Source organism: Microbacterium sp. 22242, assembly GCF_052045495.1.
Lineage (GTDB): Bacteria > Actinomycetota > Actinomycetes > Actinomycetales > Microbacteriaceae > Microbacterium.
This window is the reverse complement of record NZ_JBQEOZ010000001.1, coordinates 315,788-370,806: the sequence shown is the minus strand read 5'-3', so window position 1 is coordinate 370,806 and position 55,019 is coordinate 315,788. Positions and strand designations below refer to the sequence as shown.

Sequence of the window (55,019 nt, the reverse complement as noted above, 5' to 3'; positions counted from 1 at the left end):
TCGCTCGGGATCGCCAGTCGGTCGAGCATGTTCGAGATCTGCGGGCCGCCGCCGTGCACGACCACCGGCTGCACCCCGACGTAGCGGAGGTAGGCGATGTCCTGCGCGAAGGCCTCCTGCAGCTCGTCGCTGATCATCGCGTTGCCGCCGTACTTGACGACGACGATCTGGTCCCGGAACTTCTTCAGCCAGGGCAGCGAGTCGATGAGGGTCTGCGCCTTGACGGCGGCTTCCTCGGGTGCGGTGTCCTGAAGGTCGCTCATGAGGAGTACGCGCTGTTCTCGTGGACGTAGTCGTGGGTGAGGTCGTTCGTGCGGATCGTGGCCGTCGCGTCGCCGCTCTTCAGGTCGATGACCAGGTCGGTCGCGCGCGGGGTGAGATCCACCTCCTCGCGGGGACGGTCCGGACCGCCGGCCGTGCAGACGCGCACGCCGTTCATCCAGACGTCCGTGTCGTAGGGGTCGAACGCGGCCCGTGTGGTGCCGATCGCGGCGAGCACCCGGCCCCAGTTCGGGTCGTTGCCGAAGATCGCGGCCTTGAACAGGTTGTTCCGGGCGACCGACCGGCCCACCTCCACGGCGTCCTGCTCGGTCGCCGCCCCCTGGACGACGATCGTGATGTCGTGGCTCGCCCCCTCGGCATCGCCCTGGAGCTTCTTCGCGAGCTCGTCGGCGGCCTCGGTCAGCGCCGCGGCGAAGACGTCCGGGTCGGGCCGGATCCCGCTCGCGCCGTTGGCGAGGAGCGTCACCTGGTCGTTCGTGGACATGCAGCCGTCGGAGTCGAGCCGGTCGAACGTGACGCCGGTCGCGCGACGCAGAGCCGCATCCGCGTCCGCCGCGTCGAGGTCGGCGTCGGTGGTCAGCACGACGAGCATCGTGGCCAGGCCCGGCGCGAGCATTCCGGCGCCCTTGGCCATTCCGCCGATGGTCCAGCCGTCCCGGCTCACCACCACGGTCTTCGCGACGGTGTCCGTCGTCATGATCGCCTCGGCGGCCGCCTGCCCGCCGTCGGCGCTCAGCTGCGCGATCCCGGCCTCGACGCCCGCGAGCACCTTGCCGCGGAAGACGTCGTCGCCGGTGCCGATGAGCCCGGTGGAGCAGACCACGATGTCGCCGGCGCTCACCCCGAGCAGGTCGGCTGCCTTCTCGGCGGTGAGGTGGCTGGTCTGGAACCCGAACGAGCCCGTGAAGCAGTTCGCGCCGCCCGAGTTCAGCACGACCGCCTCGACGGTGCGGTCGGCGACGACCTGCTGCGACCAGATGATCGGGTTCGCCTTGGCCCGGTTGCTCGTGAACACCGCGGTGCCCACCTTGCGCGGGCCGCGGTTCACGACCACGGCGACATCGGCCTTGCCGGTGGATTTCAGGCCGGCAGCGACTCCGGCCGCCTCGAACCCCTGGGGTGCGGTCACGCTCACGGGGCGACTCCGTTCATCGAGAGCGCCGTGGTCTCCTCGAGACCGAGCGCGATGTTCATGGACTGGATGGCGGCGCCCGCGGTGCCCTTGACCAGGTTGTCGACCGCGGTGACGACGACGACCCGGTTGGCGGCGCGATCGATCGCGAGGCCGATCAGGGCGGTGTTCGCGCCGAGCACGTCGGCGGTGCGCGGCACGGATCCCTCCGGCAGCAGCTGCACGAAGGTCTCGTCCCCGTAGGCGCTCTGCCAGGCGGCGCGGATCTCCGCGTCGGTCGCGCCCGGCACGATCGGCGCGGTGGAGGTGGCCAGGATCCCCCGCGCCATCGGCACGATGACGGGGGTGAAGGAGATCCGGATGTCGTCGGGGGCGGCGGCGCCCGTGGCCGCGAGCGCCTGGCGGATCTCCGGGATGTGCCGGTGCGTGCCGCCGACCGCGTACGGGTTCGCGGATCCGAGGATCTCGCTGCCGAGCAGGTGCGGCTTCAGGCTCTTGCCGGCGCCGGAGGGGCCGACGGCCAGCACGCTCACGATGTCGGACGGGTCGATCACGCCCGCCGCGACACCCGGGGCGAGGCTGAGGCTGACCGTGGACGCGTTGCAGCCGGGGGCGGCGATCCGGGTCGCGCCGCGGAGCTGCTCGCGCTGCTTCACGATTCGCCGTTCGCGCTGGTGGGCGCCGTTCACGAGCAGCTCGGGCACGCCGTAGCTCCACGGCTCGTGGAAGTCACCGCCGTAGAACGCGTCCCACGCGGACTGCGAGGTGAGACGGTGGTCGGCGCCGGCGTCGATCACGAGCGGCACGTCGCCGAGCGCGTCGGTGTACTGCCCGGACTGTCCGTGCGGCAGCGCGAGGAACACGATGTCGTGGCCGGCGAGGATCTCGGGGGTGGTGTCCTGCAGCGTGAGATGGGCGAGCGAGCGCAGGTGCGGCTGGTGCTCGGAGAGCGGCTGCCCGGCGTTCGAGTGCGCCGTGACGGTGCGGATCTCGATGTCGGGATGGTCGGCGAGCAGGCGCAGGATCTCGCCGCCCGCATAACCGGATGCGCCGGAGACGGCGACGGTGTACGTCATGCTTCCACCTTAACGGTCGGGTCTGCCGACGACGCCCTTGAAGACGGCGCGCGACAGGAGAGCAGAGGTCGGGCCGGAGGCGGCGACACCGGCACTCGACCGCGTGCGACGCGGGAGCGCGGGGTCGCCTAGAGTCGGCGGTCGCCCGAACGGCGTCGCTCCACGACGATCCCGCCCACCAGGGCGGTCGTGTGCGGAGCCGGAAGCATGCCGCGACGATATCGCGGGGTGGGGCGCTCGGCCAAATCGAGCGTCCCACCCCACCGCGGACGGCCGCCGCCGAGCCCTCAGAGTTCGGGCCCGGCGGCCGCGAAGAAGGCGTGCTCGTGCTCGGCCGACCGTTCGAAGGCCGCCTGCATCCGGGAGCGGGTCTCCGGATCCGCGGCCGCGGCATGGGCGGACACGATCCGGACCGCAGCCTCGCTCGCGAGCGCGAACGCGGGGTCGGCGTACTCGTCGAGCCAGGACGCGAACGGGTGATCCGGATCCCCTCCCGCGACGGCGTGCAGCCGCGTGCCGACGTCGGCGTAGATCGTGTAGCAGGGCAGCAGCGCCGCGATGAGCACGCGGTAGTCGGCGGCGGTCGCCGCCTCCCGCAGGTGCGCGAGATACGCGGTCGTGGCCGGGGCGGGATCCCCTCGGAGCACCGCCCCGTCTGCGGCGGCGGGCGACAGCCAGCGTGCGTGCAGCTGCAGCTCGCCGCGCAGGCACTCCTCCGAGCGGCCCGCCCAGAACTCCCGGTCCTCCGGGTGCGGAGCGATCCGGGCGGCCTCGGCGAGGAGCGCGGCGAACTCGCCGAGGTACAGCGCGTCCTGAGCGATGTACTCCCGGAACGCTGCCTCCGGCAGAGAGCCGTCGGCGAGGCGGCGGAGGAACGGCAGGTCGTCGATCGCCTGGCGCACCGGCGCGATGCGGTCCCACCACTCGGTCACGACCGATGCCGATGCGCGTTCCGGTTCCGATGCGCGTTCCGCGTCCGGTTCCGGCGAAGGTTCCGGCGCCGGTTCCACCGTCAGTCCGGCGCGCTGCCAGAGCCCGGCGAAGTGGTGCACGGGGCCGTGGCCGGATCCCACCCGCAGCCCCTCGCCGGCGGCGATGGACTCGCGCAGCCAGGCACGGACCTCGGCGACCGCCTCGCCCCACTCGCCGCCGACGGCGCGGCGGGTGGCGAGCGCGGAGGACAGCGAGCAGCCGGTGCCGTGCGTGCTGCGCGTGCGGATCCGCCCACCCGGATACTCGCGGAGAACCCCCTCGGACCCGACCAGCGCGTCCGGGGCCTCATCGCCGTCGAGATGGCCGCCCTTGACGAGGACCAGGGATCCGGTGGCCGCGGCGAGCCGTCCGGCCTGGGCGAGGGCCTCGGGCCAGGTCCTTGCCGGCTCCTCGCGCACCAGCACCGCGAGCTCGGGCAGGTTCGGCGTGATCAGGTCGGCGAGCGGCAGCAGCGCCCGCAGCGCCTGCTCGGCGTCGGTGCCGAGCAGCCGGTCCCCGCTCGTCGCGACCATGACCGGATCCAGCACCACCGTCGGAGGGCGTTGGGCGCGCAGCCAGGATCCGACTTCCGCGATCACTCCGGCACCGGCGAGCATGCCGATCTTCACCGCGTCGATCCGCACGTCGGCGGAGAGGGCGTCGAGCTGGGCGCGGAGGAACTCCGCGGGCGGCACATGCACCCCGGTCACGCCGCGGGTGTTCTGCGCCGTGAGCGCGGTGACCGCGGCCATGCCGTAGCCGCCGTTCGCGGCGATCGACTTGAGGTCGGCCTGGATCCCGGCCCCTCCGGAGGGGTCGCTGCCCGCGATGCTGAGGACGCGCGGCACGCCGCCGCTCCCCCAGGCGCGCAGCAGGTCCCGTGCGGCGGCCTCCGGATCCGGAGCGGCGCACACGGCGGAGACGACCGCGACCCCCGCCGCACCCGCACGGCGCAGCGGCGCCGCATCGTCCGGGCCGATGCCGCCGATCGCGACGCAGGGCAGCGGGCTCGCGGACGCGAACGCCGCGAAGCCGTCCACGCCGAGCTCCGGCGGATGATCGGGCTTGGTGCGGGTGGGATGGATCACGCCCGTGCCGAGGTAGTCGACGACGCCCTCGGGCAGCGCCCGCACGGCGTCGAGGTGGGCGGGCTGGTTCGCGGTGAGCCCGATGATCGCGTCGGGCCCGAGCAGCGCGCGAGCGGTCGTCACGGCCGCGTCGGACTGCCCGAGATGGATCCCGTCCACGCGCGATCCGCGGCGGCGCGCCTCGACGAGCGCCTCGAGCCGGTCGTCCACGAGCAGCAGCGCGCGTCCGGCGATCACCGCGGAGAGCTCGATCAGCTGGGCCACGATCGCGGCGTCGTCGGCGTGCTTGTCGCGCAGCTGCACGATACGGACGCCGCCCGCGACGGCGGCGTCGACGACCGCCGGGACCCCGCGCTCGCCGCACAGGCCGGGATCGGTGACGAGGTAGAGGGCCAGGTCGTCCTGGTCGAGGCGGCTCATGCCGCGACCGCCCGCACGGCGTCGACGTGCGCCCGCGCGGCGAGCTCCGACGGCTGGACCGCGGCGAGGGCGTCCAGCAGCCGGACCGCGAAGGATCCGGGCCTTGCCGCGCCGCGCGCGGCGTCCTCTGCGGCGACCGTGTAGACCAGGGTCGCGGCGGAGGCGGCGATGAGAGGCGTGTCGCCGGTCTGCCGCGCCGCGCCCAGGAAGGCCGCCATCACGGCGCCGAGTGCGCAGCCGCCGCCGGTGACGCGGGTGAGCAGGGCGTCGCCGTTGGCGATCCGGATCTCGGTGTCGGCGTCGACGACGAGGTCGACCGGACCGGACACCGCGACCGCTCCCCCGGTGCGGCCCGCGAGCTCGCGCGCGGCGTCGGCGGCCGCCTCTGTGCCGTCCAGCGCGTCCACGCCGCGACCGCCCAGGGTGCGGCCGGCGAGCGCGAGGATCTCCGAGGCGTTGCCGCGGATCACCGTCGGACGCAGCGCCAGGAGGTCGTGCGCGAGAGCCGTCCGCACCGGGAGGGCGCCGACCGCGACCGGGTCCAGCACCCACGGCGTGCCGGCGGTGCCGGCCCCGCCGACGGCCTCCCGCATCGCGGCGCGCTGCTCGGGCGTGGGCGTGCCGAGGTTCACCAGCACCCCGGACGCGATCGCGGCGAAGCCGCCCGCTTCGCCCGTGATGTCCACCATGGCCGGTGCCGCGCCGAGCGCGAGCAGGACGTTGGCGGTGAAGCCGGTCACCACCGCGTTCGTGATGCACTGCACGAGCGGGGGGTCCGCCCGCAGCACGGAGAGGAGGTTCGCGGCGCTTCCCGCCACGGACTCGGAGGACGTTTCCAGACGCGCGTTCATCACGACATCCCTTCGCTAGTACGACCTAGATCAGGTTCGACGGGTGTGATCTCAGCCGCGGTCGCGGCACCCCGTGTCACTGCCGGTCAGTCTAGCCAGACGCCCCGGTCCGCAGGCGGGCCGGGGCGTCTTCGTGACGGATCGCGATGCGAGTCAGTCGCGGATCGCGGCTCCGAATCGCTCCGCCGCGACGGCGACACCGGCGAGCTTGGCCTCGCTCGCCTCTGCCGCGGTCAGGGTGCGGTCGTCGGCGCGGAACCGCAGCGCGAAGGTCAGGCTCTTGGATCCGGCCGGAACGCCCTCGCCGCGGTAGTCGTCGACGAGACGGATCGACTCCAGCAGCGCACCGGCGCCCTCGCGGAGGGCGGCCCCGAGCTCGCCGGCCGGAACGTTCGCGGCCACCACCAGCGACACGTCCTGGGTCGCGGCCGGATACGGCGACAGCGAGGCGGCGACCACGCGCTCGCCCGCGAGCGACAGCACCAGGTCGAGGTCGAGCTCGAGCACCACCGCACGACCCGGGAGGTCGGCATCGGCCGCCACCTGCGGGTGCAGCTCGCCGACATAGCCGACCTCGATCGTCCCGGCCCCTGAGCCCGTCGCCGGGGTTGCCGCCTCGCGCACCTGCAGCACGCCGGTGCGCCCGGGGTGCAGCGCCGCGCGGCTGCCCTGCACGACGTCGATCGCGACACCGGCGGCGTCGGCGATCACGCGCACGGCGTCCAGCGCCTCGCTGAGCCCGTACTCCTCGGCGGCACGGCCCGGCTGGCGGGGCGTGACATGGCCGGAGAACAGGGCGGCGACGTGGCGCGCCTGCGGCGGGATCGAGGCGTTCAGCGCCGCGAGGGTCTCGTCCGAGGGGCGGACGCCGAGCGGCGGCACCTCGTCGGTTCCGTAGACGGCACCCGGCTCGGGCAGGAACACCACGCCGATCTCGAACAGCGCGAGATCGACGAGCCCGCGCGCGATGTTGCGATGCGCGGTCTGCAGCAGCCCCGGGACCAGCGAGCGCCGCAGGTACGGCGTCTGGCCGTCCAGCGGGTTCGTCAGGCGCACGCCCGGCAGCGTGCCGCCGGTCGCGGATCCGTGCAGGTCGTTCTGCTCCTGCGTCGTGAACGGGAACGCCGGCGTCTCCACGAGGCCGGCCGCGGCGAGGGCGTTCGCCACGCGACGGCGTCCCTGCTGCAGCTCGGTGAGGCCGCGACCGGACGGCGGGGTGGGCAGGACGGACGGGATCCGGTCCAGACCGTGGATGCGCGCGACCTCCTCGGCCAGCGTCCACTTGTCGGTGAGGTCGGGGCGCCAGGTCGGCGGGATGACCTGCCAGCCGCCGTCGACCGCGGTGATCTCGGCGCCGATCGTCTCGAGCGCGCCGACGACCTCCTCGTCCGCATAGTCCACGCCGATGAGGCCCTGCACGAAGCCCGCAGGCAGGTCGATCCCCTCGATCTGCACCTCGGCGAAGAGCGCACCGCCCTCCTCCGTGAGGGTGCCGCCGGCGAGGGAGACCATGAGGTCGGCGACCCGGCGCGCGGCGGCGAACGGGATGAGCGGATCCACGCCGCGCTCGAACCGCTTGGAGGCCTCGCTGGGCAGCTTGTGCCGGCGGGCGGTGCGCGCGATCGTGATCGGGTCGAACGTCGCCGCCTCGATCAGCACGTTGCGGGTGGTGCAGCTCATCTCGGTGGTGCCGCCGCCCATCACGCCGGCGAGGCCGATCGGGCCTGACGCGTCGGTGATGAGCAGGTCCTCGCCGCTGAGCGTGCGCTGCTGGCCATCCAGGGTGACCATGGTCTCCCCGGGCGTCGCACGGCGGACCACGATGCCGCCGTCGAGCTTGTCCAGGTCGTAGCCGTGCACGGGGTTGCCGAGCTCGAGCATCACGTAGTTGGTGATGTCGATGAGCACGCCGAGCGAGCGCATGCCGGCGAGCGTGAGCCGGGCGATCATCCACGGCGGGGTGGGCCGGGACGGATCCACGCCGCGCACCACACGCGTGACGAACTCGGTCGCGCCGACGTTGCCCCGGATCGGCGCCGTGTCGTCGACGACGGCCGTGAACCCGGTGCCGGGCTGCAGCTCGGCGAAGTCGCGATCGGCCGGGTCGCGGAACGTCGCTCCGGTGGCATGCGCGTACTCGCGGGCCACGCCGCGGAGCGAGAACGCGTAGCCGCGGTCGGGCGTCACGTTGATGTCGACGGCGACGTCGTCCAGTCCCAGCAGCGCGATCGCGTCGGTGCCGACGGGCGCGTCGATGCCGAGCTCGGACAGGATCAGGATCCCGTTGTGCTCGTCGCCCAGCCCCAGCTCGCGGGCCGAGGCGATCATGCCGTCGGAGACGTGCCCGTAGGTCTTGCGGGCGGCGATCGGGAACGGGCCGGGCAGCACGGCGCCGGGCAGCGTCACCACGACCTTGTCGCCGACGGCGAAGTTGCTCGCGCCGCAGACGATGCCGCGGACATCGTGATCGGTCCCTGTCGCTTCGACAGGCTCAGCGACCGGGAGCGGGCCCACGTCGACCTGGCACCAGCGGATCGTCTTGCCGTTGGACTGCGGCTCCTCCTCGAAGGAGAGCACCTGACCGACGACGACGGGGCCCGAGATGTCGAAGCCGATCAGCTCCTCCTCCTCGAAGCCGACCGAGACGAGCGCCGCGAAGACGTCGTCCGGCGTGACGTCCTCGGCCACGTCCACGTACTCACGCAGCCACGAAAGCGGGACGCGCATCACACCACCATCCCGAACTGCTCGCTGAAACGGACATCGCCCTCGGCCATGTCGCGCATGTCCTGCACGTCGCTGCGGAACATGAGCGCGCGCTCGACCCCCATGCCGAACGCGAAGCCGCTGTACACGTCGGGGTCGATCCCGGCCGCGCGCAGCACGTTGGGGTTGACCATGCCGCAGCCGCCCCACTCGATCCAGCGCGCGCCGCCCTTGAAGGTCGGGTGCCACAGGTCGAGCTCGGCGGAGGGCTCCGTGAACGGGAAGTAGTTGGTGCGGAAGCGGGTCTTCGCCTCCGGGCCGAACAGCTGGCGCGCGACGTGGTCGAGCGTGCCCTTGAGGTGCGCCATCGAGATGCCCTTGTCCACGACGAGGCCCTCGAACTGGGTGAACACGGGCAGGTGCGTGGCGTCGAACTCGTCGGTGCGGTAGACCCGGCCAGGGCAGAGCACGTAGATCGGCAGCTCGCGATCGAGCATCGAGCGCACCTGCACCGGGCTGGTGTGCGTGCGCATCACGAGGTGGCGGGAGGAGGGATCCACGTAGAACGTGTCCTGCTCCTGGCGCGCGGGGTGGTCGACGTCGAAGTTCAGCGCGTCGAAGTTGAACCACTCGTGCTCGAGCTCGGGGCCCTCCGCGATCTCCCAGCCCATCCCGACGAACACGTCGCAGATCTGCTCCTGCAGCAGCGTGAGCGGGTGCCTGGCGCCCACGCGGGTGCGCGAGGCGACCGCCGTGATGTCCACGCGCTCGGCCTCCAGGCGGGCCGCGGTCTCGGCGGCCGCGAGCTCGGCCTCCTTCGCGGCGAGCGCCTGCGTGACACGGCCGCGGCCCTGTCCGATGAGCTTGCCGAAGGCGGCCTTGTGCTCGGGCGCGACCTGACGCATCGACGCGTTCAGGATCGCGAGCGGCGAGCCCTCCGCGACGTGCGCGGCACGCGCAGCCTTGAGCTGAGCGGTGTCGGCCGCGGACCCGATCGCGGCGAGCGCGGCCTCGACGGCGGTCTCCACCGCCTCGGGGCTGATGTCAGGAGTGGTCTGTGCGTTGTCGGACACGAGAGTCGAGTCTACCGGCGCGCCGGAACGGGCCCGTGCCGGGGCGGACTCCGTCAGAGCGGGCCGAACATGCCGGTGCGCCGGTCGGGCGCCCACGTGACGCGCTCGCGTTCCAGGGTCGCCATGAGCCGCGGATCCCGGGCCGCCTGCCGGCGCAGGGCCGGCCGGGCCGAGCCGAGGATGGCGGGCGGGACGACGAAGCCGGACACCAGCAGGAGCACCAGCCCGAGATCGACCAGGACGAGGGCGGTCGCCTGGCCGGTCGTGAACGCGCTGATCACGAGGAAGACGTTGACGAAGAACAGGATCGTGCCCGCCGCCCACAGGCCGCCACGCAGGCTGCCCGGTCCGCGAGTGGAGACCGAGGCGCCGGGTCGCGGGATCCAGCGGTGCGTCCGGCGCAGGAGCAGCACGCTCGTGACAGCCACGACGACGCCAACGATCGCCCACGGCAGCGTGGGGGCGACCTGCCCCGTCACGACGAGCATCACGAGCGAGAACAGCGCGGCAGAGGCGCCGAGACTCGCGAACGCGGCCCACATCGCCGCCCTGCCGGCCCTGGCGTCCGCGATCTCGCGCAGGCGCGTGCCGAATTCCGGCGGGCAGGAGGCGGCGAGAACCGGATCCAGCCACTGCTCGAGGGTCCGGCTCACGGCGGCCGGATGCTCCGAGACGGGTTCGACGTGCATCGTCCCGATGCTACGGGAGCGCCCGCTCAGACGCGGGGACCGGCGCCGGTGCCGTCGAACTTCCCGGCCCCGCGTTGCATGGCGATGACCTCCGTCACCGTGCTGCCGTCATGGATCCGCGGGTCGTGGTCGCCGGAGTCGGACAGGTAGCCCCTCACCTTCGGCGAGCGCCGGGTGCGTCCTTCGAGCCACTTCGCGACACCGGACAGGATCAGGCACATCGCGATGTAGATGACGGCGACGATCAGCCCGGCCTGCAGCAGCGGGCGACCCGGCTGCGAGCTCAGGTACTTCGCGTAGTAGATCAGCTCGGGGTAGGTGATGATGAAGCCGAGCGCCGTGTCCTTGAGCGTCACCACCAGCTGCGCGACGATGACCGGCAGCATCGCCCTGATCGCCTGCGGCAGCAGGATGAACGCCATCACACCGGACTTGCGCAGCCCGATGGCGTACCCGGCCTCCTTCTGCCCGCGCGGCAGGGACTCGATGCCGGCACGGAGCACCTCGGCGAGCACGGAGCCGTTGTAGAGCACCAGGCCGATCACGACCGCGGCGTACGGCGTCATCTTGACGGCACCGCCGGGGATCGAGTTGATGCCGTAGTAGAAGATCATCATCATGACCAGCACCGGCACGGCGCGCAGCAGCTCGACCACGACCGTGACCGGCACCCGCAGCCAGGCGTGCTCCGAGAGCCGGCCGAGCGCGAGCACGAAGCCGAGCACGAGGCTGCCGACCGCAGCGGCGAGGAACGCGCTGACGGTGGCCCACAGCGCCTGCACCATGCCCTGCCACACCAGCGTGTAGCTGAACAGGTTCCAGCGTGCGGCGTCGAACTGCCCCGTCGCGGCGAACCGGTAGACGACGAAGCCGATGACCGCGAGCACGACGAGCACGGTCGCGGCCCCGAGGATCCGGTTCCGCAGCACGGCGCGGGGACCGGGGACGTCGTAGAGAACGGATGCGCCGCTCATCGGGCGATCCTCCACTTCTTCTCGAAGTGCCGCTGAGCCAGGCTCAGCAGCGTCACCAGCACGATGAAGACGACGGCGACCCAGAGCAGGATCTCCATGACGGTACCCGGCCGGTTGCCGGAGTCGGCGACCGTCGCGCGGAGGGCGGCGAGCTCGGCCACGCCGAAGCCCGCCGCGATCGTGGTGTTCTTCAGCAGCGCGATGAACACGCTCATCATCGGCGGGACGACGGAGCGGAACGCCTGCGGGACGATGACCAGGGTCATCACCTGGCCGAAGGTCAGCCCGATCGCGCGAGCCGCCTCGGCCTGGCCGACGGGGACGGTGTTGATGCCGGCGCGGAGCACCTCGGCCACGTAGGTCGCGGTGTAGATGCCGATCGCGATGATCGCGAGCGGCAGCGCCGGGATCTCCGGCAGGTCCAGCTTGGGATAGCCGAACACGAAGAAAAAGAACACCAGGGTGAGCGGGGTGTTGCGGATGAGGTTCACGTACACCGTGCCGACCGCGCGGGCGATCGGCACGGGCGAGACCCGCATCGCGCCGACGATCGTGCCCAGCACGAGCGCCAGCACCCCGCCGCCGAGGAACAGCACGACGGTGTTCAGGATCGCCTGCCCCCACAGGTCGAGATTTCCCAGCAGTGCGTCCACGCGATGGCTCCTTCAGGACGGGACGTGAGTGACGGATGTCGACGGGAGGTGCGGCCGGGTGCCCCCCGGTTCCGGCCGCACCGTCTCGGGGCCTACTGCTCGACGGCGGGCTGGGTGACCTTCATGCCGCTCGCGCCGAGGTTCTTGTCGAAGATCGCCTTCCAGGTGTCCCCGCCGTCGGTGAACATCTTGTCGACGAAGGTCTTCATCGCGGTGTCGCCCTTGGCCAGGCCCACGCCGTACTTCTCGGTCGTGAACGGCTCGCCGACGACCTTGAGCTCCTCGGGGTCCTGTGCGGCGTAGCCGATCAGGATCGCCTGGTCGGTGGTGACCGCGTCGACCTGCTTGTTGATCAGCTGCTCCACGCAGGCCGAGTACAGGTCGAGGCCGACCGCCTTGGTCTGCGGGAAGTTGGCCTGGATGTTCTGCAGCGGCGTCGAGCCGGTCGCCGAGCACACCGTCTTGCCGGCGAGATCCTTCTCGCTCTTGATGGTGTCCTCGCTCTTGCGGACCAGCAGGCCCTGACCCGTGACGAAGTACGGGCCGGCGAAGTCGATCACGGCCTTGCGCTTGTCGGTGATCGAGTAGGTGCCGACGTAGTAGTCCACGTCGCCGTTCACGATCGCCTGCTCGCGGTTCGCGGACGGGATCGCCTTGTACTCGATCTTGCTGTCGTCGTATCCGAGGGACGCGGCGATCCAGCGCGCGATGTCGATGTCGAAGCCGCTGCGCTTGCCGGTGGTCGCGTCCTTGTAGCCGAGGCCGGGCTGGTCCTCCTTGACGCCGATCGTGATCTTGCCGTTCTTGGTGATCCGGTCGAACGTCGGGCTGCCCGTGAGCTTCACGTCCTTCGCGACCTCGAACAGCGGCTTGTCGCTCGTCGGGGTGTTCCCCTCGCCCTTGGCTCCGGGCGAGGTGGGGCTGCCGCTGTTGCAGCCGGTGAGTGCGAGCAGGGCGGCGACCGCGAGGCCGACCCCCGCGAGGGTGCGTGTCTTCAGCATGTGCGTCTCTCCTTCGGTGGTGCAGGTTGCTGTGGTGCAGGTGCTGTGGTGCGGGATCAGTGCGTGAGCAGCTTGGACAGGAAGTCCTTGGCGCGGTCGCTCTGCGGATTCGTGAAGAACTGCTCCGGCTCGGCCTCCTCGAGGATGCGTCCGTCGGCCATGAAGACCACGCGGTTCGCCGCCTTGCGCGCGAACCCCATCTCGTGGGTGACGACGATCATGGTCATGCCGGACGCGGCCAGCTCGATCATCACGTCGAGGACCTCGGTGATCATCTCCGGATCGAGCGCGCTGGTGGGCTCGTCGAACAGCATCACCTTGGGGTGCATCGCGAGCGCGCGCGCGATCGCGACGCGCTGCTGCTGGCCGCCGGAGAGCTGCGCGGGCAGCTTGGACGCCTGCTGCGCCACGCCCACGCGCTCGAGCAGCTGCATGGCCTCCTTCTCGGCGGCGGCCTTCTTCATGCCGCGGACCTTGATCGGGCCGAGCGTGACGTTCTCCAGGATCGTCAGATGGGCGAACAGGTTGAACGACTGGAACACCATGCCGACGTCGGCGCGCAGCTGCGCGAGCCCCTTGCCCTCGGCCGGGAGCTTCTCGCCGTCGATCGTGATGGATCCGCTGGTGATCGTCTCGAGGCGGTTGATCGTGCGGCAGAGCGTCGACTTGCCGGATCCGGACGGGCCGATGATCACGACCACCTCGCCCTTGTGCACGGTGAGGTCGATGTCGGCGAGCGCCTGGAAGTCGCCGTAGTGCTTCTGCACGTGGTCGACCACCACAAGGGGTGCTCCGGGAGACGCGGTGGCACGGGCATCGGTCATGGCTGACTCTCCAGTGAATCGACGGTGCCGGAGACCCGGCGGTGACGCCCTGAGGCTATGCGCCGGAGAGCGCTCCTGTCTGCTGCCTTGAGGGATTCTTGAGGAGAGTGCGAGAAATGCGCCGACCCCTCAGCCGTGCGTCTCGCGGTAGTACCGGATCGCGCCGGGGTGCAGCGCGATCGGGTCGGTGAAGATCGCCTGCCGCCGGTCCAGGAGCGCGGCCGCCGGGACGTCCTTGGCGATCGACGCGCGCGCGTCGAACAGCACGCGGGCGACGTCGTGGATGAGGCTCTCGGGAGCATCCGCCCTGCTCACCAGATAGTTCGGCACCGTCATCGTGACCGTGGCGGAGGGGACGCCGTAGACGCCCACGGGGAAGTCCGCCTGCCGGTAGGCCCCCGCGTGGGCCGCGTTGACGGCGTCCACGACCGCGGGCGGGATCGACAGCAGCCGGATGGGCGTTCCCGCGGCGAGCTTCTCGATGCCGGGCGTCGGCAGCCCGCCGACCCAGAAGAACCCGTCGATGTCGCCCCGCTGCAGCGCGGTGATCGAGGCCTCGAGGCCGAGCTGCGGATTGCGGATGGCGGCCGCGTCGACCCCCGCGCCGGTGAGGATCCGATGCGAGACGACCTCGACGCCGGATCCCTTCGCGCCCAGGGACACCGCGCGACCGGCGAGATCATGCACGCCCTGCACGTCGGATCCGGCACGCACGACGATGTGCACGTACTCGTCGTACAGCCGGGCGACCGCGACGACGGGGATCCGCCGGTCGAAGGCGCCCGTCCCGGCGGCGGCATCGGCGACGGCGTCGCCCTGGGCGAAGCCGAGCACGGCCTCGCCGGAGGCGACCCGCTGCAGGTTGTCGACGGATCCGTTGGTCGACTGCACCGAGAACCGCGCGCCGAGCTGCTCCGAGAGAGCGGCGGCCAGGTGCGCGCCGTACGCGTAGTACACGCCGGTCGTGCCGCCCCCCGCGATCGTCTGCGGCCGGTCCGCCCAGCCGCGGTCGGCCGGCGCGCACCCTGGCAGCGACACCAGGCACAGCGCGGCCAGGCACAGGCCGACGAGGGCGACGGAGATCCTGCGGGCGCGGGCGATCATCGCGCCTCCGCCGCGGGCAGGAGCAGCAGCACGCGCAGTCCTCCGCCGTCCGCCGCCTCGACCCGCAGGCGCCCGCCGACCGTTGCGAGCAGGTCGTTCGCGATCGCGAGGCCCAGCCCCGATCCCGGCGTCGAGCGGGTGCTGGCGCTGCGCCAGAACCGGTCGGTCGCGTGCGCGAGCTCGTCCTCCGGGATCCCTGGCCCGCGGTCGCGCACGGCGAGCACGCAGCCGTCCGCGTCGCGCTCGGTGGACACGTCGATCGCGCTGCCCGCCGGCGAGAACTTGACCGCATTGTCGATGACCGCGTCCAGCGCGCCCTCGGTGATCGTCTCGTCGGCGGCGCCGAGCAGCGGGCCGTCGAGGTGCAGCGCGAGCGACACGCCCTTGGCCGCCGCCGCGTCTCGCCAGGCCGCCACCCGGCGCTCGGCGAGCGCGGCGAGGTCGATCGGCTCGCTCAGCGCTGCACGGTCGGCGCCGCGGGCGAACCCGAGCAGCGTGTCCAGGATCCGGGTCATCCGGCGGCCCTCCTCACGGGTCGCCTCGACCTCCGCGTCCCAGCTGCGGTCGAGCCCCGTCGCGAGCGACTCCAGGCGCAGCAGCAGCGCGCTGAGCGGGTTGCGCAGCTCGTGCGAGGCGTTCAGGGCGAACTCCTGCTGCCGGGACACCACCCGCTCGATCTCCCCCGCCATCCGGTTGAACAGCAGGATCATCCGCCGCAGCTCGGGCGGGCCGGTGTCGTCCGCGATCCTCGCGTCCATGTCGCCGCGCTCGATCGCCTCCATCGCCAAGTCGACCCGGTGCACCGGTTTCAGCACCCAGGTCGCGAGCCGCACCACCACGAGCAGGCCGACGCCGATCGCGAGCACGCACACGATCGCGAGCACGATCCACTGGCGCTCGATCTCGGCGCGCGGGGCGTCGACGCTCGCGGACATCACGACGGCGCCGATCACGTCGCCGTCGTCGACGATCGGCTCGACCAGCGCCTGCTCCGCGAACTGCCAGGGCAGCAGCACCGGTTCTGGCAGGTCGCCGCGCCGCCCGGACAGCGCGAGCTGCACCTTGCCCGCGGTGGGCTCGTCCAGCACGAGGGAGGCGTCCTCGAGCGGGGCCCAGGGCCGGCCGGTGCGGTCCACCACGACGACCCTGGTGCCGTACAGCTCCCGGTAACGGCGCAGCTCGCCGTCCAGCACGGTGGCGCTGCCCGAGTGCAGCGCCTGCCTGGCGCTCGTCACGAAGGTGCCGAGATCGCCGACCTGCTGGGTGTAGAACGCCTGCTGCACGCTGCGCGAGGTGGCCCAGCCGTAGGCGCCGCCGAGCAGCACCAGCACCGCGGCGAGCGGCACCAGGAACACGACGAAGAGCCTGCGGCGCACGGCTCAGAGCCCCGTCAGCCGGTAGCCGACCCCGCGCACGGTCTCGATCAGCGCGGGCCGGCCGAGCTTGCGCCGGATCGAGGCCACGTGCACCTCGAGCGAGCGCGCGAAGCTCTGCCAGTCCGTGTTCCACACCTCGCGGATCAGCCGCTCCCGGGGCACGGCGACGCCCGGGTACCGGGCGAGCACCGCGACGATGTCGAACTCCTTGCGGGTCAGCTCGACAGGCTCGCCGTCGACGAGCACCCGGCGCGCGACCAGGTCGATCCGCACGCCGTCGATGTCGATCCCGACCGGGCCGGTCTCCCCCGGCAGCGCCTGGGCGCGGCGGGTGACCGCCTCGATGCGGGCGAGCAGCTCCTGCACGTCGTAAGGCTTGACGAGGAAGTCGTCCGCCCCGGCACGGAGCCCGCGGATCCGCTCGTGCACCTGGCTGCGGGCGGTCGCGATGAGCACGGGGACACCGCTGACCGCTCGGATCCGGCGGCACAGCTCGATCCCGTCGATGTCGGGCAGCCCGAGGTCGAGGAGCACGACCTCCGTGTCCGTGCCCAGCGCGGCCATGGCGCTGCTCCCGTCCATCGCCCGTTCCGTCGCGTAGCCGGCGCGCCCGAGGAAGCCCGCGAGCGCGTCCCCGACGCGCTCGTCGTCCTCGACGATCAGGATCTTCATGCGCGCCCTCGCCCCGGGCGTCTGTCCCTCCGGACGCCCGTGCACGCTGTCAGCCGGCCCATGAGGAACCCGATCAGGCGCGCTGCGCGAACGCGCTCTCGTACAGGCACACGCTCGCGGCGGTCGCGAGGTTGAGGGACTCGGCGCGGCCGAAGATCGGCAGCCGCAGCGCGCGATCGGCGAGCTCCAGCGCCCCCTCCTCGAGGCCGTGCGCCTCGTTTCCGAACAGCCAGGCGGTCGGCCCCGCGAGCACGCCGTCGGCCCGGGCCGCGAGCAGGTCGTCGCCCTTCACGTCGGCCGCGACCACCTGCAGCCCCGCCGCGTGCGCGCGCGTGACGACGTCGGCGAGGTCCCCTCCCACCGAGACGGGAAGGTGGAAGAGCGAACCCGTGGTGGAGCGCACCACCTTCGGGTTGTACAGGTCGACCGTGCGGCCGGTGAGCACGACCGCGTCGGCACCGGTGGCATCGGCGGCGCGGATGATGGTGCCGAGGTTCCCCGGATCCCGCACCTCCTCGCAGATCGCGACGAGACGGGGGTTCGCGGCGAAGATGTCGCGCACCGACGTGGGGGTCTGCCTGGCCACCGCGATCACGCCCTGCGGCGTGACGGTGTCGGCCATCGCGGAGAGCACGAACTCGGTGACGTACTCGAAGCGCACGTCGACGGCGGCCGCCGCGGTGCGCAGGTCGACGTGCTTGTCCCACGCGGTCGGGGTCGCGAACAGCTCCACGATCGCGTCGGGCCGGTAGGACAGCGCCTCGCGCACCGCCTGCGGACCCTCCAGCAGGAACAGACCGGTCTCGGTCCGGGCGCTCCGCTTGGTCAGCTTGGCGACGGCGCGCACGCGCGGGGATCGGGGGTTCTCCAGCACGCTCACAGTCTAGAGACCCCGAAGGGGCGCCGTCCGCACGGACGACGCCCCTTCGAGCCCTACGACGGGCTCAGAGTTCGTGCTTACGCAGCCGACTTCGGCGCGTTGACGTCCGCCGGCAGAGCCTTGCGGGCGACCTCGACCAGAGCCGCGAAGGTCGCGGGCTCGTTCACCGCGAGTTCGGCGAGCATGCGGCGGTCGACCTGGACGCCGGCGAGACCGAGGCCCTGGATGAAGCGGTTGTACGTGATGCCGTTCTGGCGGGCAGCGGCGTTGATGCGCTGGATCCACAGACGACGGAAGTCGCCCTTGCGCTTGCGACGGTCGCGGTACGCGTAGACGAGCGAGTGGGTGACCTGCTCCTTCGCCTTGCGGTACAGACGCGAGCGCTGGCCGCGGTATCCCGAGGCGCGCTCGAGGATGACGCGACGCTTCTTGTGAGCGTTGACGGCGCGCTTGACTCTAGCCATTTTCGTGTGTTCCTGTTCGTGAGATCGGGCGCGTCAGCGGCCGAGGAGCTTCTTGGCGACCTTGGTGTCAGCCTTCGACAGCACCTGGTCCTGGTTGAGGCGGCGGGTGCGGCGGCTCGACTTGTGCTCGAGGTTGTGGCGCATGTTCGCCTGCTGCTTCTTCAGCTTGCCGCTGCCGGTGATCTTGAAGCGCTTCTTGGCACCCGAGTGGGTCTTCTGCTTCGGCATCTTCTCTTCCTTCGTATGGCGCCCGTGTGGGCGACAGGGTTCTGCCCGCGCGTTGCGGGAGTCTGTGGGGCTTCGCGCGCCGCGCGGATCACTCCGCGGACGGCGCGGGAGCGGCCGGCGCGCCGGGCGCCTTGGCGTCGCGGGCGGCCTGCTTGTTCGCCGCGCGCTGCGCGTCGCGCACCGCGTTCTGCTCGGCCTTGGCCTCGGACTTGTTCTTCAGCGGGGCGACCACCATGACCATGTTGCGTCCGTCGATGGTGGGGTTGGACTCCACCGTGCCGAACTCGGCCACGTCCTCCGCGAACTTGCGGAGCAGGCGCACGCCCTGCTCGGGGCGGGACTGCTCGCGACCGCGGAACAGGATCATCGCCTTCACCTTGTCGCCGGCCTTCAGGAAGCCCTCGGCGCGCTTGAGCTTGGTCGTGTAGTCGTGCGCCTCGATCTTCAGACGGAAGCGCACCTCCTTGAGGATCGTGTTCGCCTGGTTGCGGCGAGCTTCCTTCGCCTTCTGCGCAGCCTCGTACTTGAACTTGCCGTAGTCCATGATCTTGACCACGGGAGGCTTCGAGTTCGGGGCCACCTCGACGAGATCGAGGTCGGCCTCCTGTGCAAGACGCAGTGCGGCCTCGATGCGGACGACGCCGATCTGCTCACCCGCGGGGCCGACGAGGCGGACCTCGGGGACGCGGATGCGCTCATTGGTGCGGGGATCGCTGATGCGGACTCCTTAGACGATGGTTTCGGCCTCCGCGATCCGGATGGATCACGGGCGAAAGCGGAATCGTCCCACCCGCCGGCACTCAGACGCCGGCGGCACCCTCCCCGGGTCTCCTCGGGGCCGACCGCAGTCGGACTGCCGACGTGAATCGGCGGAGTGCTGAACCCGGTAGCCTTGAGCGGCAAGCGCGGGTGGGAAGTGAATCCTCTTTCGTGCCGGGACGCGAAGTCCCGGAGCCCGCAGAAGTCTATCAGAAGGCGACCGCCTTCAGAAAGTCGGCAGAAGTGACCTCTCCCGCCTCCGACGGCCACGAGCACGTCTCCCCCGCGTCCCCCGATGTCGCCGCCGAGGCGACGCGCGACATCGCGGACGTCGCCGCCGTGGAGGTGATCACGACCGCCGCCGTGCACCTGCTCAGCGCCGCGGCCGTCAAGGTGGGCCTCGCGGACGACCCCGAGACGCAGAAGGACCTCGACGAGGCGCGCAAGCTGATCAACGCGCTGGCGGGCCTGATCACGGCCGCGGCTCCCGAGATCAGCGACATGCACGCGCGCTCGCTGCGCGACGGTCTCCGCTCGGTCCAGCTCGCGTTCCGCGAGGCGTCGGTGATCCCCGACCCGATCGGTCAGGGGCCGGGCGAGAAGTGGACCGGCCCGGTCAGCTGACCGGCCGCCTGAACCGCTCCGCGAAGGCGGCTCAGGCGCTCGCGCGCAGTTTCACGGTGAGCGAGTCGACCAGCACCGCGATCCTGTCGTCGGCCGCCCAGCGCTGCGCGAGGCGCGCCAGCACCGCGTCCAGCGTCTCCCGGTCCAGGCCCTCGACCAGCTCGAGCGTGACGACCAGCTCCGGACCGCGCAGCCGCGCTTCCGGGTCGCCCGCCGAGACGGCCACGTCGATCACGGCGAGCTCGGTGCCGACGCTCTCCTGCAGCCCGGCGTAGACCTCGGGCGACAGGAAGCCGGGCTCCCACGCCTGCCCCTGCGCGACCGCCCACACCGCGGGGCGGCGCAGCACGAACTCGGTGTCGGATCCAGGATCCAGCACGATCAGGTCCGCGTCCCCGCTCGAGGCGGACAGCGCCACGCGCACCGCCTCGGCGGGGATGGGACGCGCCTGGGGATCCCACGCGCGCAGGGTGTCGACGCTGCTGAAGGCGGGCTGCACGGTGCGCCCGTCGGGAGCGGCGACCGTGACCAGCGAGAGCTCCTGGGTCTTGTCCACCGCGAGTCCGGAGGGCGCGACGCCCTCCTCCCCCTTCTCCGCGACCAGCGGCACGAGCACGCGGGCCGCGCGGAACGCGTCGACGACTTCCGTCTGCGAGCCCAGACCTGCCCGGAACCGCGTCAGCGCGTCCCAGAGGGCCGGATCCGCGGATCCGTCATCGCCCGCGCGAGGGTTCTCCTGGAACGAGCGGCCCGCCCAGGGGACGCCCGCGGAGTCCGCCGCGCCGTGGTCGTGACCGTGCGCGCCGTGGTCGTCGTGACCGTGCGAGCCGTGGTCGCACGCTGGCGCAGCCGGCCCGACGGGCGACGAGTCGTCAGGCTCCGGCGACATCCAGTGCCTCGGCCAGGGTGAACGCGCCCGCATACAGCGCCTTGCCGACGATCGCACCCTCGACGCCGAGCGGAACCAGCTCGCGCAGGGCCGCGATGTCGTCGAGGTTGGCGATGCCGCCGGACGCGACGACCGGCTTCGGCGTGCGCGCCGTGATCTCGCGGAGCAGCTCGAGGTTCGGGCCGCGCAGCGTGCCGTCCTTGGTGACGTCGGTGACGACGTAACGGCTGCAGCCCGCGTCCTCCAGGCGGTCCAGGACCGTCCACAGGTCGCCGCCCTCCTTCGTCCAGCCGCGTGCGGCCAGGGTGGTGCCGCGCACGTCGAGGCCCACCGCGACCGCCTCGCCGTAGCGGGCGATCACGTCGGCCGCCCACTCCGGGTTCTCCAGCGCGGCGGTGCCGAGGTTGATCCGGGCGGCGCCGCTCTCCAGGGCCGCCTCCAGGCTGGCGTCGTCGCGGATGCCGCCGGAGAGCTCGACGTTCACGCTGCGGAACTGCTTGATGACGCGGCGCAGGATCGGCGCGTTGCTGCCGCGGCCGAACGCGGCGTCGAGATCGACGAGGTGGATCCACTCGGCGCCCTGATCGGCCCATTCGGCGGCCGCGTCCAGCGGGTCGCCGTAGCTCGTCTCGGATCCGGCCTCCCCCTGGGTCAGCCGGACCGCCTGCCCGCCGGCGACGTCGACCGCCGGGAGCAGGGTCAGGGAGGGTGCCTGTGCGAACTCGTTCATGTCGTCCTTGGGTCGGGGAATTCGTGTCGGGTGGTTCGGAGGGGTGCTCAGAGCGTCGAGATCCAGTTGCCCAGCAGCCGGATGCCGGCTTCGCCGGACTTCTCCGGGTGGAACTGTGTCGCCGACAGCGGGCCGTTCTCGACCGCGGCGAGGAACCGCGAGCCGTGCGTGGCCCAGGTGAGCGCCGGCGCCGGGAACGGCGGGATCACGTCGAGCTCCCACGACTGCGCGGCGAAGGAGTGCACGAAGTAGAAGCGCTCGTCCTCGATGCCGCGGAACAGCGTGCTGCCCTCGCCGGGCTCGACGGTGTTCCAGCCCATGTGCGGCAGCACCGGCGCGTCCAGCTCGGTGACCACGCCGGGCCACTCGCCGAGACCGTCGATCTCGACGCCGCGCTCCACACCGTGCGCGAACAGCACCTGCATGCCGACGCAGATGCCGAGCACCGGGCGTCCGCCGGCCAGGCGGCGTTCGATGATCTCGTCCCCGCCGTGCGCGGCGAGGGCCTCGCGGACGGCCGCGAACGCGCCGACCCCGGGCACGACCAGACCGTCGGCCTCGAGCGCCGCCGTGCGGTCCCCGGTGAGCTCGGCGTCGGCGCCCGCGCGGATCAGCGCCTTCACCGCGGAGTGCACGTTGCCCGAGCCGTAGTCGAAGACCGCGACGGTGGGCCGGCGCCTCTCTGCGGCCGCGCTCATAGAGCGCCCTTCGTGGACGGCACGCCGGACACCAGCGGGTCGAGCGCCTTCGCCTGACGGAACGCGCGCGCGAACGCCTTGAACTCGGCCTCGGCGATGTGGTGCGGATCGCGGCCGCTGATCACGCGGACGTGCACGGTGAGGGCGGCGTTGTACGCGATGGCCTCGAACACGTGCCGCACCAGCGAACCCGTGAAGTGCCCGCCGATGAGGTGGTGCTCGTATCCGGCGGGCTCGCCCTCGTGCACGAGGTAGGGACGGCCGGAGATGTCGACGACGGCCTGCGCGAGCGCCTCGTCGAGCGGGACGAGCGCGTCGCCGTAGCGGGAGATGCCGGACTTGTCGCCCAGCGCCTCGCGGATCGCCTGCCCGAGGACGATCGCGACGTCCTCGACGGTGTGGTGCGCGTCGATGTGCGTGTCGCCCGAGGAGCGCACGGTGAGGTCGGTCAGCGAGTGCTTCGCGAACGCGGTGAGCAGGTGGTCGAAGAACGGCACGGAGGTGTCGATGTGGCTCTGACCGGTGCCGTCGAGGTCGATCTCGAGTTCGACGGTGGACTCGGACGTCGAACGGGTGCGGCGCGCGACCCGCGCCGCGGTTGCATTCTCGGCGGTCATGACGCCGATCCTACCGAGGCCAGAGCCTCCAGGAACGCGGTGGTCTCGGCCTCCGTGCCGGCCGTGACCCGCAGGTGGCCGGGGATCCCGACGTCGCGAATGAGCACGCCCTTGTCGTACAGCGCGCGCCACGTCGCGGCGGGATCCGTCACGCCGCCGAACAGCACGAAGTTCGACCACGACGGGTGCGGGTCATAGCCGAGGGCCTCGAGGGTGGCGGAGATCCGATCGCGCTGCGCGACGATCTCGTCCACCATCGCCAGCATGATCGGCGCGTTCCGCAGCGCTGCGATCGCGGCGGCCTGGGTGAGCGCGCTCAGGTGGTACGGCAGCCGGACGAGGCGGAGCGCGTCGATGAACGCGGGGTCGGCGGCGAGGTAGCCGACGCGGGCCCCGGCGAAGGCGAAGGCCTTGCTCATCGTGCGCGACACGGCGAGCCGCGGACGTCCCTCGAGCAGGGTGAGCGCGGAGGGCGAGTCCTTCGGCGCGAACTCCTGGTACGCCTCGTCCACGATCACGATCCCCCGCGCGGCGTCGTACACCGCCTCGATCACGTCGAGCGGCAGCGGCGTGCCGGTGGGGTTGTTCGGCGCGCACAGCAGGATCACGTCCGGCTGGTGCTCCTCGATCTGCGCGACCGCGTCGGCGGCGGTGAGCGCATAGTCGGGGTGGCGCACACCGGCCACCCAGGTCGCCCCCGTGCCCTGCGCGAGCAGCGGGTACATCGAGTAGGTGGGCGCGAAGCCGAAGACCGTGCGGCCAGGCCCGGCGAAGGCCTGCAGGATGTGCTGGAGCACCTCGTTCGACCCGTTGCCGGCCCAGATGTTCGATGCCTCGAGGCCGTGCCCGAGGTAGCCGGCGAACGCCTCGCGGAGCTCGGTGAACTCCCGGTCGGGGTAGCGGTTGACGTCGCGGAGAGCGACGGCGACCTCGTCCAGGATGTCGCTCGCGACCCTCTCCGGCACCGGATGCGTGTTCTCGTTCACGTTGAGCGCCACGGCCAGCGAGGCCTGGGGCGCGCCGTACGGGCGCAGCCCGCGGAGATCGTCACGGAGGGGTAGGTCTTCGATCGAGACAGTCACTCTGCCATGCTAGGCGGCCACGCTGTGCCGTGACTCTTCGTGACGCGTCGGCGGTCGTCCCGCCGGTGCCGCGGCGGCCCGTCGGGGACTGCTTCCGCCCCCCGCGAGGACTGCTTCAGCGGCCCGTCGAGGAGTACTTCGCGGGGATCGCGAGGTGCTGGCCCACGCTGATCGCACCGCCGTCGATGACGTTCAGCGTCGAGATCTCCGCGACCACGTCGCGCGGGTCGGCCTGCGGCGCGATCTCGCCGGCGATCGACCACAGCGTGTCGCCGGGCTGGACCGTCACGGTGGCGAACGTGCTCGTGCCGGAGACCTCGCCGGACGCGAGCGCGGATCCGCCGCTCACTGCCGCGAACGCGATCGCGCCGGCGATCGGCAGCGTCACCAGCGCCGCCAGCACGCGTCGGCCGCGCACGGTGATCCGAAGCCGCGTCCCGCGCCGGGCCGCAGTGGAACGGCTCAGGGCGGGACGGCCCAGGGCGGGACGGCCCAGGACCGGGCGGTTCGTGGCGAAGGTGACGCTGCTCATGGTGCTTCTCCTTAGATCTGCTGTCGGTCCGCCTCCCCCCGGAGGAGGTCCCTCTGTCTGAGGAAATCTCGCTCCGGGCCTCTGGGGAGGCGAACCTACGTTCCGAAGATACTTTCGAGGTCGAACATCTGTCAACCGTTCTTCGAAGATCGTCTCGACGACAACTCCGACACACTCGAACAGATCTTCCGAATCCGCGCGGTTCTCGGATACGGTTTCGATGTACAGACCTCATCACGGACCACCGACATTCGAATCGCCTCCCGCGGTTCGAGCAGATGACGCCCCGGTCCGGCCACGTTGAGGGCATCGCGCACACGAAGGAGACGGCATGAGCGACGGCGCGACCACCGAGTCCGAGGCTCCGCGGACGCGGCGCCGGAAGAGCCTCAGCGCGAAGCAGATGGCCATCCTCGAGGTGATCCAGTCCTCGATCGCGCGCAACGGCTATCCGCCGAGCATGCGCGAGATCGGCGACGCGGTGGGCCTGAAGTCGCTGAGCAGCGTGACCCATCAGCTCGGGCAGCTCGAGCTGAGCGGCTACCTGCGCCGCGACGCCGGCAAGACCCGCGCGATGGAGGTGCTCATCGACCTGCCGGGCTTCTCGACCGAGAACCCCGCCGATTCGGGCCCCTCCGTCGGGGACGCGGCGCTGGTGCCGCTCGTGGGCCGGATCGCCGCGGGCGTGCCGATCACGGCCGAGCAGCAGGTCGAGGAGATCTTCCCGCTCCCCCGCCAGCTGGTCGGCAAGGGCGACCTGTTCATGCTGAAGGTCTCCGGCGAGTCGATGATCGACGCCGCGATCTGCGACGGCGACTGGGTCGTCGTGCGCTCCCAGGGCACGGCGGAGAACGGCGAGATCGTCGCCGCGATGCTCGACGGCGAGGCGACGGTGAAGACGTTCCGCCGTCGCGACGGCCACGTCTGGCTGCTTCCCCGCAACAGCGCCTTCGAGCCCATCCTCGGCGACGACGCCGTGGTGCTCGGCAAGGTCGTCGCGGTGCTGCGCGCGGTCTGATCCGAGCCGCCCCTTTTCGCTCGCCCGCGCGCCCGCCCGCTCGCCCGCGGCCTTTCCGTGTCGAGGCCCCCTCTCAGCANTGGGAGGGGGCCTCGGCGCTACGAGGGGGCCTCGACGTAGAAGTCCGATGCAAGCCGGTCAGGCCGTGACGACGACGTCCTCGCGGACGCGGCGGGTGGCCTCGACGATGTTGCGCAGCGAGGCGTTGGTCTCCTCGTAGCCGCGGGTCTTCAGGCCGCAGTCCGGGTTCACCCAGAGCTGACGCGTCGGGATCTCCTGCACGGCGCGGCGCAGCAGCGCCTCGATCTCGGCGGTCTGCGGCACGCGCGGCGAGTGGATGTCGTACACGCCCGGGCCGATGCCGTGGTCGAAGCCGGCCGCCGCGATGTCGGTGACGACCTCCATCCGGCTGCGCGCGGCCTCGATCGAGGTCACGTCGGCGTCCAGGGCGCGGATCGCGTCGATGACCACGCCGAACTCCGAGTAGCACAGGTGGGTGTGCACCTGCGTGGCCGTCGCCGCCCCGGCCGTGGAGAGGCGGAACGAGGCGACGGACCAGTCCAGGTACGCGGGCTGGTCGGCCTTCTTCAGCGGCAGCAGCTCGCGCAGCGCCGGCTCGTCGACCTGGATCACGCCGATGCCGGCGGCCTCGAGGTCGGCGATCTCGTCGCGCAGCGCCAGTGCCACCTGGTTCGCGGTCTCGGCGAGCGGCTGGTCGTCGCGCACGAACGACCAGGCGAGGATCGTGACCGGGCCGGTCAGCATACCCTTCATCGGCTTCGCGGTGAGCGACTGCGCGTACTGCGACCAGGCGACGGTGATCGGCGCCGGGCGGGACACGTCGCCCCACAGGATCGACGGCCGGGTGGCGCGGGATCCGTACGACTGCACCCAGCCGTTCTCGGTCACGTCGAACCCGTCGAGGTTCTCGGCGAAGTACTGCACCATGTCGTTGCGCTCGGGCTCGCCGTGCACCAGCACGTCCAGGCCCAGCTCCTCCTGCAGCGCGACGACGCGGCCGATCTCCTCGCGGAGGAAGCCGTCGTACTCGTCCGCAGTGATCTCGCCCCTCGTGAACTGCGCACGGGCGCGGCGGATGTCACCGGTCTGCGGGAAGGATCCGATCGTGGTCAGCGGCAGCGCCGGCAGGTCCAGGGCGATGTCCTGCGCGGCGACGCGGGCGTCGTAGTCGCCGCGGTCGAAGTCGGCGCCGGTCAGCGCGGCTGTGCGGGCGCGGACGGCGTCCACGCGCACACCGGGCGCGGAGAGACGGTCAGCGAGGGCCGCCGACGCGGCGTCGAGCTCGGCCGCGATCGCGACGCGACCCTCGGCGAGGCCGCGGGCGAGCGTGACGACCTGCGCGACCTTCTGGTCGGCGAATGCGAGCCAGCTCACCAGCCGCGCGTCGAGCCTGGACTCGTCCTCGACGTCGTGCGGCACGTGCTGCAGCGAGGTCGAGGTGGAAGCCGCCACGCCCGCCGCGCCGAGACCGCGCAGGGCCTCGAGCGTGTCGAAGGCGGCGGACAGGTCTGCGCGCCAGATGTTGTGGCCGTCGATCACGCCGCCGACGAGAACCTTGTCCGACAGCCCGGGGACGGCGGCGGGCACGGTGCCGCGGACCAGGTCCAGGCCGATCGCCTCGATCGGCGCGGCGGCGAGCACGGCGAAGTTCGCGTCGAGCGCGGCGTAGGGCGCGGCGACGAAGATGGCCGGACGCTCGGCGAGACCGCCGAGGACCGCGTAGGCGCGCTCGGCGGCCGCGCCGAGGTCGGCCACCGAAGCGGGAAGCGACTCGCTCACGAGCGCGGGCTCGTCGAGCTGCACCCACTCCGCGCCCGCGGCCTTGAGCGCGGCGAGCAGCTCGGCGTACACCGGGACGAGGTCGTCCAGGCGCGACAGCGGGTCGAAGCCCTCGGGGGCGTCGTCGGCGGCCTTGGCCAGCGCGAGGAACGTGACCGGCCCGACCACGACGGGGCGAGTCAGGAAGCCGGCGTCGGCCGCCTCGCGCACCTGGCGCACGATCCGGTCGCTGGAGAGCGAGAAGACGGTGTCGGGGCCGATCTCCGGCACGAGGTAGTGGTAGTTCGTGTCGAACCACTTGGTCATCTCGAGCGGCGCGCGGTCGCCCTCGCCGCGGGCGATCGTGAAGTACGCCGGCAGGCCGATCGTGCCGTCGGCGGAGCGCAGGTCCTCGAAGCGCGCGGGGATCGCGCCGACCGTGACGGCGGCGTCGAGCACCTGGTCGTAGTAGGAGAACGACTCCGGGATCGCGGAGTCGGCGCGGCCGAGGCCCAGGGCGGCGAGGCGCTCGCGCGTGGCCGCACGGAGCTCCGCCGTGGTGGCCTCCAGCGCGGCCTCGTCGATCCGCCCGGCCCAGAACGCCTCGACGGCCTTCTTCAGCTCGCGGCGGCGGCCGATGCGGGGGTAGCCCAGGATCGTGCCCTCGGGGAATGCGGTCATGACGGTCCTCTCTGACGGAAGGGGGAGGGAAGGCGGCTCAGCGCGCGCCGTTGGTTCGGGAGGCGGTGGCGGGCAGGATGCCGGCGTCCTCGAGGACGCCGAGCACGGTGCGGTGCTGGTTGAACGCGTACAGGTGCACGCCGGGGGCGCCGCCGTCGACGAGCTCGCGCACGAGGGCCGCCGCGTGCGCGACGCCGATCTCCGTGCGGCCCTCGACGGTCGGCTCCACCTCGAGCGCGATCGACAGCGCGGAGGGAAGCTCCTCGCCGCTCAGCTCGAGCACCCGCCGCAGCCGCGTGGGCGAGGTGATCGGCATGATCCCGGGCAGGATCGGGATCGTCACGCCGGCCCGGCGCGCCCGCTCGACGAACGCGAAGTAGTCGTCGGCGTGGAAGAACAGCTGGGTGATGGCGAGGGTCGCTCCCGCGGCCTGCTTCGCGAGCAGCGCCTCGACGTCCTGGTGGCGATGGGCGGAGCGGGGATGCCCGTTCGGGTACGCCGCGACGGCGATGTTGACCTTCTTGCGGGGCGTCACCTGCACCGCGCCGGGGACGCCGGGGATGGGCCGCTCGGTGTAGGGGGCGCGCTCGGCCTGGGCTCGGTCGATGAGCTGCACCAGTTGCGCGGAGCTCTCCAGATCGCCGAGGAACGGCTCGGTCTCGTCGAGCGGCGGGTCCCCGCGCAGGGCGAGGAAGCTGATGATGCCGGCATCCAGGAACTCCCGGATCAACCGTGACGCGCCCGCGTAGGTGTTGCCCACGCAGGTGAGGTGGGCGAGCGGCTCGACCGAGGTGTGCGCACGGATGTAGCGCAGCACGTCGAGCGAGCGACCGCCGACGGATCCGCCGGCGCCGTACGTCACGGAGATGAACCGCGGCGACACGGAGGCGAGTCGCTGGATCGTCTCGTGCAGCGCCTCGACGGGGGCCGGGGTGCGCGGCGGGTACAGCTCGAAGGAGATCGGCACGCGCGGCGAGACGGCCCCGGTCGGGGCGAACGGCGGCGCGTCGAAGGACATCGGTCTCCAAGGTGGGTGCGGTCCCCCCACGCTAAAGCGTGCGCGCGCGCGGGGCCCGCTGTGTTTCACGATGTGTCGGTCCTGGCGCGGCGCCGCCCGGCGGACACTCTTCTAGGCTCGAGCCATGACCGCCCCGCACGGCTCCTGGCCCTCTCCGCTGTCCGCCGCCGATCTCGCCGTCGCCGGCGTCCGGATCGACGGAGCCCGCTACTCCGACGAGGCGATCTGGTGGAGCGAGTCGGTGCCGCAGGACCGCGGGCGGATGACCGTGCTCCGCGAGGACCCGGACGGCACCGTGCACGAGGTGCTGCCGGCGCCGTGGAATGCGCGCTCGCGGGTGCACGAGTACGGCGGCGGGGCGTGGACGGTCACCCCCGACGGCGCGCTGCTGTTCGTCGACGGCGAGGATCAGCGCGTGCACCGGCTGGACCCGGGTGCCGACGCACCGGTCCCGCTCACCGTGCCGGGGCCGCGCCACGGCGGCCTGCGCGTGCAGCAGGGCCGGCTGTTCGCCGTGCGCGAGGATCTGCGGCCCACGCCGCACGAGCGGGCCATCGTGGAGATCCCGCTGGACGGTTCCGGCGCCGAGGACGACGGCGCGATCGCAGTGATCGCGCGCGGGCCGGGCTTCTTCGCACATCCTGCCCTCTCCCCCGACGGCTCCCGCCTGGCGTACGTCGCGTGGGACGAGCGGCGGATGCCGTGGGAGACCGCCGAGGCGGTCGTCGTCGACCTCGGGAGCGCGGCGCGCACGGTCCTGCCGGCCCGCACCGCGCTGCAGCCGGAATGGCTGTCCGACGAGGACCTCCTCCTCGCGGACGACCCCACCGGGCGCTGGAACCTGTACCGGGTGCGCACGGACGGGCAGCCGCGGCCGGTCGCGCCGACGGACGCCGACACCGGCGGCGGACTCTGGGTGCTCGGGCAGCGCTGGTCACGGCTGCTCGAGGACGGGCGGATCCTGGCGGTGCGCACGAACGGCTCCGACGGCCTCGTGCTCATCGAGCAGGTCGCCGGCGAGGCCGAGCCGCGCGTCCGCGAGCTGACCGTCCCGTTCGACGCCGAGCTGAGCCTCGAGGACGCGCGCGGATCCCTGGTGCTGATCACGGCTCAGGGAGCGCAGGTCACTCCGGGCCTCTGGGAGCTCGACGTCGACTCCGGCGCCGTGCGCCCTCTCCGGGGCGGCGACCGGGTGGACCCGGCCTGGGTCCCCGGCGCCCGGCCGGTCACGTTCGACGGTCCGCACGGGCCTGTGCACGCCTTCGACCACGCGCCCGCGAACCCGGACGTGGATCCGGATCCGGCCACCCTGCCGCCCTACATCGTCCACGTGCACGGCGGTCCGACTGCGCACGCCACCGGGGCCCACGCGGGCTGGATCAGCTACTTCACGAGCCGCGGCATCGGCGTGCTCGAGGTCAACTACGGCGGATCGACCGGCTACGGGCGCGCGTACCGTGAGCGCCTGGACGGGCAGTGGGGCGTCGTCGACGTCGACGACGTGCTCGCCGCGGCGCAGGGGCTGTCCGACGCGGGGATCGCGGATCCCGCGCGCATCGCGATCCGCGGCGGGTCCGCCGGCGGCTGGACCGTATTGTCCGCCCTGGTGCGCGGCGGCGCGTTCGCGGCCGGGATCGACCGCTACGGCGTCGTGGACCTGCGCCGACTCGCCGAGGACACGCACGACTTCGAGCGATACTACCTGGACGGGCTCGTCGGGCCGCTGCCCGAGGCCCAGCAGGTCTACCTCGAACGCTCCCCGCTGACGCACGCCGACCGGATCGACGTGCCGGTGCTGATCCTGCAGGGCGAGGACGACGCGGTCGTGCCGCCCTCGCAGTCGGAGGCGATCAGGGACGCGCTCGCCGCACGCGGAGTGCCGCACGACTACGTGCTGTTCCCCGGCGAGGGCCACGGCTTCCGTCAGGCGGAGACGATCATCGCCGCGACGGAGGCCGAGCTGCGCTTCCTGGCCGCGGTGTTCGGGTTCGACCCGCAGCCGTAGCGGTCCCCGAGCGCCGCAACCGGCCGGGTTCACTCCCCCATGCGGTTGCGGCTGCGCATGGCGCGCTCGGCCTCGCGGGTGTCCTGGCGCTCGCGCAGGGTCTGCCGCTTGTCGTACTCGCGCTTGCCCTTGGCCAGGGCGATCTCGACCTTGGCCCGGCCGTCCGAGAAGTACAGCCGCAGCGGGATGAGCGTGTAGCCGCCGGCGGAGACCGCATGCGAGAGCTTCGCGATCTCCTCGCGGTGCAGGAGGAGCTTGCGGATCCGCTTGGCGGAATGGTTGGTCCAGTGCCCCTGCGAGTACTCCGGGATGTGCACCGCGTCGAGGAACGCCTCGTTGCCCTTGATGAACGCGTAGCCGTCGGTCAGGTTGGCACGCCCCTGGCGCAGCGACTTGACCTCGGTGCCGGTGAGCACGAGTCCCGCCTCGTACGACTTCTCGAGGTTGTAGTCGTGACGTGCGCGACGATTGGTCGCGATGACCTTCTCCCCGCGTTCCCTGGGCATGACGATCTCCTGATTCCGTGCCGTGCGGGCGCACGGCAGCCAGTCAGCCTATCAGGCGCGCAGCCAGCGGCGGATCGCGAACCCGGCGCTGAGGGCGGCGAGGATCACGCCGATCCCGATCAGCACGGGCACCACGAGGGCCGCGTCCTGCAGTCCCACCCAGGTGGTGATGAACGGCACCCGCTTGCTCAGGTAGTCGTGCACGCCGAACTGCACGCCGAGCAGCACCGCGGCGCTCGCGAGCACGGACCCGATCACCGCCGCGAACACGCCCTCGAGCACGAACGGGGTCTGGATGAACCGGTTCGACGCCCCCACCAGGCGCATGATGCCGATCTCCCGCCGCCGCGCGTACGCCGACAGCCGGATCGTGGTGCCGATCAGCAGCACCGCCGCGATCAGCATCAGCACGGCGATCCCGACTGCGATGTAGGTCGCGACAGTGAGCGCGTTGAAGAGCGGATCCAGATACTCCAGCTGATCCTTCACCTCGTCCACGCCTTTGACGCCCGCGAACGCCTCGACGATCACGGGAGACTGGGTCTGGTCCTTCAGGTTCACCTTGAACACGGCGTTGACCTGGTCCGCCGTCAGCACGCCGGCGTAGTCCTTGCCGACGAGTTTCAGCGTGTCCTGGTAGGCCTGGTCCGCGGTCTGGAAGTCGATCTTGGTGATCAGCGGCTTGAGCGTGCTGCCCTCGAGCTCGGCCCGCACGGCGTTGATCTGGTCCTGCGTCGCCGGCGCTCCGGCGCAGTCGGCGGACGTCGACACCGAGGAGCACAGGTAGATCGCGACCTGGGCGCGGTCCTGCCAGTACGCCCGCATCGTGCCGATCTGCCCCTGCATCAGGATCGCGGCACCGACGAAGGTGAGCGAGACGAAGGTGACCAGCACGACGGAGATGACCATCGACGCGTTGCGGCGGAGCCCGGTGAGGGCCTCGCCGATGATGAGTCCGAACCTCATGACGTCGGACCCACTTCCTCGTCGTCGCCGGTATCGAGCCCGAGCCGGTCTGCCACGCCGAGCTCGGCGAGCTCGACGGCCGGGACCGTGATCGGATGCGTCACCGGACGCGCCTCGTCCGCCGGCTTCACGGTCGCCTGCGCGGGCTGCGCGGCGGGATCCTGCTGATGCGGGCGCTCCTGCGCGAACGTCGGCCCCGCGGTGCCCGGGCGGTTGGGCTCGGCGATCGCCGCCTCCGTCTCGCGGTGCACCTCGAGCACGGCCGTGAGGGCGGCCGTGGCCGCGGCGCCCTTGATCGCCTCGGGGGTGAGGCGCGGCACGTTGGAGGTGTCGCCGTAGCCGCCGCCGACCTCGTCGCGGACCATCTCGCCGTCCCGGAGCTCGATCACGCGGCGCTGCATCTGGTCGACGAAGCCGGCCTCGTGCGTGGCCATGAGCACGGTCGTGCCGCCCGCGTTGATCCGGGCAAGCAGCTGCATGATGTCGACCGAGGTGGCCGGGTCGAGGTTTCCGGTCGGCTCGTCGGCGAGCACGATCTGCGGTCGGTTGACGATCGCGCGGGCGATCGCCACGCGCTGCTGCTCACCGCCGGAGAGCTCGTGCGGCAGTCGCTTCTCCTTGCCGGAGAGGCCGACGAGGGCGAGCGCCTCGGGCACCGCCTGCTGGATGAACCCGCGCGAGGCGCCGGTCACCTGCAGGGTGAACGCGACGTTCTGGTACACGGTCTTCGACGGCAGCAGCCGGAAGTCCTGGAAGACGGATCCGATGTTCCGCCGGAAGTAGGGGACCTTGCGGTTGGCGATGGTCTTCAGGTCGCGGCCGAGCACGGCGACGCGGCCCGAGCTGGGCGACTCCTCGCGGAGGATGAGCTGGAGGCAGGACGACTTCCCGGAGCCCGACGCGCCGACGAGGAAGACGAACTCGCCTCGCAGCACCTCGAAATCGACCCCGGACAGCGCGGGGCGCTTCGTCCCGCGATAGCGCTTCGTGACGTTCTCGAATCGGATCATGGCGTCTAGAGCCTAAGCGGGCGCCGCGCGGAGCCGAAGAGCGACACCCCGCTGCGCCGTTCGCGCGCGGCTATGAGGTGGCTGGATCTTCAGCGCGGGACGAGTTCGACGGCTCCAGGCCGATCACCGCCGCGAGGATGGTCATCGCCGCACCGAACAGCAGGAGAACGCCGGCCGTGATGCCCGCCGTTCGCCAGGTTCTGGTCGTGCTCATCGCTCACCCGCTCTCATCGAGCATCCAGGGAAGCAACGATTCTACCCCCGGGGCGCGCCGCGCGTCCCGGGCGCTGCTCAGTCCTCGTCTTTGCGCTTGCGCCAGCGGATGCCCGCGGAGATGAAGCCGTCCAGGTCGCCGTCGAAGACGGTCGAGGGGTTTCCGGACTCGTAGCCGGTGCGCAGGTCCTTCACGAGCTGCTGGCCGTAGAGGAAGTAGGAGCGCATCTGATCGCCCCAGCTCGCCGTGATGTTGCCGGCGAGCTCTTTCTTCTTCGCGGCCTCCTCCTCCTTCTGCAGCAGCAGCAGGCGGGTCTGCAGCACGCGCATGGCGGCGGCGCGGTTCTGGATCTGCGACTTCTCGTTCTGCATCGAGACGACGATGCCGGTCGGCAGGTGCGTGAGGCGCACGGCGGAGTCTGTCGTGTTGACCGACTGGCCGCCGGGGCCGGAGGAGCGGAAGACGTCGACCCGGATGTCGCCCTCGGGGATGTCGACCTCGGTCGCCTCCTCCATGAGCGGGATGACCTCGACCGCCGCGAAGGAGGTCTGCCGCTTGTCCGCGGAGCCGAACGGGCTGATCCGCGCGAGACGGTGCGTGCCGGCCTCGACCGACAGGGTGCCGAACGCGTACGGCGCGTCGACCTCGAACGTCGTGGACTTGATGCCGGCGCCCTCGGCGTAGGACGTGTCCATCACCTTGACCGGATACTTGTGCCGCTCCGCCCAGCGCAGGTACATGCGCAGCAGCATCTCGGCGAAGTCGGTGGCGTCGTCGCCGCCCGCGCCGGAGCGGATCGTGATGATCGCGCTGCGCTCGTCGTATTCGCCGTCCAGCAGTGTCTGCACCTCGAGCTGGTTGATGGTCTCGGTGAGCGAGGCGAGCTCGGCGCGCGCCTCCGCGGCGGAGTCCTCGTCCTCCATCTCGTTGGCGAGACCGATCAGCACCTCGAGGTCGTCCAGGCGCTGCTCCACCTCCGTGACGCGCTTGAGCTCGGACTGGCGGTGGCTGAGGGCGCTGGTCACCTTCTGCGCCTTCTCCGGGTCGTCCCAGAGGTCGGGAACGCCGGCTTCCTCGCTCAGGCGTGCGATGTCGGCGCGGAGTCCTTCGACGTCGACGACCTCGCGGATGTCGCCGAAGGTCTGACGGAGGGCCGCGATTTCGGCGGAGAGATCAAGTTCGAGCATGGCACTCCAGCGTATCGCGCGGCGCGGGCCCGGCGAACCAGAGGTTCTCCCCGCCGATCCGATCGAGCGGCGCCCACGGCCCCGGCCGTCGACCGGTGGATTCGGGTCTAGCGTGGAGGCGTGGCGGAACCGGCGATCCCTCGGCGAGCAGTCGACGTGCTGTGGAAGTTCGGTCCCATGGTGTATCTGCCCACGCTGCTGTTCTCGCTCGGCGAGGGCGCTGTCGTGCCGCTGATCCCGGTGATCGCGGCGGGCCGGGGCGCCACGCTCGCCTCGGCGGGCCTCATCGCCTCGGCCCTTGTCGTCGGTCAGCTCTGCGGCAACATCCCGGCGGGCTGGCTGGTGGCGAGGGCGGGCGAGCGGATCACGATGGTGATCGCCGGATCGGTGTCGCTGATCGGCGTGGTGGGCAGCGCGCTCGCGCCCAGCCTCGCCCTGTTCAGCGCGGCCGTGTTCGTGGTCGGCATGTCGGCGGCGGCGTTCGGCCTGGCCCGCCACGCCTTCATGACCACGCGCGTGCCGCTCGAGTTCCGCGCCAGGGCATTGTCGCTGCTGGGCGGATCGTTCCGTGCCGGCATGTTCGTGGGACCGTTCGTGGCGGCGGGGCTGCTCGCCCTGTTCCACACCGAGAACGCGGCGCTGTGGTTCTTCGTGGTGTGCCTGGTCGCGCTGATCGTGCTCGTGCTGTTCGGACCGGATCCGGAGACGCAGGCGGCGAACGATCGCGCCCCGATGGCCACCGAGGACACCGGGGAGGCCGTCAGCGGCTCGATCCCGACGATCGAGCGGGCGGGAGTTTTCCGGACCATGTGGCGCAACCGCGGCGTGCTGTCGCGGCTCGGGCTCGCCGCCGCCTGCCTGTCGGCCGTACGCTCGGCGCGCCAGGTCGTGCTGCCGCTGTGGGGCGTGTCGATCGGGCTGGACGCGTCCTCGATCGCGCTCGTGGTCGGCGTGTCCGGCGCGATCGACTTCGCGCTGTTCTACGCGAGCGGGCAGGTCATGGACCGCTTCGGCCGGCTCTGGGCGGCGCTGCCCGCGATGGTGCTCATGGGCGCCGGCTTCCTCGTGCTCTCCCTCACCCACGACGCCGGCACCAAGGTGCTCTGGTTCGGCATGCTCGCGGCTGTGCTCGGCGTGGGCAACGGCCTGTCCAGCGGGATCCTGCTCACCCTCGGCGCCGACGTCGCGCCGCAGACGGAGCCCGCCGCCTTCCTGGGATCCTGGCGCACGCTGACGGATGCCGGCGGAGCGATCGCTCCCCTGGTGTTCTCCGGGATCGCGGCGCTCAGCTCGCTCGCGATCGGGGCGGCCGCGATGGGCGCGATCGGCGTGCTCGGCGCGATCGGCTTCCTTCGCTACATCCCCCGGTTCGTGCCACGGCAGTCCGCGAAGTGAGCCTCCCGCTCGCGCCGCCGCGTGGGAACGCCCTCACCACAGCCGGCGGCGAGACCACAACCCCCCAGCTCCTCTCCGCGCCTCTTCGCTAACCTGACGCCGAGGGGGTGTCCGATGGCACGCAGCAGGAACGAGCACAGGATCCGCGGAGACGAGAACAGGATCCGCGGAGCTGCCGCCGAGGCCCGCACGCAGGTGCGCGCGGTGGACACCGCCGTCTTCTCCGCGCTCGCGTCGACGCCGAGCCCGCTGCTGGACCAGTGGATGCCGAAGCTCACGAATGCGGCCGACCACTCGATGCTGTGGCTCGCCATCGCCGGCGGCCTGTATCTCACCGGCCGCAGCCGCGCCCGGCGCGGCGCGCTGCGCGGCGTCCTCACGCTGGGCACGACGAGTCTCATCGCCAATCAGCTCGCCAAGCGGCTGCACCACCGCGAGCGGCCCCTCCGTGCGCTCATCCCGATCGGCCGGCTCTCCCGCCGGGAGCCGCTCTCCTCCTCGTTCCCGAGCGGGCATTCGGCGAGCGCCGCGGCCTTCGCTGCGGGCGTCGCCGTCGAGCTGCCGGCAGCCGGCGTCCCGCTGGGCGTGCTGGCCGGGCTGGTCGGCTTCTCCCGGATCGCGACCGGTGCGCACTACCCTTCCGACGTCGCCGCCGGTTTCGTCCTCGGCAGCGCGGTGGCTGCGGCGGGCCGCCGTCTCGTGCCGCCCGTGTCACCGCCCACCGCGTCGTCGCCCCGCGAGCTGGACCAGCTGCCGCCCCGTCCTCGCGGCGAGGGGGTGACGCTCGTGGTCAATCCGGCCTCGCACGGCGGTCGCGGCAGCGCACTCTCCCGAAGCCTGCGTCGCGCGCTGCCGGACATGCGGGTGGTCGAGCTGCGCCGCGGCGATGACATCGATGCGGTCATGCGGTCAGCCGCCGACGGCGCGGCGGTGCTCGCTGTCGCCGGTGGAGACGGCACCGTGGCGGCGGCGGCGCACGTGGCCGTCGAGCAGGATCTTCCCCTGGCGGTGTTCCCCGCCGGAACGTTCAACCACTTCGCCCGGACCATCGGCGTTCGCCCGGACCATCGGCGCCGACCGCGCAGCGCGCACGGTGCAGGCCCTCCGACGCGGCACCGCCGACAGGGTGGACGTCGCCTATCTGAACGAGCGGATCTTCCTCAACACCGCCAGCGTCGGTGCGTACACCGACTTCGTGCGCATCCGCATCGGCCTGGAGAAGCGGATCGGGAAGCCGCTTGCGGCGCTCGTCGCCGGCTGGCGCACGCTGAAGAAGGATCGCAGCGTGGCCGTGACCGTGGACGGCACGACCCGCGAGTCGAGCCTGCTGTTCATCGGCAACGGCCGGTACGAGCCTCGAGGTTTCGCACCGAGCGTGCGCGACGATCTCCAGGACGGCCTTCTCGACGTGCGGATCCTGGACGTGTCCGACCGCTGGTCGCGCTTCGTCGTCCTGCTCGCGACGCTCACCGGTCAGCTGCCGCGGGTGAAGCAGTATCACGAGATCTCCGCCCCCGAGCTCGAGATCGCGCTCCCCCGCGGCCCCGAGTGCATCGCCCGCGACGGCGAGGTGGGCGAGGCCGCGGACGTCCTGCGCGTCAGGGCGGTGCGGCGCGCGCTGACCGTGTACCGGCTGCGCCGCGGGAACTGACGGCCGCTACTCGAACGCGGTCCGGCTCGTCCCCGTCGCACTGATCGTCACCATCGACGGCACGACGTCGCTGAGCAGAGGCGGGGTCCAGCCCGTTCGCACGGTGACCCGCGCGGAGACGCCATCGGGGCTGTCCGCCGACACCAGCTCGGCACCGTCGTCGACGATCCCGATCACGGCGATCGCCTGCCGCGCGATCTCCGCGTCGTCGAGCTCGGCACGGATCGCGTCACCGTCGACCTGCACCCGGAATCCGTCGGCGCCGGCGAGAGCTGCGGCATCGGCGATCGAGTCGAGCCGCTTCTGCGCGATGTACAGGTCTGTCGCGCACACGCACACGTAGATGAGCGCGATCGCGAGGACGAGATAGCCGAGGATCAACGGCATGATGCTGCCGCGCTCGTCCTCGAGGAACGGACGGCTCGGCGCCCCGTGGTCCATGCCTTTCATCCGCCCGTCCAGGTGCGCGAGACCTTGTAGGCGGAGGATGCCTGCACCGGCACGCTGCCTACGCGATCGAGCCCGAACAGTCGCGGCAGGAGCGGCAGCGAAACGCGCCCGCTCACCGTCACGACGACCGTCGCCCCCGCGGAGGGACAGGCTGCGCCCGCGGGCGCGCACTGCACGTCGACGGCGACACCGGCCGGATCCATGCCGTACTCCTCGATGGCCGCCTGCACGGCGGCGCTGGCGCGCGCGTCCGCATCCACGGCGTCGGTCGCGGCACTCATCGTGCGCGCCGCGTGCCGGGCCGCCGACTCGACGCCGAGCACCTGGCCCTGGATCGTACCGAGGGCGAGCACGAGGTAGACGAGCGGGACCAGCAGGATCACGCCGAGTCCGATGAACTCCAGCGCCGCGGATCCCCGGTCCCCGGCGTCCGCACCGGAACGGCCGTCGACCGCCGCCGGGTGCCCGTCAGGGACCGTCGGCGGTGAGGCTCTCCACAGGAGCACGGCCGGTCACCTCCAACCCGGAGGGCGCCCCGAGGAAGCCGATCAGCGGCAGGGTCGTCCGCACGGTGATCTCGACGGTCGGCACACCCAGCGCGCTCGTCTCCCGGACGCTCACGTCCTGCGCGTAATCGGCGCCGACGGCGCGGCCGATCACCTGGGCGGTCCGCTGCACCCCCTCCCCGGGGTCCGTGTCCGCCAGCGCCGCCACGTGCGCGCCCTCGACGGCGGCGTCGTGCACGACGTTGCGGACGTACAGGACGAGCGCGAACTGGACGACGCCGAGGGTGAGCGCGGTCAGCAGGACCCCGACGAGCACGAACTCGACCGGGCTCGAGCCCCGGTCGTCGAACGCCTCGACGCCCTGCCGGCGGTCCTGCATGGTCGTCTCAGATTCCGCTGACGCGCGCGATCGCCTGCTCGAACAGGTTCGTGAGCGCAGGACCGGCGACGGCCCAGATCAGCACGACCAATCCGGCGGTCATGAGGGTGATCAGAACCCATCCGGGCACGTCGCCGCGCTCGGGGTCGTCGGCGAGCGCGGCGTCGCTCAGCGCGGCTTCAGAGTCGGTGTACATGGGCGGTTCCTTCCGTGGAGGCCGAGGTCGAGGGCTCTAGCCGAGCCCGATTCGCAGGATGAAGACGCCGGGGAACACGGCGAAGAGCACGCTCAGAGGGAGGATGAGGAAGACCAGCGGCAACAGCATCAGGATCTCCTTGCGCCCTGCCTGCTCGATGAGGCCGCGCTTGGTCTCCTCGCGGGCATCCGAGGCCTGCGCCTGCAGCACCGAGGCGAGCGGAGCACCGCGTTCGAGCGCGGCGACGATCTGATCCGTCGCGCGCGTCAGCGCGGAGATCTGCAGCCGGCGCGCGCAGTCGCCCAGGGCATCCGCCAGCGAGGACCCGGTGTTGACCGCGAGGACCACCGTCCGCAGCTCGGCGCTGAGCTCCCCGGATCCTGCCGCGGCGACCCGTCGGATCGCGTCCGGCAGCCCCTCGCCCGCGGACAGGCAGAGCGCGAGGAACTCGAGCACCGTCGGCAGTTCCTCGGTGAGGCGGGCCAGGCGCGCCTTCGCCCTGGCCCCGAGCAGCGCCTCGCACCCCACCCCGGCGATCGCCGCCGTGAGCACGGGCAGCAGGACGACCGGGGGCGACAGCCGTCCGGCCAGCACCAGGACGACGGTGACCGCGGCGCCGGCTCCGAGTCCGGCCAGCACCCACACCAGCTGCCGGCTGCGGAACCGGGCGGGCCCGTCGGGCAGGCCGGCCTGCGCCATGCGCAGCGCGATCCCGGCGTCTCCGCCGCCGAACAGGGCGAACGCGCTCTTGATCCGCTCCGGCCAGGAGCCACCGGCCGGCATGCGCCAGGGCACCCGGTCCGTCGCGTCGCCGAAATCGGCGATGTCGCGCAGATGCGGTGCGATCCGGGCGGTGAGGCCCGCCGACCGCCAGCGCGGGAACGCAGCCAGGACCAGGAGGAATCCGGCGCCCAGCACGCCGCCGAGCAGCACCGCGACCGCGAGGTCGGAGAGGACGCTCACCGGAACCACCGCCGCGGTTCGGGCAGACGACCGATGCGGAGCATGATCCGGAAGGCGACGAAGGAGACCGCCGCCCCTCCCAGGATCAGCGCGACCCCCTCGGGGCTGGTGTAGGCCCGCGCCCCCTCCGGTCGCAGCAGCAGGAGGACGAGGATGACCCAGGGCGCCACCGCGCCGAGGACCGCCGCCCCACGGATCCAGGACTGGCGCGCTTCGACCTCCGCACGGAGCGCGGCCTCCGCACGGACGGATCCGGACAGCGCGCGCAGCACGGCGCTGAGCTCGGTGCCGCCCACCTCGCGCGCCATCCGCAGCGTCTCCACGATGCGATCGGCGACCGGATCCGCGAGCGCCTCCTTGAGGGTCACGGCCGCAGCGTCGAAGCGTCCGGTGGCGTGCAGGTCGCGGGAGAACGCGGCGAACGCCGGTCGCAGCGGCGCGGGAGCGGCCTCACCGAGCGCCGCCACCGCGTCGGGCAGGGGCATGCCGACGCGGATCGACGCGATGAGCAGATCGCAGACGTCCGGCCACAGCCCCCGCCGCAGCCGCAGAAGGCGCTGCCGGCGGCCGCGCAGGAACATCACCGGCGCCGCCGCGCCCGCGAGGGCGAGGACCAGCGCGAACGCCGCGGTCCCGGTGATCGACCACGCCAGGGCGCCCGCGACGAGCCCACCGGCCACGACGGCGACGACGAGGACGCGCGCGTCGGTGCGGAAGCCCGCCTCGCGCAGCAGCCGGGTGGCGGCCCCGGCGCGAGGTGCACGGTCGACGCGATCGCGCGGCGGCCACAGCCACGGCGACACGGCGAGCAGGATTCCGGAGGCGAGCAGCGCACCCAGCAGCAGCGTCATGCGATCCGCTCCGGGAACGCCCGGGGGGCCCGCTCCGCCTCGCCGTGCACGACCCGATGCCGGATCCGGCCGTGTTCATCCACCCCGAGCGGCTCGATCACCTCGATCAGGCGGCGGCTGCCGTCGGCGTCGCGTCGGCAGTGCACGATCAGATCGATCGACGCGGCGAGAGCGGGCGCGATGAACCCCCGGTCGATGTTCCGGCCGGCCAGCAGCGGCAGCATGGACAGCTTCTCCAGCGCCTCGGCGGCCGAGTTCGCGTGCACGGTGGCCGCTCCCGGGATCCCGGTGTTCAGCGCGAGCACCAGGTCGAGCGCCTCGGCGTCGCGCACCTCTCCGACGACGAGTCGGTCGGGGCGCATGCGCAGCGCCTCCTTCACGAGACGGCGCAGCGTGATCTCGCCCGTGCCCTCCAGGCTCGCCTGCCGGCCCTGCAGCGCCACGAGGTCCGGCGCCTGGACGCCGAGCTCGAACGTCTCCTCGACCGTGATCACGCGCTGCTCCGCGCACTCCGCGACCAGCGCGGCGAGCAGCGTGGTCTTGCCGGCGTGGGTCGGACCGGAGACGATGACGCTGCGCCCCTCCCGCATCGCCCCGGAGAGCAGCTCGGCGACGGAGCGGGGCACCATGCCCTGCGCGACCAGGCTGTCCAGGCTGCGATAGCGGGGCAGGAACTTGCGGATGTTGACGGCCCAGGATCCCCGCACCACGTCGGCGATCGCGACATGCAGGCGGGAGCCGTCCGGCAGGGAGGCGTCCACGAACGGCTGCCCGATGTCGACGCGGCGGCCGGTGCTGTGCAGCATGCGCTCGACGATGTCGCGCAGCTGCGCCTCGGTCAGGCTGATCGGAACGCGCTCGCTCCTCCCCTCCCGCGCCACGAAGACACGATTCGGACCGTTCAGCCAGATCTCCTCGATCTCGGGGTCCTCCAGGAGCGGCTGCAGCGGACCGTAGCCGGCGACTCCGGCGAGGATGTCGCGGACGCACGCCGCCTCGTCGTCGATCGTGGCCGTGCCCCGCGCGAGCGCCTGGTCGTTGTGCCGGCGCACCTCGAACTGCGCGATGCGGCGCGCCTCGTCCGGATGGACAGACGGATCCGTGCGCTCGGCACGCAGCCGGGCGCGGACCCGCTCGGTGACGGCGGCGGTGGACAGGCTCACCCGGGCATCGTCGCAGGATCCGCGGATCGGCCGCGCAAGTTATCCACAGACCGCCGTCGCGAGCCCCGGAACGCCGCCTCCGCAGGCCCTCAGTAGACTGGTCGCACTCGCGGGAGTGGTGGAATTGGCAGACACGCAGGATTTAGGTTCCTGTGCCTCCGGGCGTGTGGGTTCAAGTCCCACCTTCCGCACAGCACCGCGCCGTCGGTCTCAGGCCGTCGCGGCGCCCGCATCGACGCCCTTGCAGGCTGCCTCCCAGCCGGGCGACGCTCGACCGCTCTAGACTTCAACGGATGCCGGCCATCCCGGCGTGCGCCGCGCGTGTCCCGCACGGCCGCAACACCACCAGCGACGACTCCACGGACGGGAACCACCTGTGCACCACGCCGCCCTCATCCCCTGGCTCGACCCGGCCGCCATCATCGCGAACTCGCAGCCGTGGGCCCTGCTGGTCGTGTGCTTCATCGTCTTCGCCGAGACCGGGCTGCTGATCGGATTCCTCCTTCCCGGAGACACGCTGCTGATCATCGCTGGCCTGCTCTCGCACTCGACCGCCGCCGCCCCGAACGGGGTGTTCGGGATCAACGTGTGGTGGGTCGCGCTGCTCATCGCGATCGCGGCGTTCCTCGGCGGCGAGGCGGGCTACTTCATCGGCCACAAGGCGGGGCCGGCAATCTTCGAACGCAAGGAATCCGGGCTGTTCAGCCGGAAGAACGTCGAGCGAACGAACTCGTTCTTCGAGCGCTTCGGCGGTCTCACCGTGATCCTCGCGCGGTTCGTCCCCGTCGTGCGCACCTTCGCCCCGGTCGCCGCGGGCGTCGGACACATGCCCTGGCGCCGCTACTCGCTGTACAACCTCATCGGCGCCCTGCTCTGGGGCTTCGGGATGACGATGTTCGGCTACCTGATCGGCTACATCCCTGTGGTCGCCGACTTCGTCACGCACTACATCGACGTGATCCTGCTCGGCGTGGTCGCGGTCACCGCCGCAGTCACGATCTGGCACTACCTCTCGGAGCGCCGCAAGGCGAAGACGGAATCATCGGCCACCGTCGCTCCGGTCGCCGAGCCCGAGCGCTGAGGCTCAGCCCGCGTCGCGCTTGCCCTCGTCCGAGGCGCCGCCGCGCGCGGCCCGGGACTTCTCCACGCTGGCCCGCAGCGCCTCCATCAGGTCGATGACCTCGCCGCCCTTCTCGGCCGGCGCGAACGTCTCCTCCGTCTCGAACGCCTCGCCCTTCTCGATCTTCGCGTCGATGAGGGTGCGCAGCTCGGCCTGGTACTCGTCGACGAACGCGGTCGGATCGAAGTCGCTGGAGAAGCCCTCCACGAGGGTCGCCGACAGCTCCAGCTCCTTGTCCGAGACGGTCACCTTCTCGTGCAGCGACGGGAAGTCCGCCTCGCGCACCTCGTCGGACCAGAGCAGCGTCTGCAGCACGAGCACGTCCCCGCGGACGCGGAGCGCCGCGAGCCGGGTCTTCTGCCGCAGCGTGAACCGCACGATCGCCGTGCGATCCGTCGCCTCGAGGGTCTTGCGCAGCAGCACGTAGGCCTTGGGCGACTTCGAGTCCGGCTCGAGGTAGTAGGCCCTGTCGAGGGTGAGCAGATCAACCTGATCGGACGGCACGAACTCGACGACGTCGATCTCGCGGCTGCGCTCGGCGGGCAGCGAGTCGAGATCGTCCTTCGTGAGCACGACGGTCTGCGCGTCGTCCTGGTACGCGCGGTCGATCTCGGAATAGGCGACGGTCTGGCCGCACACCTCGCACACCCTCTTGTACCGGATGCGTCCGCCGTCCACGTCGTGCACCTGGTGCAGCGGGACGTCGTGGTCCTCCGTCGCGGAGTACACCTTGACCGGCACGTTGACCAGACCGAAGGTGAGCGAGCCCTTCCAGATCGACCTCATGGCACCAGTACACACCACCGGCGCGCGCGACGGATAGCGCCTTGCGCATTACTGTGGCGGCATGGCAGACGCCCCGCAGACCGTGCGCATCGGCGAACGTCGGCTGCGGGTCACGAACCTGGACAAGGTGGTCTACCCCGCGACGGGCACCACCAAGGGCGAGGTGATCGACTACTACGTGCGGATCGCACCGCTGCTGCTGCCCGTCGTCGCCGACCGCCCGGTCACCCGCAAGCGCTGGGTGGAGGGCGTGGGCACGGAGGAGGATCCGCAGGGGTCGTTCTTCGCCAAGCAGCTCGAGCCGGGGGCGCCGCCGTGGATCCGCCGGCTGCCGATCCTGCACTCGGACGGCCCCAAGGACTACCCGGTCGTGGACGAGGTGGCGACCCTGGTCTGGCTGGCGCAGGTCGCGGCGATCGAGCTGCACATCCCGCAGTGGCGCTTCGCGGCGGACGGAGGCCGGGGGAACCCGGACCGGATGGTGCTGGATCTCGACCCCGGCCCCGGCGTGACGCTCGCGCAATGCGCCGAAGTCGCCCTGATCGCGCGCGGGATCCTCCTCGGGATGGGGCTGGACCCGGTGCCGGTGACCAGCGGCAGCAAGGGGATCCACCTCTACACGACTCTGCCCGGCGACCGCACGAGCGAGGAGGTGTCCTCGGTCGCGCACGCCCTGGCCCGGGCGATCGAGACCGACCGCCCCGACCTCGTCACGAGCGTGATGACGAAGACGCTCCGCGCCGGCAAGGTGTTCCTCGACTGGAGCCAGAACAACGGCAAGAAGACGACGATCGCCCCCTACTCCCTGCGCGGCCGCCCCCAGCCGTGGGTCGCCGCCCCGCGCACCTGGGCCGAGCTGGCGGATCCCGGCCTCCGCCAGCTCCGCTTCGACGAGGTGCTGGCCCGCGCCGAGTCGGGCCTGGACCCCTTCGCGGTCGTCTCCCACGCGTCCCCGCCGGACCTCCCCCTCGCTCCTCCCCCTGCCACGGGCGTCGCGGGCGGATCGCGCCCCCGGCGGACCGATCGCGGAGTGACCCCCCGCAGGCTCCCCGAGACGACCGCCGCGAAGACCCTCCCCGACTACGCCCCGATGCTCGCCGGCCATGGCACGCTCGGCACCGCCCGCGGCCTGGGCTGGGCCGAGATCAAGTGGGACGGGATCCGCGCGATCGGCACCTGGAGGGACGGCCGGTTCCGGCTGCACGCGCGCAGCGGCACCGACATCACGGACCGGTACCCCGAGCTGACGGCCGACGGCGCCCCCGGCTTCGCGGTCGGCGAGGCCGTGGTGGACGGCGAGATCGTGGCGATGGACGCGGCGGGCCGCCCGAGCTTCTCCCGGCTGCAGGACCGCATGCACCTGACCAAGCCGCGTGACATCGAGCGCGAGGTGATCCGCACTCCCGTCCGCTATCACCTGTTCGACCTGCTGCGACTCGAAGGGCACGACGTCACCGCGCTGCCCTTGCGCGATCGCCGAGAGCTGCTGGAGTCGATCGCCTCCGACCTGCCCGCGCCGGTCGAGGTCCCTCCCGTGTTCGACGACGTCGAGGCCGCCCTCGCCACGAGCGCCACCCTCGACCTGGAGGGCGTGGTCGTGAAGGATCCAGCCTCCGGCTACACGCCGGGCGCGCGCTCGCCGCGCTGGCTGAAGATCAAGCACAGCAAGGCGCAGGAGGTCGTGATCGTCGGCATCCGGCCCGGCAAGGGCGACCGTGCCGGGCGGATCGGGTCCCTGCTGCTCGCGGTTCCCGACGCCGCGCTGCCCTCGGGCCTGCGCTATGTCGGCCGGGTCGGCAGCGGATTCACCGAGCGCGCCCTGCACGACCTCGGCGAGCGCCTGGAGCCGTTGCGCACGGCGAAGCCGGCGGTCGACGGCGTTCCTTCGGCGGACGCCGGCGACGCGCTCTGGGTGCGACCGGAGCTGGTCGGGGAGGTCGAGTTCTCGAACTGGACCCCCGACCGCGTCCTCCGGCACGCCAGATGGCGGGGGCTGCGCCCGGACAAGACGCCGGACGAGGTGGTCATCGAGGCGTGACCGGCTCAGGCGTGCGCGGCCCCGCAGTCGCCCGCGTCGCCGGTGCCGGTGGCGTCCTGCTCGAGCTGAAAGGTCGAGTGCTCGACATCGAAGTGCTGCTCGAGGCAGGTCTGCATCTGCGCGAGCAGGAGCGACGCCCCGCCCTCTGCGAGCACCTGCTGCCGCACGGACACGTGCGCGGTGAACACCGGAGCGCCCCGGGTCAGCTGCCAGACGTGCACGTCGTGCACGCCGGTCACGCCGGGGTACTCGAGCAGATGCTGACGGATCTCGCTCACCGCGGTGCCTTTCGGGGCCGACTCGGCCAGCACCGAGAAGACCTCGCGCAGCAGCGAGATCGCGCGCGGGATGATCATCGCGGCGATGATGAGCGAGGCGATGGCGTCGGCCGGGACCCAGCCCGTCATGATGATCACGATCGCGGCCACGATCACCATCGCGGATCCGATCAGGTCCCCCATCACCTCGAGGTAGGCGCCGCGGACGTTGATGCTGGTGCGCTGCGCAGCGCTGAGCAGCCACATCGAGACGCCGTTCGCGACCAGCCCGACCGCGGCGACGATCAGCATCAGCGTTCCGGCGACCTGCACCTCGCCCGGGTGCAGCAGCCGGCTGACGCCCTCGAACGCGACCCACGCGGACAGCAGGATCAGGATGATCGCGTTGATCAGGGCGCCGAACACCTCGGCGCGCTGATAGCCGAACGTGCGCCGGTCGTCGGCCGGGCGTGCCGCCACGGCGCTCGCGATCAGCGCGATGACGAGGGCGGACGCGTCGGTGAACATGTGCGCGGCGTCGGCGAGCAGGGCGAGGGATCCGGAAAGGATCGCCCCGACGACCTGGACGACCATGATCACGCAGGTCAGCGACAGCGAGATCGCGAGCAGGCGGCGGTGGCCTGCGGAGCGGATCCCCGTGACGGGTGCGTGATCGTGCATGCCTCAAGGGTAGAGCGCGTTTCCCCCGGTCGGAGCTGTTTTCGCGCTGTCGGGAACAGTAACGATTCTCACTACCGGCAGCCGTCGTCCGCCGACGCGGCCCGGCGGTCGTCAGAGCGCGGCGAGCAGCGGGACGAGCGCGACGAACGCGCGGGCGCGGTGGGACTGCGCCTGCTTCTCCTCGGCCGTGAACTGCCCGACGGTGCGCTCGGCCCCGGCCTGCCCGTCGGGGACGAAGACCGGGTCGTACCCGAAGCCGCCGTCGCCCGCCGCCTCGTGCGCGAGGCGCCCTGGCCATTCGCCGCGCACGGTCCACTCGCGCCCATCCGGCAGGACGAGGGCGATGACGCTGACGTAGTGGGCTGCGCGATGCGGATCCGCGATGTCGCGCAGCTGATCCAGCAGCAGGTCGCGGTTGGCGGCGTCGTCCTTCCGCTGTCCCGCCCAGTAGGCGGAGAAGACCCCCGGCGCCCCGCCGAGCACGTCCACCGCGATCCCGGAGTCGTCGGCGAGCGCCGCCAGCCCGGTGTGCGCGGCGGCCGCGCGCGCCTTGATGAGCGCGTTCTCCTCGAAGGTCACGCCGTCCTCGACCGGCTCAGGACCGTCGTAGCCGACGACCTCGAGATCGGGCCGGGTGGCAGCCGCGATCTGCCCGAACTCCGCGACCTTGTGCGCGTTGTGCGTCGCGAGGACGACCTTCATCACGCGGTCCCTGTGCTCCGACAAGCTCAGCGACCGGCCGACTCGGCGAGCGCGGCGGTCTGGTGGTCGCGCAGCTCGGCGCAGCCGTTCACGCCGAGCTCGAGCAGGGCGTCGAGCTCGCGCTTGTCGAAGGGGGCGCCCTCGGCGGTGCCCTGGACCTCGACGAAGAGCCCGCGTCCGGTGACGACGACGTTCATGTCGGTCTCGGCGCGGACGTCCTCGACGTATGCCAGATCGAGCATGGGCTCGCCGTCGATGATCCCGACCGAGACGGCGGCGACCGAGTCGAGGAGCACCTGCGACTTCTGGCCGATGAACTTCTTGCTCCGGCCCCACTCGATCGCGTCGGCGAGCGCGACGTAGGCGCCGGTGATCGCCGCGGTGCGGGTGCCGCCGTCCGCCTGCAGCACGTCGCAGTCGATGACGATCGTGTTCTCGCCGAGCGCCTTGGTGTCCACGACCGCGCGCAGTGCGCGGCCGATCAGGCGCGAGATCTCGTGCGTGCGCCCGCCGATGCGACCCTTCACGCTCTCCCGGTCGTTGCGGTCGTTCGTCGCGCGCGGCAGCATCGCGTACTCCGCGGTGACCCAGCCCTTGCCCTTGCCGGTGAGCCAGCGCGGCACGCCGTTCGTGAACGACGCCGTGCACAGCACCTTCGTGTTCCCGAAGCTGATCAGGGCGGATCCCTCCGCGTGTGCGCTCCAGCCGCGTTCGATCGTGATCGGGCGGAGCTGGTCGACGGAGCGGCCATCCTTGCGGACGGTCGCGGACGGCTCTGCGGACTCGGTCATGGGGTCTCCTTCGTCGGGCGTCGCGGAGGGCGTCGCGTCAGGCTTCGGACCGGGCGAGCCCCGGCAGGTCGATGACGCCGGTCTGCACGAGCCGGACGCCCCGCACCTCCTGGCCCATCAGGCGGTTGGCGAGCACGGTGAACGCGTCGGCGGATCCCCCGGTCGCCTCGTAGAGGTAGCGGGGGCGGGCGTCGGGCGGGGCGAGCAGGTCGCCGCGCACGAGCTGGCGGTACACGTCGCCGGCGGTCTCGTCGTCGCTGGAGACGAGCGCGACGCCCTCCCCCATCACGTAGCCGATCGCGCCGCGCAGGAACGGGTAGTGCGTGCAGCCCAGCACGAGGGTGTCGACGCCGGCCTCGCGCAGCGGTGCGAGATACTCCGAGGCCGTCGCGAGCACCTCCGGGGTGTCGGTGATCCCGGCCTCGACGAACTCGACGAAGCGCGGGCACGCCGCGGCGAACACCGACAGCGTCTCGTTGACCTCGAGCATGTCCTGGTACGCCCGGGATCCGATCGTGCCGACCGTGCCGATGACCCCGATCCGACCGTTGCGGGTCGTCGAGATGGCCCTCCGCACGGCGGGGCCGATCACTTCGACCACGGGCACGTCGTAGCGCTCGCGCGCATCGCGGAGCATCGCCGAGGAGGCGGTGTTGCACGCGATCACGAGCATCTTCACGCCCTGGTCCACGAGCGTGTCCAGCACCTCGAGCCCGTACCGGCGGACGTCGGCGATCGGCTTGGGGCCGTACGGCGAGTGCGCCGTGTCGCCGATGTAGACGAACGACTCGCGCGGCAGCTGCGCGCGGATCGCCCGGGCGACGGTCAGTCCGCCGACACCGGAGTCGAAGATCCCGATCGGCGCGTCGTTCATGATGCCCCAGCCTAGCCGCTGCCGCCGCACGCGGTCGGAGAGCGGCGGCGTTCCGCCCGTATGCTGATCGCTGTGACCCCGTCGAGCGCCCTGAAGACCGACCGTTACGAGCTCACGATGCTGGAGGCCGCACTGCGCGACGGCACCGCCGCCAGGCCCAGCGTGTTCGAGCTGTTCACCCGGCGGCTCTCCGGCGGGCGCCGGTTCGGGGTCGTCGCAGGCACCGGCCGCCTGCTCTCGCTGCTGCGCGACTTCCGCTTCGGCGAGGACGAGCTGCGCTTCCTGCGCGACGCCGACATCCTCGATGCCGACGCGCTCCGCTACCTCGAGGGGTACCGCTTCCGCGGCACGATCCGCGGCTACCGCGAGGGCGAGCTGTACTTCCCCGGATCCCCGGTCCTCACCGTCGAGGGCACCTTCGCCGACGCGGTGATCCTGGAGACGCTCGCGCTCAGCGTGCTCAACCACGACTCGGCGGTCGCCACCGCCGCCGCCCGGATGAGCATCGCCGCCGGGCCGCGTCCCCTGGCGGAGATGGGCTCCCGTCGCGCGGCCGAGGACTCCGCGGTCGCCGCCGCCCGCGCCGCGTTCATCGCCGGGTTCTCGGCCACCAGCAACCTGGAGGCGGGGCGGACCTGGGGCATCCCGACCATGGGCACCGCGGCGCACTCCTGGACCCTGCTGCACGACAGCGAGGAGGACGCGTTCCGCGCGCAGATCGCCGCGCTCGGCACCGGCACGACGCTGCTCGTGGACACCTACGACATCCGCCAGGGCGTCGAAACCGCGATCCGGGTCGCGGGACCCGGCCTCGGCGGCGTGCGGATCGACTCCGGCGACCTGCCGATCGTGGCGGCCGCGGTCCGCGAGCAGCTCGACGGGCTGGGGGCCACCGGCACCAGGATCACCGTGACCAGCGACCTGGACGAGTACGCGATCGCGGCGCTGGCCGCATCGCCCGTGGACGCCTACGGGGTGGGCACCTCGGTCGTGACCGGGTCCGGCTACCCGACCGCGAGCATGGTCTACAAGCTCGTCGCGCGCCAGGACTCGGACGGCGGCTGGGTGGCCGTGGCCAAGGCATCGCTCGACAAGGCGTCCAAGGGCGGGCGCAAGGCGGCGTTCCGGATCCTGTCCGACGGCATCGCGCAGTCCGAGACCGTCGTCGTCTCGGACGGCTTCGAAGAGCTCGGCTCCCCGGCGGCGCATCCCGACGGTCGCGCGCTGCAGGTCACGTTCGTGGACGGCGGCGACATCGACGCCTCCTACGAGGGGCCCGAGGGCACCCTGGCCGCCCGGGAGCACCACCGCCGGGTGCGCGAGGAGCTGCCGCTGCGCGCCCTCGGCCTCAGCAAGTCGGATCCGGCGATCCCCACGGTCTTCGAGGACGCCGGCATCGACGGGGCCGGCTGAATCCTGCCCGGGAGGGCTCAGCCCATCATGGACTCGTAGATCTCCTTGCATGTGGGGCACACCGGGAACTTCTCCGGGTCGCGACCCGGCGTCCACTTCTTGCCGCACAGCGCACGCACCGGCTTGCCGGTGAGCGCGGACTCGAGGATCTTCTCCTTCTTCACGTAGTGGGAGAACCGCTCGTGGTCTCCCGGCTCCTGGAGCTCCTCGTTGAGGAGCTGCTCGAGTTCACGATCGAGGGTGGTGACACCGCCCTGATCCGGGGCGTCCAGCGGGGTACTCATGCTGGCGAGTCTAATCGCGCGTGGACCCGAGGGCGCCGGTACCGGAGGACTCGTGCGACCGGACGACTCACACCGTTTCGACGAACTCCATGAGCGGCGCGCCCCGGCGCTCGAACGCCCGCCCCCCGATGAACACCCCGGCGAGCAGCACGATCACGCCGGTGCCGAGGCCGACCCACAACGCGGGCGCGGACGCGGCGCCGGATCCGGCCAGGACCGGCCAGGCGAGCAGGACCGTGGGGGCGCTCAGCAGCACGGCGCCGATCAGCGATCCGGCCTGTCCGAGCCCCCCGCCGCGCGAGCGCTGCGGCTGCTGGAACGGGCTGTCCCCCGGCCGCGACACGGCGTAGGGCGCGATCGCGGAGAAGATGCTGGAGAGGCCGAGCCCGGAGAGCAGCAGGCTCGCCACCGTGCCGACGAGGACCGGCAGCGCCGACCACCGGCCGATCACGGCGAGCGTGACCGGGATGGCGATCGCGAGCGTGGGGACGGCGATCAGCGCGACGGGGACGAGGCGCCCGAGGCGGTCGGGGACGCCGCGCACGCCGCTCGCGACGTGGATCCAGAACGCCGTGGAGTCGTAGGCCACGTCGTTGTGCGGGAGCCAGCCGAAGAACAGCGCGATGACCATCACCGGGAGCGCCGCCGCGATCTGGAGCGGCACCCCGGCGACCAGGAGCGGGATCACGGTGAGCACTCCGGCGATCGGCACGACCACGACGTTGACGATGTAGCGACGGTCGCGCAGCCAGTACACGAGGCTGCGGGCGGCCACGGCGCCGAAGGCGTTCGACGGCATCAGCCCGAACCAGCCGAGGCCTGGGCGCTCCCGCACCGCGGTGGGCCGGTCGGTCGTGTGCAGGGCGCGGCGGGCGAGACCCAGCCAGCCGACGGTGACGGCTGCGGCGGTCAGCAGCGCGATGGCGAGCGCCGCCCACTCGGCACTGCTCTCCCCCGCGATCGCGAGGAACGGGATCGCGGCGGCGGCGCCGAGCGGGGTCCAGCCGAGCGCATCGGCCACGCCGTGCAGGACCGGCGGCACCGCGCCGTCCCAGCCGAGCGAGGCCACGAACACGCACACCGGGACCGCGACGACGGTCACGGCGAGAGCGAACAGCGCGGTGAGCTCGCGGGAGCGCCGCTCCGGCAGCACCAGCGCGCTCAGCGCCATCCCGACCCGCGCGGCCAGCACCGCGGTGGCCAGGCTCAGCAGGCCGGAGAGCACGGCGAGCACGGGGGGCGCACCCATCGCGATCGCGACGGCGACCACGGTGACCTGGACGACGAGCAGGGCAAGGCTCGGCACGCTCACGAAGGCCGCGAGGGTGAGGACCCCGGGCAGCCGGCGCTCGTCGACGCCGAACACGACGAACCGGCGGGGATCGAGCTGGTCGACGGATCCGCTCAGGATCGGCGCCACGAAGAAGCCGAGCACCACGGCCGAGTCGCCCAGGACGACCACGGTGTGCGCGGCGGCCTCCGAGGTGTCCGCGAGGCTGCGGACCGCGAACACCGCGACCAGGGTGGCGGCGGTCGTGAGCACGAGAGCGACCGCGGCCCGCGTCACCCGGCTGCGGTCGCCGCGCAGGGCGCCGAGCGCCAGCACGACCCTCAGCCGGAGAACGTGTGCAACCACTCGAGCCCCTCCACCTCTCCGCCGCTGCCGGACAGCTCGACGAAGCGCTGCGCGAGGGTCCGCCCGGCTCGCACCTCGTCGATCGTGCCCTCGGCGAGCACCTCGCCCCCGACGATGATCGCGATCCGCGAGCACACCTGCTCCACCAGATCCATGCCGTGACTGGACAGCACCACCGTGCCGCCGTGCGCGACGTACGCACGCAGGATGTCCAGGATCACCGCGGACGACACGGGATCGACGGACTCGAACGGCTCGTCGAGCACCAGCACGCGCGGAGAGTGGATCATGGCGCCGGCGAGCATGACCTTCTTCGTCATGCCGGCCGAGTAGTCGGAGACCACGCGGCCGAGCGCACCGGTGAGGTCGAACGCCCGGGCGAGATCCGCCACGCGCTTCTCCACCACGTCGGCGGGAAGGCCCCGCAGCAGACCGTAGTAATGCAGCAGCTGGCGGCCGGTAAGCCGGTCGAACGTGCGCAGCCGGTCGGGCAGCACGCCGAGCACCTTCTTCGCCGCGAGGGGGTGCTCCGCCTGGTCGATGCCGCTGATCCGCACGGTGCCGGCGTCGGCGCGCAGCAGCCCTGCGATGATCGACAGCGTGGTGGTCTTGCCCGCACCGTTGGGCCCGACGATCCCGTAGAAGGATCCGGCCGGCACGGTCAGGTCGATCCGGTCGACGGCGACCGAGTCGCCGAAGCGCTTGATGAGCCCGCGCACCACGATGGCCTGGTCGCCGGCGGGTTGATCGGCGGCTTGTTCGGCGGGCAGATCGGCGGGCTCGGGCTCGGAGGCGACATCCGGCTCGGCGGCCGCCGGCACAGCCGGCGTCTCTTCCGCGGGGGCCGCAGTCGCGACCTCCGCGGATGTCCGCGCGTCCGCCGGTCGCTCGCTCTCCACAGCGTCATCATCCTCTCCCGGGACGGCGGAGGGCGAGAGGTCCTCGACGATGTTCTCGGGCTCCCCGCCCGACGGCGCTGCGAGGACGTCCTTGTGCGATGCGATCGCTTCTCCGTGCTCAGAGGCCGCAGGCGCCTCCGGCTCCGGCTCAAGCTCGGAGACGGCAAGTGTCTCCGGCTCCGGCTCGGCTTCGGTCTCGGTTTCGGTCGCGGGCAAGGGTTCGGACTCGGCCGCGGCGACCGGGGCGAGGTCGAGGGTCTCCGACTCCGTCGTCTCGGTTCGCCGTGCGGAGGCGTCAGTGACGGCGTCCGGCGCCTCGGCGGGGGTCGCCTCTGCCGCGATGTCGGCGATGGCGGACTCGGATCCGTCCGGCTGCAGGTTCGAGCCGTCGCGACGAGGGGCCGGCTTGCGCGCGCTCTTCGCCGCACCGTCGCCGGCGGACGGGGCGCCCTGCCGCGCCGTCTTCTTCTTCGGCGTCGCCTTCTTCGCTGCCGTCCGCTTCGTCGCCGTGCCCTGGGCGGGCGTGCGCGATGCGACCGCCTTGACCTCCGCGACCTTCGCCGCGGACTGCTTCGCCCGCTCCGAGGCCGCCTCCTCCTTCGCCGCGGCGGCCTTCTCGGCGGCCGCCCTCGCCGCCGCAGCCCGGGCCGCCGCAGCCCTGGCAGCGCTGCGCTTGGCCGCCGCCGCCCGTGCCGCGTTCGCCTGCAGCTCCGCCTTGACCCGCGCCGTGTCGGCGACCGAGCCGGCGCTCTTCGCGGCGGGCCTTCGTGCCTTGGTGGGCGGAGAGGAGTCCTGAGGCGAAGTGGGGTCGTTCGGTGCGGCGCTCACCCCTTCACGCTATCAACGGGCCCGGCCGGCACCGGTCTGACCGACACGGAATGAGTCATCTCCAGGGCGGATCCTCGGACTGTCCATAACCTGGGAAAGTACCGTGCACTCGATAACGTCTTGGACACGCGCCCGCCATCCCCCGCTGCCTTTCAGGGTGGATCGCTAGCATCACCCATGGCACGAGGAAGTGTCCCATCGGTGACGAAACCGTGAACACACGTAACAGGAGCTTTTCTGTGACTCTTCAGACCATCATTCTCGCTGCCGGGATGGGCTCGCGCCTCGGCCGTTCCCTCCCGAAGCCGCTGACCGCGCTCGCCGATGGCCGGTCCATCATGCAGCAGCAGCACGACAACATCCGCGCAGCGTTCGG

Annotated in this window: 56 protein-coding genes, 1 tRNA gene, 1 pseudogene and 1 riboswitch (2 of these 59 running past the window's edge); of the genes and pseudogenes, 11 read left to right on the top strand and 47 right to left on the bottom strand. The window is 72.0% G+C overall.

Annotated features, from left to right (window positions below):
- The 19 genes from argB to infC form a co-directional block, all read right to left on the bottom strand.
- Positions 1-263, bottom strand: partial view of an acetylglutamate kinase gene (gene argB, locus ACTJJZ_RS01715; RefSeq protein ID WP_440719430.1) — the 5' end (the start) only. It extends 637 nt beyond the left edge of the window; the window shows 263 of its 900 coding nt (coding positions 1-263); its start codon is at positions 261-263; the stop codon falls past the left edge of the window.
- On the bottom strand, positions 260-1,417 hold the full coding sequence (gene argJ / locus ACTJJZ_RS01710; RefSeq protein ID WP_440719429.1) for a bifunctional glutamate N-acetyltransferase/amino-acid acetyltransferase ArgJ: 1,158 nt from the start codon (positions 1,415-1,417) through the stop codon (positions 260-262). Before argJ ends, argB begins: the two co-directional genes overlap by 4 nt.
- Positions 1,414-2,490: an N-acetyl-gamma-glutamyl-phosphate reductase gene (argC, locus tag ACTJJZ_RS01705; protein ID WP_440719428.1), complete on the bottom strand. Its 1,077-nt coding sequence runs from the start codon at positions 2,488-2,490 to the stop codon at positions 1,414-1,416. Before argC ends, argJ begins: the two co-directional genes overlap by 4 nt.
- A 287-nt stretch (positions 2,491-2,777) precedes the next feature.
- Positions 2,778-4,970, bottom strand: coding sequence for a bifunctional hydroxymethylpyrimidine kinase/phosphomethylpyrimidine kinase (locus ACTJJZ_RS01700; RefSeq protein ID WP_440719427.1), 2,193 nt, complete (start codon positions 4,968-4,970; stop codon positions 2,778-2,780).
- Positions 4,967-5,821: a hydroxyethylthiazole kinase gene (thiM, locus tag ACTJJZ_RS01695; protein WP_440719426.1), complete on the bottom strand. Its 855-nt coding sequence runs from the start codon at positions 5,819-5,821 to the stop codon at positions 4,967-4,969. Before thiM ends, ACTJJZ_RS01700 begins: the two co-directional genes overlap by 4 nt.
- Positions 5,812-5,905: riboswitch (TPP riboswitch) on the bottom strand. Its footprint overlaps the gene before it by 10 nt.
- 69 nt (positions 5,906-5,974) lie before the next feature.
- Entirely contained in the window at positions 5,975-8,548 is a 2,574-nt protein-coding gene (gene pheT / locus ACTJJZ_RS01690) for a phenylalanine--tRNA ligase subunit beta (RefSeq protein WP_440719425.1), read from the bottom strand.
- Positions 8,548-9,600, bottom strand: a complete 1,053-nt coding sequence (gene pheS / locus ACTJJZ_RS01685) for a phenylalanine--tRNA ligase subunit alpha (protein ID WP_440719424.1) — start codon at positions 9,598-9,600, stop codon at positions 8,548-8,550. The genes pheT and pheS overlap by 1 nt, the downstream gene beginning before the upstream one ends.
- A gap of 53 nt (positions 9,601-9,653) precedes the next feature.
- Positions 9,654-10,289, bottom strand: a complete 636-nt coding sequence (locus ACTJJZ_RS01680) for a hypothetical protein (RefSeq protein ID WP_440719423.1) — start codon at positions 10,287-10,289, stop codon at positions 9,654-9,656.
- A gap of 26 nt (positions 10,290-10,315) precedes the next feature.
- Positions 10,316-11,263: an amino acid ABC transporter permease gene (locus ACTJJZ_RS01675; RefSeq protein ID WP_440719422.1), complete on the bottom strand. Its 948-nt coding sequence runs from the start codon at positions 11,261-11,263 to the stop codon at positions 10,316-10,318.
- A complete protein-coding gene (locus tag ACTJJZ_RS01670) occupies positions 11,260-11,916 on the bottom strand; it encodes an amino acid ABC transporter permease (RefSeq protein ID WP_440719421.1) in 657 nt (218 codons plus the stop codon). Before ACTJJZ_RS01670 ends, ACTJJZ_RS01675 begins: the two co-directional genes overlap by 4 nt.
- Positions 11,917-12,008: 92 nt before the next feature.
- Complete coding sequence (locus ACTJJZ_RS01665; protein ID WP_440719420.1) at positions 12,009-12,917, bottom strand: glutamate ABC transporter substrate-binding protein; 909 nt, start codon at positions 12,915-12,917, stop codon at positions 12,009-12,011.
- A gap of 56 nt (positions 12,918-12,973) precedes the next feature.
- On the bottom strand, positions 12,974-13,741 hold the full coding sequence (locus ACTJJZ_RS01660) for an amino acid ABC transporter ATP-binding protein (RefSeq protein WP_440719419.1): 768 nt from the start codon (positions 13,739-13,741) through the stop codon (positions 12,974-12,976).
- Between the two features lie 129 nt (positions 13,742-13,870).
- Positions 13,871-14,845 (bottom strand): TAXI family TRAP transporter solute-binding subunit, encoded by a 975-nt coding sequence (locus ACTJJZ_RS01655; RefSeq protein ID WP_440719418.1) that lies wholly within the window; start codon positions 14,843-14,845, stop codon positions 13,871-13,873.
- Positions 14,842-16,221, bottom strand: coding sequence for an ATP-binding protein (locus ACTJJZ_RS01650; protein ID WP_440719417.1), 1,380 nt, complete (start codon positions 16,219-16,221; stop codon positions 14,842-14,844). Before ACTJJZ_RS01650 ends, ACTJJZ_RS01655 begins: the two co-directional genes overlap by 4 nt.
- A 3-nt stretch (positions 16,222-16,224) precedes the next feature.
- A complete protein-coding gene (locus ACTJJZ_RS01645) occupies positions 16,225-16,893 on the bottom strand; it encodes a response regulator transcription factor (protein ID WP_440719416.1) in 669 nt (222 codons plus the stop codon).
- A 73-nt stretch (positions 16,894-16,966) separates the two neighbouring features.
- Positions 16,967-17,767, bottom strand: a complete 801-nt coding sequence (locus tag ACTJJZ_RS01640) for a TrmH family RNA methyltransferase (RefSeq protein WP_440719415.1) — start codon at positions 17,765-17,767, stop codon at positions 16,967-16,969.
- An 83-nt stretch (positions 17,768-17,850) separates the two neighbouring features.
- Positions 17,851-18,237 carry a 50S ribosomal protein L20 gene (rplT, locus tag ACTJJZ_RS01635; RefSeq protein ID WP_440719414.1) on the bottom strand — a complete coding sequence of 129 codons (387 nt, stop codon included), beginning with the start codon at positions 18,235-18,237 and terminating at the stop codon, positions 17,851-17,853.
- Positions 18,238-18,270: 33 nt separating this feature from the next.
- Positions 18,271-18,465 carry a 50S ribosomal protein L35 gene (gene rpmI, locus ACTJJZ_RS01630; protein WP_017202429.1) on the bottom strand — a complete coding sequence of 65 codons (195 nt, stop codon included), beginning with the start codon at positions 18,463-18,465 and terminating at the stop codon, positions 18,271-18,273.
- A gap of 88 nt (positions 18,466-18,553) precedes the next feature.
- Positions 18,554-19,156, bottom strand: a complete 603-nt coding sequence (gene infC / locus ACTJJZ_RS01625; protein ID WP_440719446.1) for a translation initiation factor IF-3 — start codon at positions 19,154-19,156, stop codon at positions 18,554-18,556.
- 311 nt (positions 19,157-19,467) lie between these two features.
- On the opposite strand from infC, the gene ACTJJZ_RS01620 reads away from it, so the two are divergent.
- On the top strand, positions 19,468-19,848 hold the full coding sequence (locus ACTJJZ_RS01620) for a DUF1844 domain-containing protein (RefSeq protein WP_440719413.1): 381 nt from the start codon (positions 19,468-19,470) through the stop codon (positions 19,846-19,848).
- A gap of 31 nt (positions 19,849-19,879) precedes the next feature.
- Here ACTJJZ_RS01620 and ACTJJZ_RS01615 read toward each other — a convergent pair whose 3' ends face one another.
- The 6 genes from ACTJJZ_RS01615 to ACTJJZ_RS01590 all read right to left on the bottom strand — a co-directional run bounded on the left by ACTJJZ_RS01615 (position 19,880) and on the right by ACTJJZ_RS01590 (position 24,396).
- Positions 19,880-20,737: an SseB family protein gene (locus ACTJJZ_RS01615; protein ID WP_440719412.1), complete on the bottom strand. Its 858-nt coding sequence runs from the start codon at positions 20,735-20,737 to the stop codon at positions 19,880-19,882.
- A complete protein-coding gene (priA, locus tag ACTJJZ_RS01610) occupies positions 20,721-21,467 on the bottom strand; it encodes a bifunctional 1-(5-phosphoribosyl)-5-((5-phosphoribosylamino)methylideneamino)imidazole-4-carboxamide isomerase/phosphoribosylanthranilate isomerase PriA (protein ID WP_440719411.1) in 747 nt (248 codons plus the stop codon). The genes ACTJJZ_RS01615 and priA overlap by 17 nt, the downstream gene beginning before the upstream one ends.
- 47 nt (positions 21,468-21,514) lie before the next feature.
- Positions 21,515-22,165 carry an imidazole glycerol phosphate synthase subunit HisH gene (gene hisH / locus ACTJJZ_RS01605; protein ID WP_440719410.1) on the bottom strand — a complete coding sequence of 217 codons (651 nt, stop codon included), beginning with the start codon at positions 22,163-22,165 and terminating at the stop codon, positions 21,515-21,517.
- The gene (gene hisB / locus ACTJJZ_RS01600; RefSeq protein WP_440719409.1) at positions 22,162-22,782 is read right to left on the bottom strand and encodes an imidazoleglycerol-phosphate dehydratase HisB; all 621 of its coding nucleotides are present in this window, start codon (positions 22,780-22,782) and stop codon (positions 22,162-22,164) included. Before hisB ends, hisH begins: the two co-directional genes overlap by 4 nt.
- Positions 22,779-23,864, bottom strand: coding sequence for a histidinol-phosphate transaminase (locus ACTJJZ_RS01595; RefSeq protein ID WP_440719408.1), 1,086 nt, complete (start codon positions 23,862-23,864; stop codon positions 22,779-22,781). Before ACTJJZ_RS01595 ends, hisB begins: the two co-directional genes overlap by 4 nt.
- 115 nt (positions 23,865-23,979) lie before the next feature.
- Positions 23,980-24,396: a LysM peptidoglycan-binding domain-containing protein gene (locus tag ACTJJZ_RS01590; RefSeq protein WP_440719407.1), complete on the bottom strand. Its 417-nt coding sequence runs from the start codon at positions 24,394-24,396 to the stop codon at positions 23,980-23,982.
- A 331-nt stretch (positions 24,397-24,727) separates the two neighbouring features.
- Between ACTJJZ_RS01590 and lexA the strand changes: the two genes are divergently transcribed.
- Complete coding sequence (lexA, locus tag ACTJJZ_RS01585) at positions 24,728-25,414, top strand: transcriptional repressor LexA (RefSeq protein WP_440719406.1); 687 nt, start codon at positions 24,728-24,730, stop codon at positions 25,412-25,414.
- 138 nt (positions 25,415-25,552) lie between these two features.
- Here the strand turns inward: lexA and metE are convergent, their stop codons facing one another.
- Together metE and ACTJJZ_RS01575 are read right to left on the bottom strand one after the other, a co-directional pair.
- Positions 25,553-27,874 carry a 5-methyltetrahydropteroyltriglutamate--homocysteine S-methyltransferase gene (metE, locus tag ACTJJZ_RS01580; protein WP_440719405.1) on the bottom strand — a complete coding sequence of 774 codons (2,322 nt, stop codon included), beginning with the start codon at positions 27,872-27,874 and terminating at the stop codon, positions 25,553-25,555.
- A gap of 37 nt (positions 27,875-27,911) precedes the next feature.
- The gene (locus ACTJJZ_RS01575) at positions 27,912-28,892 is read right to left on the bottom strand and encodes a methylenetetrahydrofolate reductase (RefSeq protein WP_440719404.1); all 981 of its coding nucleotides are present in this window, start codon (positions 28,890-28,892) and stop codon (positions 27,912-27,914) included.
- A gap of 124 nt (positions 28,893-29,016) precedes the next feature.
- Here ACTJJZ_RS01575 and ACTJJZ_RS01570 point away from each other — a divergent pair, with 124 nt between their 5' ends.
- The gene (locus ACTJJZ_RS01570) at positions 29,017-30,897 is read left to right on the top strand and encodes a S9 family peptidase (protein WP_440719403.1); all 1,881 of its coding nucleotides are present in this window, start codon (positions 29,017-29,019) and stop codon (positions 30,895-30,897) included.
- 29 nt (positions 30,898-30,926) lie between these two features.
- On the opposite strand, the gene smpB is transcribed toward ACTJJZ_RS01570, so the two are convergent.
- The 5 genes from smpB to prfB all read right to left on the bottom strand — a co-directional run bounded on the left by smpB (position 30,927) and on the right by prfB (position 34,780).
- Complete coding sequence (smpB, locus tag ACTJJZ_RS01565) at positions 30,927-31,403, bottom strand: SsrA-binding protein SmpB (protein WP_440719402.1); 477 nt, start codon at positions 31,401-31,403, stop codon at positions 30,927-30,929.
- A 51-nt stretch (positions 31,404-31,454) separates the two neighbouring features.
- A complete protein-coding gene (ftsX, locus tag ACTJJZ_RS01560; RefSeq protein ID WP_440719401.1) occupies positions 31,455-32,369 on the bottom strand; it encodes a permease-like cell division protein FtsX in 915 nt (304 codons plus the stop codon).
- On the bottom strand, positions 32,366-33,379 hold the full coding sequence (gene ftsE / locus ACTJJZ_RS01555) for a cell division ATP-binding protein FtsE (RefSeq protein ID WP_440719400.1): 1,014 nt from the start codon (positions 33,377-33,379) through the stop codon (positions 32,366-32,368). Before ftsE ends, ftsX begins: the two co-directional genes overlap by 4 nt.
- 70 nt (positions 33,380-33,449) lie before the next feature.
- Positions 33,450-33,593, bottom strand: a complete 144-nt coding sequence (locus tag ACTJJZ_RS01550) for a hypothetical protein (RefSeq protein WP_440719399.1) — start codon at positions 33,591-33,593, stop codon at positions 33,450-33,452.
- Between the two features lie 77 nt (positions 33,594-33,670).
- Positions 33,671-34,780, bottom strand: coding sequence for a peptide chain release factor 2 (gene prfB, locus ACTJJZ_RS01545; RefSeq protein WP_440719398.1), 1,110 nt, complete (start codon positions 34,778-34,780; stop codon positions 33,671-33,673).
- Positions 34,781-34,957: 177 nt separating this feature from the next.
- On the opposite strand from prfB, the gene ACTJJZ_RS01540 reads away from it, so the two are divergent.
- From ACTJJZ_RS01540 to ACTJJZ_RS01530, 3 genes and pseudogenes are all read left to right on the top strand, one after another.
- Positions 34,958-36,175: an MFS transporter gene (locus tag ACTJJZ_RS01540; protein WP_440719445.1), complete on the top strand. Its 1,218-nt coding sequence runs from the start codon at positions 34,958-34,960 to the stop codon at positions 36,173-36,175.
- 114 nt (positions 36,176-36,289) lie between these two features.
- Positions 36,290-37,183, top strand: a pseudogene (locus ACTJJZ_RS01535) (phosphatase PAP2 family protein); the annotation flags it as partial.
- An 85-nt stretch (positions 37,184-37,268) separates the two neighbouring features.
- Positions 37,269-37,826 carry a diacylglycerol/lipid kinase family protein gene (locus ACTJJZ_RS01530; protein WP_440719397.1) on the top strand — a complete coding sequence of 186 codons (558 nt, stop codon included), beginning with the start codon at positions 37,269-37,271 and terminating at the stop codon, positions 37,824-37,826.
- 6 nt (positions 37,827-37,832) lie between these two features.
- Here ACTJJZ_RS01530 and ACTJJZ_RS01525 read toward each other — a convergent pair whose 3' ends face one another.
- From ACTJJZ_RS01525 to ACTJJZ_RS01495, 7 genes are read right to left on the bottom strand one after another with little or no spacing between them, the layout of a single operon-like run.
- A complete protein-coding gene (locus ACTJJZ_RS01525; protein ID WP_440719396.1) occupies positions 37,833-38,267 on the bottom strand; it encodes a pilus assembly protein TadG-related protein in 435 nt (144 codons plus the stop codon).
- 5 nt (positions 38,268-38,272) lie between these two features.
- Entirely contained in the window at positions 38,273-38,782 is a 510-nt protein-coding gene (locus ACTJJZ_RS01520) for a TadE family protein (RefSeq protein WP_440719395.1), read from the bottom strand.
- Entirely contained in the window at positions 38,745-39,161 is a 417-nt protein-coding gene (locus ACTJJZ_RS01515) for a TadE/TadG family type IV pilus assembly protein (protein ID WP_440719394.1), read from the bottom strand. The genes ACTJJZ_RS01520 and ACTJJZ_RS01515 overlap by 38 nt, the downstream gene beginning before the upstream one ends.
- Positions 39,162-39,168: 7 nt before the next feature.
- Positions 39,169-39,357 (bottom strand): hypothetical protein, encoded by a 189-nt coding sequence (locus ACTJJZ_RS01510; protein WP_440719393.1) that lies wholly within the window; start codon positions 39,355-39,357, stop codon positions 39,169-39,171.
- Positions 39,358-39,393: 36 nt separating this feature from the next.
- Positions 39,394-40,320: a type II secretion system F family protein gene (locus tag ACTJJZ_RS01505; RefSeq protein WP_440719392.1), complete on the bottom strand. Its 927-nt coding sequence runs from the start codon at positions 40,318-40,320 to the stop codon at positions 39,394-39,396.
- Positions 40,317-41,171, bottom strand: a complete 855-nt coding sequence (locus ACTJJZ_RS01500) for a type II secretion system F family protein (protein ID WP_440719391.1) — start codon at positions 41,169-41,171, stop codon at positions 40,317-40,319. The genes ACTJJZ_RS01505 and ACTJJZ_RS01500 overlap by 4 nt, the downstream gene beginning before the upstream one ends.
- Positions 41,168-42,334, bottom strand: a complete 1,167-nt coding sequence (locus ACTJJZ_RS01495) for a CpaF family protein (protein WP_440719390.1) — start codon at positions 42,332-42,334, stop codon at positions 41,168-41,170. Before ACTJJZ_RS01495 ends, ACTJJZ_RS01500 begins: the two co-directional genes overlap by 4 nt.
- A gap of 109 nt (positions 42,335-42,443) precedes the next feature.
- Here ACTJJZ_RS01495 and ACTJJZ_RS01490 point away from each other — a divergent pair.
- A tRNA-Leu gene (locus ACTJJZ_RS01490) sits at positions 42,444-42,525 on the top strand.
- A gap of 185 nt (positions 42,526-42,710) precedes the next feature.
- Positions 42,711-43,415 carry a DedA family protein gene (locus ACTJJZ_RS01485; RefSeq protein WP_440719389.1) on the top strand — a complete coding sequence of 235 codons (705 nt, stop codon included), beginning with the start codon at positions 42,711-42,713 and terminating at the stop codon, positions 43,413-43,415.
- Positions 43,416-43,418: 3 nt separating this feature from the next.
- On the opposite strand, the gene ku is transcribed toward ACTJJZ_RS01485, so the two are convergent.
- Entirely contained in the window at positions 43,419-44,240 is an 822-nt protein-coding gene (gene ku, locus ACTJJZ_RS01480) for a non-homologous end joining protein Ku (RefSeq protein WP_440719388.1), read from the bottom strand.
- A gap of 61 nt (positions 44,241-44,301) precedes the next feature.
- On the opposite strand from ku, the gene ligD reads away from it, so the two are divergent.
- On the top strand, positions 44,302-46,278 hold the full coding sequence (ligD, locus tag ACTJJZ_RS01475; protein WP_440719387.1) for a non-homologous end-joining DNA ligase: 1,977 nt from the start codon (positions 44,302-44,304) through the stop codon (positions 46,276-46,278).
- Positions 46,279-46,283: 5 nt separating this feature from the next.
- On the opposite strand, the gene ACTJJZ_RS01470 is transcribed toward ligD, so the two are convergent.
- The 4 genes from ACTJJZ_RS01470 to murI all read right to left on the bottom strand — a co-directional run bounded on the left by ACTJJZ_RS01470 (position 46,284) and on the right by murI (position 49,583).
- On the bottom strand, positions 46,284-47,216 hold the full coding sequence (locus ACTJJZ_RS01470; protein ID WP_440719386.1) for a cation diffusion facilitator family transporter: 933 nt from the start codon (positions 47,214-47,216) through the stop codon (positions 46,284-46,286).
- A gap of 111 nt (positions 47,217-47,327) precedes the next feature.
- Positions 47,328-47,918 carry an RdgB/HAM1 family non-canonical purine NTP pyrophosphatase gene (gene rdgB / locus ACTJJZ_RS01465; protein WP_440719444.1) on the bottom strand — a complete coding sequence of 197 codons (591 nt, stop codon included), beginning with the start codon at positions 47,916-47,918 and terminating at the stop codon, positions 47,328-47,330.
- Between the two features lie 26 nt (positions 47,919-47,944).
- The gene (gene rph / locus ACTJJZ_RS01460) at positions 47,945-48,709 is read right to left on the bottom strand and encodes a ribonuclease PH (RefSeq protein WP_440719385.1); all 765 of its coding nucleotides are present in this window, start codon (positions 48,707-48,709) and stop codon (positions 47,945-47,947) included.
- A gap of 37 nt (positions 48,710-48,746) precedes the next feature.
- Positions 48,747-49,583: a glutamate racemase gene (gene murI, locus ACTJJZ_RS01455; protein ID WP_440719384.1), complete on the bottom strand. Its 837-nt coding sequence runs from the start codon at positions 49,581-49,583 to the stop codon at positions 48,747-48,749.
- Between the two features lie 72 nt (positions 49,584-49,655).
- On the opposite strand from murI, the gene ACTJJZ_RS01450 reads away from it, so the two are divergent.
- Positions 49,656-50,996: a nicotinate phosphoribosyltransferase gene (locus ACTJJZ_RS01450; RefSeq protein WP_440719383.1), complete on the top strand. Its 1,341-nt coding sequence runs from the start codon at positions 49,656-49,658 to the stop codon at positions 50,994-50,996.
- Positions 50,997-51,013: 17 nt separating this feature from the next.
- Here the strand turns inward: ACTJJZ_RS01450 and ACTJJZ_RS01445 are convergent, their stop codons facing one another.
- From ACTJJZ_RS01445 to ACTJJZ_RS01435, 3 genes are all read right to left on the bottom strand, one after another.
- Positions 51,014-51,280, bottom strand: coding sequence for a DUF3039 domain-containing protein (locus tag ACTJJZ_RS01445; protein WP_440719382.1), 267 nt, complete (start codon positions 51,278-51,280; stop codon positions 51,014-51,016).
- Positions 51,281-51,347: 67 nt separating this feature from the next.
- Entirely contained in the window at positions 51,348-52,916 is a 1,569-nt protein-coding gene (locus ACTJJZ_RS01440; RefSeq protein WP_440719381.1) for a hypothetical protein, read from the bottom strand.
- Positions 52,892-54,643 carry an ATP-binding cassette domain-containing protein gene (locus tag ACTJJZ_RS01435; protein WP_440719380.1) on the bottom strand — a complete coding sequence of 584 codons (1,752 nt, stop codon included), beginning with the start codon at positions 54,641-54,643 and terminating at the stop codon, positions 52,892-52,894. The genes ACTJJZ_RS01440 and ACTJJZ_RS01435 overlap by 25 nt, the downstream gene beginning before the upstream one ends.
- A 239-nt stretch (positions 54,644-54,882) precedes the next feature.
- On the opposite strand from ACTJJZ_RS01435, the gene ACTJJZ_RS01430 reads away from it, so the two are divergent.
- Positions 54,883-55,019: the beginning of an NTP transferase domain-containing protein gene (locus ACTJJZ_RS01430; protein WP_440719379.1), read on the top strand. It continues 556 nt past the right edge of the window; 137 of the gene's 693 nt are visible here — the first part of the coding sequence; its start codon is at positions 54,883-54,885; its stop codon lies off the right edge, out of view.

Excerpts from the sequence above, each read along its gene's own strand:
- argC (WP_440719428.1), bottom strand. The coding sequence starts at position 2,490 with ATGACGTACACCGTCGCCGTCTCCGGCGCATCCGGTTATGCGGGCGGC.
- ACTJJZ_RS01700 (WP_440719427.1), bottom strand. The coding sequence starts at position 4,970 with ATGAGCCGCCTCGACCAGGACGACCTGGCCCTCTACCTCGTCACCGAT.
- thiM (WP_440719426.1), bottom strand. The coding sequence starts at position 5,821 with ATGAACGCGCGTCTGGAAACGTCCTCCGAGTCCGTGGCGGGAAGCGCC.
- pheT (WP_440719425.1), bottom strand. The coding sequence starts at position 8,548 with ATGCGCGTCCCGCTTTCGTGGCTGCGTGAGTACGTGGACGTGGCCGAG.
- ACTJJZ_RS01680 (WP_440719423.1), bottom strand. The coding sequence starts at position 10,289 with ATGCACGTCGAACCCGTCTCGGAGCATCCGGCCGCCGTGAGCCGGACC.
- ACTJJZ_RS01675 (WP_440719422.1), bottom strand. The coding sequence starts at position 11,263 with ATGAGCGGCGCATCCGTTCTCTACGACGTCCCCGGTCCCCGCGCCGTG.
- ACTJJZ_RS01665 (WP_440719420.1), bottom strand. The coding sequence starts at position 12,917 with ATGCTGAAGACACGCACCCTCGCGGGGGTCGGCCTCGCGGTCGCCGCC.
- ACTJJZ_RS01660 (WP_440719419.1), bottom strand. The coding sequence starts at position 13,741 with ATGACCGATGCCCGTGCCACCGCGTCTCCCGGAGCACCCCTTGTGGTG.
- ACTJJZ_RS01655 (WP_440719418.1), bottom strand. The coding sequence starts at position 14,845 with ATGATCGCCCGCGCCCGCAGGATCTCCGTCGCCCTCGTCGGCCTGTGC.
- ACTJJZ_RS01645 (WP_440719416.1), bottom strand. The coding sequence starts at position 16,893 with ATGAAGATCCTGATCGTCGAGGACGACGAGCGCGTCGGGGACGCGCTC.
- rplT (WP_440719414.1), bottom strand. The coding sequence starts at position 18,237 with ATGGCTAGAGTCAAGCGCGCCGTCAACGCTCACAAGAAGCGTCGCGTC.
- rpmI (WP_017202429.1), bottom strand. The coding sequence starts at position 18,465 with ATGCCGAAGCAGAAGACCCACTCGGGTGCCAAGAAGCGCTTCAAGATC.
- ACTJJZ_RS01615 (WP_440719412.1), bottom strand. The coding sequence starts at position 20,737 with ATGTCGCCGGAGCCTGACGACTCGTCGCCCGTCGGGCCGGCTGCGCCA.
- priA (WP_440719411.1), bottom strand. The coding sequence starts at position 21,467 with ATGAACGAGTTCGCACAGGCACCCTCCCTGACCCTGCTCCCGGCGGTC.
- hisH (WP_440719410.1), bottom strand. The coding sequence starts at position 22,165 with ATGAGCGCGGCCGCAGAGAGGCGCCGGCCCACCGTCGCGGTCTTCGAC.
- hisB (WP_440719409.1), bottom strand. The coding sequence starts at position 22,782 with ATGACCGCCGAGAATGCAACCGCGGCGCGGGTCGCGCGCCGCACCCGT.
- ACTJJZ_RS01590 (WP_440719407.1), bottom strand. The coding sequence starts at position 24,396 with ATGAGCAGCGTCACCTTCGCCACGAACCGCCCGGTCCTGGGCCGTCCC.
- lexA (WP_440719406.1), top strand. The coding sequence starts at position 24,728 with ATGAGCGACGGCGCGACCACCGAGTCCGAGGCTCCGCGGACGCGGCGC.
- metE (WP_440719405.1), bottom strand. The coding sequence starts at position 27,874 with ATGACCGCATTCCCCGAGGGCACGATCCTGGGCTACCCCCGCATCGGC.
- ACTJJZ_RS01575 (WP_440719404.1), bottom strand. The coding sequence starts at position 28,892 with ATGTCCTTCGACGCGCCGCCGTTCGCCCCGACCGGGGCCGTCTCGCCG.
- ACTJJZ_RS01570 (WP_440719403.1), top strand. The coding sequence starts at position 29,017 with ATGACCGCCCCGCACGGCTCCTGGCCCTCTCCGCTGTCCGCCGCCGAT.
- smpB (WP_440719402.1), bottom strand. The coding sequence starts at position 31,403 with ATGCCCAGGGAACGCGGGGAGAAGGTCATCGCGACCAATCGTCGCGCA.
- ftsX (WP_440719401.1), bottom strand. The coding sequence starts at position 32,369 with ATGAGGTTCGGACTCATCATCGGCGAGGCCCTCACCGGGCTCCGCCGC.
- ftsE (WP_440719400.1), bottom strand. The coding sequence starts at position 33,379 with ATGATCCGATTCGAGAACGTCACGAAGCGCTATCGCGGGACGAAGCGC.
- ACTJJZ_RS01550 (WP_440719399.1), bottom strand. The coding sequence starts at position 33,593 with ATGAGCACGACCAGAACCTGGCGAACGGCGGGCATCACGGCCGGCGTT.
- prfB (WP_440719398.1), bottom strand. The coding sequence starts at position 34,780 with ATGCTCGAACTTGATCTCTCCGCCGAAATCGCGGCCCTCCGTCAGACC.
- ACTJJZ_RS01540 (WP_440719445.1), top strand. The coding sequence starts at position 34,958 with ATGGTGTATCTGCCCACGCTGCTGTTCTCGCTCGGCGAGGGCGCTGTC.
- ACTJJZ_RS01525 (WP_440719396.1), bottom strand. The coding sequence starts at position 38,267 with ATGGACCACGGGGCGCCGAGCCGTCCGTTCCTCGAGGACGAGCGCGGC.
- ACTJJZ_RS01515 (WP_440719394.1), bottom strand. The coding sequence starts at position 39,161 with ATGCAGGACCGCCGGCAGGGCGTCGAGGCGTTCGACGACCGGGGCTCG.
- ACTJJZ_RS01510 (WP_440719393.1), bottom strand. The coding sequence starts at position 39,357 with ATGTACACCGACTCTGAAGCCGCGCTGAGCGACGCCGCGCTCGCCGAC.
- ACTJJZ_RS01500 (WP_440719391.1), bottom strand. The coding sequence starts at position 41,171 with ATGACGCTGCTGCTGGGTGCGCTGCTCGCCTCCGGAATCCTGCTCGCC.
- ku (WP_440719388.1), bottom strand. The coding sequence starts at position 44,240 with ATGAGGTCGATCTGGAAGGGCTCGCTCACCTTCGGTCTGGTCAACGTG.
- ligD (WP_440719387.1), top strand. The coding sequence starts at position 44,302 with ATGGCAGACGCCCCGCAGACCGTGCGCATCGGCGAACGTCGGCTGCGG.
- ACTJJZ_RS01470 (WP_440719386.1), bottom strand. The coding sequence starts at position 47,216 with ATGCACGATCACGCACCCGTCACGGGGATCCGCTCCGCAGGCCACCGC.
- rdgB (WP_440719444.1), bottom strand. The coding sequence starts at position 47,918 with ATGAAGGTCGTCCTCGCGACGCACAACGCGCACAAGGTCGCGGAGTTC.
- rph (WP_440719385.1), bottom strand. The coding sequence starts at position 48,709 with ATGACCGAGTCCGCAGAGCCGTCCGCGACCGTCCGCAAGGATGGCCGC.
- murI (WP_440719384.1), bottom strand. The coding sequence starts at position 49,583 with ATGAACGACGCGCCGATCGGGATCTTCGACTCCGGTGTCGGCGGACTG.
- ACTJJZ_RS01445 (WP_440719382.1), bottom strand. The coding sequence starts at position 51,280 with ATGAGTACCCCGCTGGACGCCCCGGATCAGGGCGGTGTCACCACCCTC.